Genomic DNA, 57671 nt, shown 5'->3' on the forward strand with positions numbered 1-57671 from the left:
GGTATTTCACCGCAAGAATACGTTGATGGTATGGCGGCTGGCATGCAAGAACTTTGGAAGACAATGAAGATTTCAAACGATACTTTCATGCGTACTTCAAGCCAACAACATATTGAAGCCATTCAATACATCTTCGAACGCTTATTAGAACAAGGTGATATTTACCTAGGTGAATATGAAGGTTGGTACTCAGTTTCTGATGAGGAGTTCTTCACTGAAACCCAATTAGAAGAAGTTTACAAAGATGAAAATGGCAAAGTAATCGGTGGTAAAGCGCCATCTGGTCACGACGTAGAATTAGTGAAAGAAGAATCTTACTTCTTCAAGATGAGTAAATACGCTGATCGTTTACTACAATACTACGAAGAGAACCCGACATTCATCCAACCTGAAACCCGTAAAAATGAAATGATCAACAACTTCATTAAACCAGGTTTAGAAGACTTGGCGGTTTCACGTACATCATTCAACTGGGGTGTGCCAGTTAAATCTAACCCTAAACACGTTGTCTACGTTTGGATTGACGCTTTGGCGAACTATATTACAGCCTTAGGCTACCCAAATGCGGATGCTGAAAATTTTGACAAATACTGGCCAGCAAATATCCATTTTGTAGGTAAAGAAATCGTTCGTTTCCATACGATTTATTGGCCAATTATGTTGATGGCATTAGACTTACCACTACCAAAACAAATCTTTGGCCACGGTTGGTTATTGATGCAAGATGGTAAAATGTCTAAATCTAAAGGGAACGTTGTTTACCCAGAAATGCTAGTTGAACGTTATGGTCTAGATGCCTTACGTTACTACTTGATGCGCGAAGTGAAATTTGGTCATGACGGTATCTTTACCCCTGACAACTTCATCAACCGTATTAACTATGACTTAGCGAATGACTTAGGAAACTTATTGAATCGTACTGTTTCAATGGTTAACAAGTACTTGGGTGGTCAAGTGGGTGCTTACCCAGGTCAAATTACTGACTTTGATGCACCATTAGAATATTTAATCACATCTGAAGTGGCAGCTTACCGCCAATCAATGGATGACCTACAATTCAGTGTAGCCTTAGACCACGTTTGGGAGATCATCTCTCGTACCAACAAATATATTGATGAAACAGCGCCTTGGATCTTGGCCAAAGATGAAGCAGAAGCAAGTAAATTACAATCAGTGATGTACCACTTGGTAGACTCATTACGTGTGATTGCCATCCTAATCCAACCAGTTATGGTTGAAACGCCAGCTAACATCTTTGAACAATTAGGTTTAGATTTTGACGCTGACGCAGGTTTTGAAAATGCCAAAGTTGGTTTATACCCAGAAACTGCGAAAGTAGTTGAAAAAGGGCAACCAATCTTCCCGCGTCTAGACCACGATGAAGAAGTTGCTTATATCCAAGCGCAAATGGCTGCCAATAAACCAGCTGGCGACGAGGAAGAAGATGAAAGCTTCAACCCTGAAGAAACTGAATTGGTATCCGTTAAAGATAGCCAAATCAAATATGATGTATTTGATAAAGTTGAAATCAAGGTTGCTGAAGTGATTGATGCTGACTTCGTTGAAGGGGCAGACAAATTATTGAAATTCAGATTGGACGCAGGGGACAAGGGTCACCGTCAAATCCTATCTGGTATTCGTGAATTCTATCCAGATCCAAGTGTTTTAATCGGGAAAAAAGTTTGCATCATCGCCAACTTGAAACCACGTAAGATGAAGGGTGAAGTTTCTCAAGGAATGATCCTTTCTGCAGAACACGAGGGTAAACTACAAGTAGTATTTGCACCTGAAGATGCTGCAAATGGTAGTGAAATAGCTTAATGATAACGCGAAGAAGGGGCTGGTTGTCACAGTCCCTTTTTCTAAGTTAAGAAAGGAAAAATATGTTATTTGATACGCACACACATTTAAATGTAGATGATTTTAATGACGACCGCGATGAAACCATCACTCGGGCTAGACATGCTGGGGTAAAAGGCTTTGCCTTAGTAGGTTTTAACTACAATACCATTAACCGAGCCCAAGAAATGATCAAGGAAAATGGGGACATGGTTGGAATTTACGGTTGGCATCCAACTGAAGCGGTGGAATACAATGCTGAAGCTGAAAAATACCTATTATCTACTTTAGAAGATGACCGGGTAGTGGCGCTTGGGGAAACAGGCTTGGATTATTACTGGGATACTAGTCCCCGTGACGTACAAGAAAAAGTTTTCCGCCGTCAACTAGCGATTGCCCGCGAATTACAGTTGCCTATTGTCATCCATAACCGGGACGCGACGGCTGATTGTTACCGCATTTTAAAAGAAGAAAAAGTGAGCGACTTCGGTGGCATTATGCATTCCTTTGGTGAAACACCTGAATGGGTCGAGAAATTCCTAGATTTAGGCATGCATGTCTCTTTTTCCGGGGTATCGACCTTCAAAAAAACGGTGGAAGTGCGGGAAGCTGCTAAATTGGTGCCTGATGATAAGATTTTGATTGAGACAGATTCGCCGTATTTAGCGCCGGTACCAAAACGGGGCAAACGTAATGAATCAGCCTTTGTAGCCTATGTGGCAGAGACCTTGGCAACGACACGTGAAAGCTCAATTGCAGATTTTGAAGCGCAAACCTTCCAAAATGCTTTGGATGTATTCGCATTGGATTTTGATGGCCAACAATTGGTCAAAAGAAAGTAGATGCGTGATATGACAGCTGAAGACAAACAGGGAGAGATGGCGAAAGCTGAAAATCCATCTGCCAAACAAAAGAAACAGATTAAACAGGTGATTGTAGTTGAGGGCAAGTCAGATACCCAAAGGTTGAACCGGCTCTACCAAGTCACAACTATTGAAACTAACGGGTCAGCGGTTGATGAACGGACCTTGCTTGAAATCAAGAAAGCTCATGAACTCCATGGGGTGATTGTCTTTACAGATCCAGATATCTCAGGCACTAAGATTCGTCAAGCGGTTGTGGACGCTGTACCTGGTGTTCAACATGCCTTTATTGAACGAGATGAAGCGAAACCAAGTCACAAGGGGAGTTTAGGGGTTGAGCATGCCTCTGATACAGCGATTGAAAAGGCGCTGGCCAATGTTTACCAGCTGGCTGATCCAGCAGGAAACGCGGTTGAACCTATCGCACAAAAAGACTTGATTGCCTTAAGGTTGATTGGGGCACCGGATGCCAAAGACAGAAGAGGATACTTATCTAGCCAGCTACACTTGGGTTATGTCAACGGCAAACAGCTTGCGAAACGGTTAGCCCTTTTCCAGATATCATTAGACCAAGTGGCAGCAGTGCTTGAAAATTACCAAAAGAAATAGGTGAAAATTATGAATGAACCATTTAAATATATCGCAACGCCTTCAAGAACGGGTGCCATCTTAAAGAAATTCAATTTAGATGCGAAAAAGTCTTTGGGGCAAAACTTCCTGACTGAACCGCAAATCCTACAACATATGGTGGACGTAGCAGGGGTGGACAAGGATACCAACGCCATTGAAATCGGACCGGGGATTGGTGCTTTAACGGAGTTCTTAGCCATCAACGCCAAGGAAGTATTGGCTTTTGAAATTGACCAACGCTTGTTGCCAGTTTTAGCAGATACCCTAAGTGATTACGACAACGTAACAATCAAGCATCAAGATATCTTGGAAGCGGACTTGAATGCGACAATGGCGGCTTTCCCACCTGCTGAGCGGACGGTTGTAGTGGCTAACTTGCCGTATTATATTACAACGCCAATCATCTTCAATTTACTTGAAGCTAGCTTCCACTTCGACCAATTCATCTTGATGATGCAAAAAGAGGTAGCAGAACGATTGACAGCAGCCCCAGGAACAAAGGCTTACGGGTCATTATCAGTAGCTATTCAATACTACTGTGACGCGGAAATCGCCTTTACTGTACCGCGGACTGTTTTTAACCCGCAACCTAACGTAGATTCGGCTATCTTGGCCTTAAACAAGCTGGATAAACCAAGAATTACTGTTGAAAATGAAGCATTTTTCTTCCAGTTAGTACGGTCGAGTTTCAAACAACGACGTAAGACCATTTGGAATAACTTACGGGCTGCCTTTGGAAAAGAGGAAGTCGTGGTTGAAAAAATGTTAAAAGCCCTTGAGGTTGCAGGTATTGACCAAAAGCAACGAGCGGAAACTTTAACGATTGCTGATTTTGGACACTTGGCAGACGCCCTGTACAAAGAAGATTTGACCTTCCAAGATTAAGAACATTTGGCTAAAATTCTCACCTATTTTACCATTATAATTGTTGACAATAAAAGACAAAAATGGTATTTATATATCTTGTATTTTATGGTATACTGTACGGTAGAGAGGTGAGGGCATGCCAAATAATATTGCAACTATTAAAGCGGAACTTGAAGGAAAAATCGGTGAACGCGTCCATCTTACACAACAGATTGGTCGTAAACGCGTGATGAAACGCCAAGGGGTGCTAAGTGATACTTTCCCTGCTGTTTTCGTGGTTGAACTAGACCAAGAAGAAAATAAATTTGAACGCATCTGCTATAGCTATTCCGATGTGTTAACTGAATCAGTCGAAATCGAATTCGAATAAGCGATTGAAATGATATATATATTATATACGACATTGAAAACCGTCAGTATCTAGCTTCATCTGTGAAGTGCTTGATATTGTGGTTTTTTTCTTTTTAATCCGTGATATTTTTGGTAAACTTATTAGTAATTATACGGAAAAAATATTGGACGGGAGGTTTGCTTATGATCGAGGGAGAAGTAGCACCGGCAAAGATCAACCTTGCTCAAGATATATTATTTCGTCGTTCAGACAATTACCATGAAGTAGCCATGGTGATGGCGTCAATCGATTTGTCAGATTACCTAACTTTTGAAATGATTCCAGAAGACAAGATTATCGTAGAGACGAGTCGCGCCTTTTTGCCAGAAGATAACCGCAACCATGCCTATCAAGCGGCCCAGCTCATGAAAAAAGTGGGCAATATCAAGGCGGGTGTTCATATCTCTATTGAAAAGCGGATTCCTGTCGCAGCAGGTTTGGGGGGTGGGTCAACGGACGCAGCAGCAGTTTTTCGTAAACTCAACACCCTATGGGATATCAACTTGCCCTTGAAAGAATTGCAGGCGTTGGCTAATCAGGTTGGGTCTGATGTGGCTTATTCGATTGCGGGCGGCACGGCTTTAGTTGAAGGGCGTGGGGAAAAAATCCGCCAAATTCAACCAGCTCCTAAATGTTGGATTATTTTAGCTAAGCCAGCTATCTCGGTTTCAACACGAAAAATTTTCAACCAACTAGATGTTGAACGGTTAAACTACGAACCCAATGCGCCAAAAGTACTGGCAGCCCTAGAGTCAGGGTCTTATGAAGACCTCATGGCAGCAATTGGGAATTCCTTGGAACCGGTGACTTTTAGCCAACACCCGAAATTGGCTAAGTTGAAACAACAGATGCTCGATTTTGGTGCAGATGGGGTCACTATGTCTGGTTCAGGTCCAACAATCATTGGCTTTACCCAGGTTTATAGCCGTGGTCAACGGATTTATAACGCCTTAAGAGGATTTTGCCAAGAAGTTTATATGGTACGTGTCATGCCAGAAATTAATGATGTCTTTAGAAACGAATCTAATGAGGAAAGAAAACCATCGTAAGTATTGGAGAGGGGTCGAATTACTAATCGACTCTTTTTTACTTGCTTGCTTTTTGTAAGTATGCTATATTAGCTTTTGTCAAATCGTACCGATTACGATTTAATGAAGGAGTATTCATATATACAGATAGTAATTTTTAAAAAGGAGGACATTGTGAATAAATTTAAACGTTTAGTTATGCTGCTATCTTTATCAGCCATCGCCTTTTTGGCAGCATGTGGCAACGGGGCATCTACATCAAGTGATGATGATAGCTTACAGATTATAACGACTTTTTACCCAATGCAAGCTTTAACCAATGCAGTGGTTGGGGATAGTGCTGAGGTAACGGTTATGATGGAGAATGCGGATGCCCATGAATATGAGCCGAGTGCGCAAGATATTGCGACTTTAAATGAAGCAGATGTCTTTGTTTATAACAGTGAAGACATGGAAACCTTCGTACCAACTTTATTAGAATCGATTGATAACCCAGATTTAGTCATTATTGAAGCAGCTTCAGAAGTTGAATTGATCGATGGTGATGTGGAAACAGTCGGAGAAACGACTTCTGAAGAAGAGACTGAAGTACATTCTGAAGAAGAACATACAGACGAGGATACTGATGCTCAAACAGAGGAAGACCACGACCACGAGGGCCACAGTCACGAAACGGACCCACACACTTGGTTAGATCCTGTCAATGCGGTCACTGAAGCACAGACAATTGCCAATGCATTAACGGAATCAGATCCTGATAACGCTGAAACTTACCAAGAAAACGTGGGACAATTTGCTAGCGATATGATGGCCTTTCATGATGAATACGCCAGCCTATTTGAATCAGCAGAAACTAAAACTTTCCTTACCCAACACGCAGCCTTTGGTTACCTAGCAAACCGCTACGGTCTACACCAAGCAGCAGTTACAGGTGTGACGGAGTCAGTTGAGCCATCGCCTAAACGTATTGCAGAAATCGTTTCTTATATGGAAGAAAACAATATTTCTGTCATCTACGGTCAAGCTGGTGGTGCTACTGAAATTGCGACCACTATCGCGTCAGAAGTGGGCGGTACAGTAGGTGAATTGCAGTCAATGGAGAGCGTTGACACTAGTCAATATCCAGCTGACGGCGACGGCTTTATCGCTATTATAAAACACAATCTTGAAAGTTTAGCCGAAGGCGTTCAATAAATAATTTAACCATTAAGAAAAGGAGGGATACCATGCACTACATTGAGGTGAAAAATTTAGGCTTTTCATGGGATAACGAACCCGTATTAAACGACATTTCCTTTACCGTAGACCAGGGTGAATTTGTCATCCTCACCGGGGAAAATGGCGCCGCCAAATCAACTTTATTACGCAATATACTTGGCCTTTTATCACCTGATCAAGGGTCCGCTGCAATTTCTAAAACCAATGCTTTTTGTCAAAAATTACAAATCGGCTATGTACCGCAAACTTTGAACAGCTTTAATGCTGGTTTTCCAAGTACAGTCTATGAATTTGTGGCTTCTGGTCGTTTCCAACAAGATCGTTGGTTTAAAAAACTAGATGACAACGATAAATCACATGTCGAAAGGGCCTTAAAATCAGTCGGTATGGAAGAACAACGCAATAAGAAAATTGGGGACCTTTCTGGTGGACAGAAACAACGAGTAGGTTTGGCGCGCGTCTTCGCGACCAATCCAGATTTATTCATTTTAGATGAGCCAACAACAGGGATGGATAAGAATTCCCGAGCGGCCTTTTATAATTTATTACGACACAACACAGAAAAACATGGGAAAGCTATTTTGATGGTAACTCATGACGATAATATTATAGATGAATACTATGATAAACGTGTGCATTTAGTAAGAGAGGAGAATTCGCCGTGGAGATGTTTCAGTATGAGTTCATGGGACGGGCATTCATAGCCGCGACCGCTATTTCATTTATTTCCCCAATCCTAGGCCTCCTATTAATCATGCGCAAGCAATCATTAATGGCGGATACCTTAGCCCATATCTCATTAGCCGGAGTGGCTTTCGGTTATTTACTAGGGGTTGAACCAACCATTACGACCATCTTGTTCGTAGCGGCAGCCGCCTTAATCTTAGAATACTTGCGGGTCGTCTATGCCCACTATTCAGATATTTCGGTTGCCATGATGATGTCTGGTGGGATGGCTTTAGCCTTACTACTATTGAACCAAGTAGATTCAGCAGCCTCTATTAACGCCTACCTATTTGGTTCTATCGTGACCGTTTCGTCATTACAAGTCTATATCTTGGTTGGATTAGCGGTATTTATTGTAGCTGGCTACTTAATTTTTAAACGGCCTTTATACCTCATTTCATTTGACGAAAACACCGCCTACACGGCAGGTTTGCCCGTTCGAATGATCTCAGTCATTTTTTCAATTATTACTGGGATGGCCATTGCCTTAATCATGCCAATTGCAGGGTCACTACTGGTATCTGCGATTATCGTTATGCCAGCAGCCATTGCGTTACGACTAGTGAAAAACTTTGATTCAGTCATTATCGTCGGTGTGATCATTGCCATGTTTGGGATGTTTGCTGGGCTGACAACGTCTTACTATTTAGACACACCACCAGGTGCAACAATTGTTGCCATCTTCGTTTTAATATTCATTATCGAAAGTGGTTTTCTTAAAATTACTAAAGGCTAATTACGAATGTTTAGGAAATGAGCTAGTTCTTTCGAGAATTAGCTCATTTTTATGCCATTTACAAAAAATAAACGAACATTATCATAAATTCCCCTTTCAAATTGACTAGATTCAATATATAATAAATATCAATATAAAAGAATTTTGAAAGGTTGGACTATATGAAAATCAAACGTAGCCCGCGACTAGTGGACATGACACAATATTTATTATCACACCCACACAAGTTGGTGTCGTTAACGTTTTTTGTGTCACGTTACGAATCAGCGAAATCATCCATTTCTGAAGATTTGACGATTTTAAAAGAACAATTTGAATTAAGTGGATTTGGAAGAATCGAAACTGTAGCTGGAGCTGCTGGTGGTGTCATCTATATTCCAACAATGTCAAAAGAAGACGCGATTGTTGAAGTGGAAAATCTGATTTACCAATTAGAAGCTGCAGATGACCGGATTCTACCAGGTGGATACTTCTACCTAACTGACTTATTAAGTGACCCAGATCAGTTACGCAAAATAGGTAAAATTATTGCAAGCTATTATGCAGAATCAAAAGCAACAGCTATCATGACGATTGCGACAAAAGGTGTGCCAATCGCACAAATGGTTGCACTATACCTGAACATTCCATTCGTTATTGTGCGTCGTGACTCAAAAGTGACTGAAGGCTCAACAGTCTCCATCAACTATGCTACCAAAGGGACAACCCGCGTAGAAAAAATGGAATTAACAAAGTCTTCACTACCACAAGGTTCGCACGTACTAGTAATTGATGACTTCTTGAATGGTGGGGGAACAATTACTGGGATGAATTCAATGTTGAAAGAATTTAACTCAACGTGTGCTGGGATAGCCGTATTGTGTGAATCTGATACCCCAGACCGTGAAATCGACTTTGAATACGAGTCACTGATTAAAGTGCAAAAAGACCCTTCATTTGCCAAAGGATTCGAATTAACACTAGGTACAATGTTTAAAGATTAATGGAAATTGCAAGAGACCTGTAAACCATTGTAAAAACATGGCTTAAAGGTCTTTTTTCGTGGCTATCTTTATAGGAACTAAAAATCCAAGTACCATTGCATTTTATGAAATATATGTAATATTCTATGTTTTAGCTTTTTAAAGTGATAGACTATTTTATTATGAGCATTAATATTTCAATTTGGAAAGGTAAGTGGAGATGAAAGAACGACAACAAAATTTTGAATTGCTTCGAATTATTGCGATGTTTATGATTGTAGTTTCGCATGTGATTACCCACTATATCATGAAAGCAGATATGGAAATAAGTGGCGTGAACAATTTCTTACTAAGCCTACTGCGAGCCGTCATATATGTTTGTGTAAATGTTTATATTATTATTACAGGATATTTTTCAATTAATTCTAAACAATTAAAAATAACGAAAATAATGAATGTAGCTTTGTTACCAGGATTCATTTCGGCAATGTTGCTTATGGTATTAATGGTATTTGGGGATATTGATTTTGATATCTGGCGAATAGTAGGCAAATTATTTGCTACTTTTAGAGGTGAATACTGGTTTATTTCAACCTATTTTGCCCTATGCTTGTTTATTCCTTTTTTAAATAAAATAATTCACACGATAAGTCAAAAAGAGTTTCAACAATTTCTCCTTTTACTTACGTCAGTTGGTATTATATGGCCATTCTTTGTAGATAGTGAGGCATTTATTTCCTTTAATTCAGGTTTTTCCTTAATATTCTTTTTCTTTTTATACTTTGTCGGTGCTTACATTCGTTTATATGGGGCTTTTTTCAAAGACTTTACACGTAATCAATATTTAATAAGTTATTTAATGCTTGCTTTAGTGACAGGTATATTACAATTTGGTTTACCAGAGATAGATTTTTTAAACTATAATGGTCCATTTGAGTTCACAATGTCTTATTTTATCTTTATGTATATCAAAAATGTAAAAGTTAACTCTGTTAAAATAAACATAATTGCTACCTATACTTTAAGTGTATATTTGGTGCATGAGCAAGCAGAAATACGTGAATTTATTTGGAATCTATCATTTATTCATCAAATTATTCAATGGTCACCCATTACATTTATCCCGGCAATCATATTTGTAGCCGTATTAGTATTTACTGTTTCTTGGATGATTGGATACCTATTGACCAATCTTTATAGCAAGTTAGAACAAGGTATGTTTCATTTATTTAAAGTAAAAGATGGTAGTCCAACAATTGAGTAAACAAAAAATGTGCGTTAGTTTTTGCCTAACGCACATTTTTTTTAGTTCTGAAGGATTCTTTGGTAAATATCTTGATAATCTCTGTGAATATCATCCCATTGGAATTTTTTGGATTCTTTTAATGCATTTTTAGAAATTTCTGGATAGTACTTTTTGATGTAGTCGACAGCATCTTTAAAGGCAGCAACATCAAATCGATCTACCGAAATACCAACTCTTTTGTTAGGGAAGAAACCATCAAAACCTTCTCCACTCGTGTAAATTACTGGTAGGGATTGGCTCATCGCTTCAACATAAACTAGGCCAAATGTTTCAGGTGAAGATAGCAGGGCAAATATATCTGCTGTTCGGTAAAAGGCAATTAATTGATTTTTATCCATTGGTTCATGATATACCACGTATGGTTTTTTTATCAGTTCATCAAATATCCCTTGATCCCAGTTAGGGCCGATAACGTGTAGCTCAGCTGGCGCTTCATCCTGGTTATAGGCAGCGACATAGTCTGCTAAAGTCAGTAGGTTTTTAGCTTTTTGAACTTTTGCGGTCGCAACAATTTTTAAAGGCTCATTTAAAGTCCCTTGGCGATTTTCAAAGGCATGTTCATGCCAGAACTGATCGATACCGTTTGGCAAGACTAAGGTCTTTGCTAATAACTCCTTTTTAATTGATGTAGGAATATATTTTTCAAAGGTATTCTCAAAATTATTTTGTGAGATAAAGATAATTTGACTGGCATTCTTCAAAATATTTAAACCAATAGGTCTTAACCAAAATGCTTTTTTAAAGAAATCAGCTACTTCATTGCTTCTAACTGCTACAACGTAAGGTGTCCCATATTCTTTATGAATTTGGTAGGCCATATACCCGTTGGTAAATAGGGAATGTGCATGAATTAAGTCGTATTCGCCAGTTTTATAGCGTTTTTTTAAATCTCGATAGATTTTATTTTGCTTATAGAAGTAGAAAAATCGTTCGATTTGGTTGAAGACACGGACAGTTTGAGCATATGACGCTTTAGAAGCAATCCGTTCTTCAGGATACTGGTTTGAAATAGGGACGTATACATCAATATCATGTCCGTCAGCTACTTGACGATCAAATAGTTGCCGAAACAAGGGTGAAGTTGAATAGTAAGAACAAGTATGTAAGATTTTCATGGGTAAAACTCCTCAATTTATGCTATATCTAGTATACCAAAAGGCTATTTAATTTTTTTTTAAATATTGGTCAAGTTTAGATATGATATAATTTATTTCAGAGTATTAATGACAAGTGTTACAATGAAAGTATATAAAAAATAAATAAATGCATACGCAGGAGGATACTTGAATGAAAATTACTGTAGTGGGAGCAGGGTATGTAGGGTTGGCAAATGCCATCTTACTAGCACAAAACAATGAGGTAGTAGCGTTAGAAGTGAACCCAACAATTGTAGACATGTTAAATAATAAACAAGCACACATCGCGGATAAAGAAATTGAACAATTTTTAACCACAAAACCTTTAAACTTACGAGCAACTTCTGATAAAGATGATGCCTACAAAGATGCAGACTTTGTGATAGTCGCAACTCCAACTAACTATGATGAAACAACAAATTCATTTGATACATCAACAGTTGAAGGTGTAATTGACGATGTCTTATTGCAAGATACTAAAGCGCCAATTATTATAAAATCTACAATTCCAGTTGGCTTTACCCAAGAAATGCGTCAAGCTAAAGGTACAGACCGTATCCTATTCTCGCCAGAGTTCTTACGTGAAGGACAAGCCTTATACGATAACTTAAACCCTTCTCGTATTATTGTTGGGGACCACACTGATCAAGCAAAACAATTTGCTAACTTATTAGCTGAAGGTGCTGAAAAAGAAGATATCGATATCTTGTTTATGGAACCAACTGAAGCTGAAGCCGTAAAATTGTTTGCAAATACATATCTAGCTATGCGTGTAGCCTTTTTCAATGAATTAGATACCTATGCGCAAATGAAAGGTTTAAATAGCCAATCTATTATTGATGGTATTTCATTAGACCCACGTATTGGTACACACTACAACAACCCTTCATTTGGGTATGGTGGATACTGCTTACCAAAAGATACGAAACAATTGCGTGCGAACTTTGAAGGTGTACCAAATAACATTATTTCAGCTATCGTTGAAGCAAATAAAACACGTAAACACTTTATCGCGGATGCAGTTGCTGAAAGATCACCTGAAACAGTTGGTATTTTCCGTCTAACAATGAAATCATCATCTGACAACTTCCGTGAATCAGCTGTTCTAGACATCATGCGTCAACTTGAAGCGAAAGGTCTAGAAGTCATTATCTATGAACCAACTTGGAAAGAAGCAACATACGATAATTATCAAGTAGTTGCTGATTTAGCTGACTTTAAAGATAAGGCGGACGTTATTATAACAAATAGAATGACTGATGAATTAGCTGATGTTCCGAACAAAGTATTTACACGGGACGTTTACCACAACAACTAATTTTTAAATGGATAGATTAAACAATGTATCTAGAGTTTTCTAGATACATTATTTTTTATCCGTTTATACTTTTTAAATGTATAGTATAATAGTCAAGATTTTGAAAATGAGCGTTAATAAAACTCAGGGAGGAGTATCAGATGCAAGAAGCGAAAAATAAAAAACAATTACGCATTTTACATGTGATGAGTGGCTTTGGTGGAGGCATCTCCTCGTTTATTTTAAATAAAGCCAAGCAAATGCCTAAGTATAATGTGACCTTTGATGTGGCCACCTATGATGAATGTAGCGAAGAATTTGAACAAGCTATTCAAGCAACTGGCGGTCGGATTTTCCGTCTGGTTAATCCAAAGAAATATGGATTCAAAGCCTTTAAAACTTCTTTTTCAAAACCATTTGAAGAGGAGGCATATGATTTAGTTCACTGTCATATTGAAGGCTATCGTGCAGTTCCTTATTACCGTATAGCAAAAAAATATGGCGTTAAGCGGTTCTATATTCATGCCCATCTAGTGAATGATTATAAAATCAAAACTAAGAAAGACCAATTGGTTTATGGTTTCAATAGAAAACTCAATACCAAGTTATCAACTGATATTGTTGGTTGTGGGCGTTTAGCCATTAAATCCGTATTTGGTCCAAAGACCAATTTAGATACTTCTATGGTTATTCCAAACTCCATTGATTTGAAGGAGTATGCGAATCCGGAAAACGTCTATGCACAGCATAGGGAAGCGGGGCGCAAGCGATATAATCTTGATGAAAATACACTTGTAATAGGCCATGTTGGGCGTTTAAAGCCGGTGAAAAATCACGATAAAACATTTGAAATTGCAAAAGCCATTCAAGAAAGTAATCTTAATGCAAAGATTCTAATTATTGGGTCAGGTGATTTAGAAGAAGAATTGAAGGCGAGAGCAGCAGACTTGGATATTCTGGATACTGTTATTTTTACTGGTAGAATCAGTCCGATTTCTGAATTCTATCCATCCTTAGATGTTTTACTGTTACCGTCCTTTACTGAAGGCTTGCCAACGACAGTTGTCGAAGTGCAAGGTGCAGGTGTGCCAACAGTTATGTCAGGTACGATTACTCCTGAAGTTGATCTAGACTTGGGTATGGTTGCTACTTGTAGCTTAGACGATGATGGACAGGTATGGCTTGAGTCATTACAACAAATGGCTAATACATCAGTTCCATCAGTAGAAAAACGTTTAGCTGCTTTGGAAAATAATTATTTTTCAAATGAAGCGTCAGCGAAACTGTATGTAGACTTCTTTGTGGGGAAAATTAATGACTTTCAACTTTAAAAACAATTATCGTGCACTAAATAGGAAGGAGGCGCTTAAGCCTTGCTAGTATATCTTATTTTTTTGGTATCTAGTGTTTTCCTTGGATCCAATTTAATTGCCGTTACTTTACCAGTAGGTCAAATTTCAATTTATCGAATTTTCTCGCTATTGGTGATACCGATGGTCATCTTTTTCTTGATTAAAGATAGAAAAGCGTTTAAAATCCGCCGTAATTCCTATGCTACCGGAATGGTAACTGTTTATCTATTTTGGTGGGTGTGGGCCTTATGCTCAGTCCTTTGGGCGATGAGCATAGGGGCTTGGCTTCAAGCAATGGTCTTGTTGACTTTAGGGATATCCAGTATCCTAGGTATCTTTTTATGGACTAGAGATTATCTGCAATGGCGGACTTTAATCAAGGCAGTATGGGTCATGATGACCTTTTTAAGTATTTGGGGATTATTTGAAATCACCACAAATATTTATTTGCTTGCCGATCTAGGTAAATTGGACAAATATTCGACCTTCTTGACACAACCGTGGACGAGGATACCTATCACTTATCTTGCCAACCAAAATGACTATGCAACTATCTTGTTAGCATCGTTACCAATAAATTTAATCCTCATGAATACGACGAAGAATAGTTTGAAGAAATTATTAACACTTGTATGTATGCTATTATCAACGTTTTTAATTTTCCAATCCGGCTCACGAATGAGCTTATTAATGGCACTGGCCTTTTATGGTATATATGTCTTATTAGGTGTTCGTTGGGATTTCACAAGAAAGCAAGTGTTAACTACCGGAAGTATCATATTAACACTCGCTACACTCGCTTTTGCTTTTGTTCCACCAATTAGAGGGATGGTTACTGACTTAATTTACATTTTACCAAGACCAGTAATTTCTGGAGATGTGGGTAGGATGAATATGTGGCGAAATGGGTTAATGTACTTAGGGAAGACTTTCGGTCTTGGTGTAGGTGCTGGTAATATAGAAGTGTGGATGGAGATATTTGGACCATTACCAACCAATAATATCTTTAATATTCACAATTGGTGGCTAGAAATCCTTGTGGGCTATGGCGTCTTTATATTTATCGCTTATGTCTTAGGATACGCCTTAATGATATATCGTCTATTCAATTTGAAGAAATTTGTCAATAGAATGCACCAGAAGATTATGAATGCATTCATTTCATTTTTACTTGTTTTTATCGGTGCTAGTATCACAAGTGCCAATAATATGTTAATTGAATGGCATTGGGTATTCTTTGGATTAATTATTGCCTACATTGGCATTATGGAAGCACAAGTTTTTGGAAAGAAAAAGAGGGTAGCATAAATGAGTTTATTAACAATAATTGCTGAACTATGGCGATTTTTCATCAATAACATTATCAAAATTATAATCGGCGCCATCATTGTCATGGGATTGACCTTAGGAGCACGGATGCTTTTAACCAATTACATTGAAAACTCTGCAATTGGTGAAGCAACTTCTGAAACATCTGCGAATGCAGAGTTAACACCAGAAGAAATCGAAGCATCATACAACTACTTAGCTACTGTATATGAGCAAGAACCAGCAGAATTCTCTTTTGTGGGCATCAATCCAGAAGGGTTAATTTTAGGTAATTCATTTATTTTAGATGAATTCTTATCACGTCCAGATATTGTGGCTGAGTTAGAAGAGATTTCTGGTGTCGACATCACCGCTACGCTAGAAGCACAAGAAAATGTTGGACTAGAAAAATCACGCGACTTCCGTGGTGGACTTGCAGCCGTTCGAAATACCTCTACGGATGAAATCACTATGCGTGTCTTAGTGGGGCAAACTGCAGAAGAAAACTTAGCTGTGGCAGAAGCTATCTATCAATATATTGTTGATGGCAATGTACCAATTTATGAAAATTACGACATTACTTTCTTATCTACACCAGATATCGGTGAAGATTTAATTGTTGAAGAAAATATGATGATTCCAACACCTGAGACATTATCAGGACTTCAACCACAAGAAACTGGTGGCTCATTAGTCATCTATGCTGTTTTAGGTGGGGTTCTAGGTGTGATTTTATCAACAGTCGTATTATTTGTCTTACATTTCTTCAGTAAGAAAATTACCTATGCTTATGATTACACTTGGGATTTTGATGACTACCAATGGTTAGTAGACAGCAAAAAGGTTAATACAGAGAACTTAAATAACTGGTTAATGATTCCAGCTGATAAAAGTAGAATTGCCTTAGCGCAAACGACAGATAATGAAATTGTCCAGGCTTTCTCAAATGCACAATTACCAGTCAGCAGCCAATTAAATGTCGAAGATCAAGCACCTGAAGAAGTGATTATCTTTATTGAATCAGACACTACTGATAAAGATTGGTATCAAAATCAATTTGAATTGAGCAAGTTGTATGAATCAAGAGTGAAGATTATTCACTTGAAATAGGAGGCAAAACAGATGACTTTCCAATCCAATCTAATCTCAATAGTAACACCTGTCTATAACGCTGAACGATTCCTTGGTGAAACGATTAAAGGTGTTCAAGCCCAAGAGTATGCTAATTGGGAAATGTTACTAGTAAATGATCAGTCGACAGATAACAGCCTGGAAATTATCGAACAGTTTGCAGCAGAAGACAGCCGAATTAAAGTGATTAATTTAGCTGAAAATAGTGGTGCTGCTGTAGCTCGAAACACTGGTATTGAAGCGGCCCAAGGTCAATATATTGCCTTCATCGATTCAGATGATGTGTGGGATAAGGATAAATTAATCAGACAAATCTCTTTCATGAAAAAAGGTGACATTGCCTTTTCTTACACGGATTTCCGCCTTGTTGATGAAACAGGTCAAGTGCTGAAAGAAAAAGCCAATGTACCCATTTCTTTAGACTATACTGGTCTATTGAAAAATACGGCTATTGCTTGTTCAACAGTGATGATTGATCGAAATATCATTGGTGATTTCCGGATGCCTCTTGTACGAAAAGGACAAGATACGGCAACTTGGCTGCAGATCATGCGGGAAACGGGCATTTCAGCCTTTGGTATTACTCAACCTTTAAATTCTTATCGACAAGTTGTAGGGTCAATTTCTAGTGATAGAGTAGGTGCCTTAAAACGTACTTGGAATACCTATTACAATTTAGAAAAGTTACCACTACCAAAAGCAAGTTACTATTTCGCTTCCTATGTTGTCAATGCGATATTAAGAAGATTATAATGATGAATGTAAGTGGCCTAGCCACTTATATTATCTGGTCTCGTAGCTCAGGGGATAGAGCACTCGTTTCCTAAACGAGGTGTCGGAAGTTCGAATCTTCTCGGGACCGTTAACAAAATTAAAACAAAAATATTGTGAGGATAAAAATGAAGACTTTAAAGAACATTTTAAACGTTGCAATGTCTAATATTGTCGGCTTCGGGACCAGCTTTATCGTTGGTTTCATCTTGCCGGGGATTTTGACTGTCGCGCAATACGGGTCTTATAGGCAATATACCTTGTACCTGAGTTTTACCTACCTTTTCCATTTAGGATTTGCAGATGGGATTTATATTAAGTATGGTGGAAAGGAATTAAATGAGTTAGACTACAATGTTATCAGAGATGAACATAATTTTGCGAATTTTTTCCAGTTCATCATGTTCATAGGAATGTTCCTAATATCTCTTATTACAAAAGATCCGGTACTGATTCTTTTCTCGATCGTTACCTTCTTTTCAAATGTAACGACTTACCAATCAAATTTTTTACAAGCAGTTGGTCAATTTAATACATTTACGATTGCTTCAATGTTCCGGTCAATTTCTTATATTTTGTTACTACTTGCGGGTATTTTCATCTTTAAATCAGAAGATTATATTTTCTATATCATTTTAAATGTTATTTCTTATATTCTGATGTATCTATACTATGAATATATCTTTGTCGGTAAACTAGGCTTCAATCCTAGTTTCACGGTAAAGGATAAATTACCCATTTTTCGAGTGGGTTTTCTGATTCTATTAGCCAATATGTCACTGACATTTGTAGGAAACATTGGTTCTTGGATTGCTAACTGGGGATTCCCCATCGAACAATTTGCACAATATTCATTCCAGAATTCAGTTTTAAATGTCATCATCCTAATTGTGAATGCCGTTGCCTTAGTATTCTATAATCTGATCTCTAAGACGGATAATCCAAAGGTAGCAAATGTGATCAAACAATTAACCTTACTGTTGGGTATTTTTGGTGGTTTAGCCTTTTTCGTGTTTAAGTGGATCATTGAATTTTTCCTGCCTGCTTATACACCATCAATTGAAATGTTATCTATTACATTTGTCTCAATTCCATACATCATGATTTCAAAAATTGTGATTTCGAATTTATATAAAGCAAAACGAAGTGAGAAAAAATATATTCGCGACTCCATTCTATATGCACTAGCAGCCTTTGTATTTGTATATGTCGTATTCTTACTGACACAAAGTTTATCTGGTATCGCTTGGGCAACAACCCTATGTTACTTCCTGTGGTATATGTATGTATCCCGACGTGAATTCACCCACCTGAAAGGTGATACAAGCGAATGGATGTTAATTCTAAGTCATGTACTTGTATTTTATTTAACCGCAAATTTCTTGAACATCTATATTGGTTTCATTGTATATGCTATTTATTTATTAGCCATCTTAGGATTGAAACGGGTAGAATTACAAGGGATTTTCCAACAAATACTAAAAATGGAAGAATAATTATATATGCATTGAGAGAATGGATTTTATATCCATTCTCTTTTTTATAATAAGGATAATAGTATAATCCAGAAGAGTGTGAGAATAAACCAATTCTAGGTTAAATTTTTGGTACAATGAAGAAAAGTAAAAAAGGAGTAACCAATCCGTGATAACGATTATCGTTCCTTGTTATAATGAGGAAGAAACAATTCCACTGTTTTTTGCTGCTGTAGAAGCACAAAAACAAGTGATGAATACGACTTTTGAATATATATTTATCAATGACGGCTCTAAAGATAAGACTTTACAAGTCATTCAAACATTATCAAGAGAAAATGACGATGTTCATTTTATTCATTTTTCTAGAAATTTCGGTAAAGAAGCAGCTATGTATGCTGGCTTGCAGCATGCAAGTGGCGATTTTGTCACAATCATGGATGCAGATTTGCAAGATCCACCGGAATTGTTACCCCAAATGTACGATTTGTTGGTACAAGATACTGAATTAGACTGTGTAGGTACACGGCGTGAGGATAGAGCGGGCGAATCTGCCACAAGATCGTTGTTTGCAAAAACTTTTTATCGTTTAATGGCGAAGATTTCAGATGCACAAATGGTTGATGGCGCTCGTGATTTCCGCTTGATGCGCCGTCAAATGGTTGATGCAATCCTATCTTTGACGGAATATAATCGTTTTTCAAAAGGTTTATTTACCTGGGTAGGATTTAATACATCTTATTTGACCTTTAAAAATCGTGAGCGTGTAGCTGGAGAGACGTCATGGTCTTTTAAACAATTATTTAGATATTCCATTGAAGGTATTACGGATTTTTCTGATCTACCCTTGTCTATTGCAACTTACTTGGGCACAATTTCTTGTATCGTAGCCATCTTATCGATATTTGTCATTGTGATTAGAACATTAATTTTTGGTGATCCAACAGATGGTTGGCCGTCCTTGGCATCTATTATTTTGCTGTTAGGTGGTATTCAACTACTGTGTATTGGCATTATTGGTAAATATATTGGGAAAATTTATTTAGAAACAAAGAATAGACCTGTTTATATCATCAAAGATACAGATATGGTTATAAAAGAACAAAATAATAAAAAGAGTGCCTAGTATAGGTGTGATATATTATAATGGTTATTGAGACAAAAATTTGAGGAGTGTAACAGAATGAATATGACGGACGATATTGCGGTTTTAATACCGTGCTATAACGAAAGCCAAACGATTGAAAAGGTGATTGCTGATTTTAAAACTGCATTACCTGAAGCAACAATTTATGTATATGATAATAATTCAAGTGATAATACAGCGGAACTTGCTGCTAGAGCAGGTGCTGTTGTTCGTTTTGAACACCAACAAGGTAAGGGGAATGTCATCCGTTCAATGTTCAGGGATATAGACGCGGCTTGTTATTTGATGATTGATGGAGATGACACATATCCGGCAGAACATGCAAGAGATATGGTTGCACCAATTCTCGCTCATCGTGCGCAGATGGTTGTTGGTGACCGTTTAAGTTCTACTTATTTTGAAGAAAATAAGCGTCCCTTCCATAATGTCGGTAATCGTACTGTAAGAGCCTTGATTAATGTTTTGTTCAAAAATAATGTCCGCGACATTATGACTGGCTACCGTGCTTTTTCATATGAATTTGTAAAATCATTCCCAGTCTTATCACAAGGGTTTGAGATTGAAACAGAAATGACTATTTTTGCCTTGGATAAAAATTTAGCAATTGAAAATGTGGTCATTGAATATCGTGATCGTCCAGAAGGTAGTGAATCAAAATTAAATACTGTTTCAGACGGTTTGAAAGTTTTACGCACGATAGGCCGTTTATTCAAGAACTACAAACCGCTGTTATTCTTTTCATTAGTTTCATTATTGCTATTACTTTTCGCGGTTATACTATTCGTACCTATTTGGATTGATTTTAACCAAACAGGGACAGTTGAACGTTTCCCAACACTAATCGTGGCAGGTTTCATCGGCTTAACAGGTATTATTTTATTTATTGCAGGTTTAATTTTGGATGTTATTACACAAAACGAACGTCAAAGATTTGAAATCGAATATACAAAATTTAATGCGATTAAAAAATTAGAAGGTTTGAGCGATTATGAAGATTAATCTTGATATTGCCAAATTATTAAAACGCATAGGGTTGACGTTTGTCGCCTTATGCATATTTTATTATGTCTTTCTTTTATGTGCGTATTTCATCCCAAGCCGATTTATCATGGATAACTGGCATGAATCCGTAAACAGTATCGCAAGTGAAACGAAACGATGGGAAGTTATACCAAATATTGTAGGCACAAAATTAGATACCTTTACGGATAATTTAATTTTCCAAAAATTACACAATAATGATCGATTGAATCCATTCCAAGCAGCCGTATGGAATAATGGTTACTTCCGTTATTGGATGGGGGATATTCCGATACTTCGATTCCTACTCGTATTTATGAGTTATACGGGGATACGCTATTTAAATATATTTGTGATTTTTGGTTTATTTGTTGCAGTGATGCATCAACTGCAGCAAACCATTTCATCGGTATTTGCAGGCTTGTTTGCTCTTGTCCTGTTCATGATTCATTTTTGGATTTTCCCCTTATCCTTACAATACACACCAGTATATGTCATTTTAATGGTCGCCATTTTATGGTTAACCTGGATGAAAAAACAGGACAAGTTGAATTTGAATAATGTCGTATTTACAAGTTTCGTTATCGGTTCGGTAACCAATTACTTCGATTTATTGACAGCACCTTTGTTGACCTTTGCAATACCATTTTTCGTTTGGTATGTGTTGCGTCATCAAAACGAAATAGCTGCCTTTCTCACAGTGTTTACAGAAACTATCTTTATGGGGCTAGCTTGGCTCCTTGGTTATGCAGGTACTTGGGTAGCTAAGTGGGCTGTGGGGAGCATCATCTTACAAGAAAACCTTTTTCAATCAGCGATTAAACAGATTTTCCTGCGTACTAGTGGTACCGAGGGGGAAGTTTTGGCATATTCTGAAATATTGAAGAAAGTTCTGGGGGCTATGTTTCCAACTTATGTTTGGCCCATATTGCTCTTTGTTATGATTGCTTTAGTCATTGTAGGTGTCCTGTCTAAAGGATTTACAATGCATAAATTATTAAATCATAGCGTACTTTTGATGATGAGCGTAGTACCTTTTGTTTGGTTCTTTATCTTACAAAATCATAACCAACACCATTATTATTTCACCTATCGTAATCTAGCAATCACTGTCCTAGGTATCTTTACATATCTATATGTCATGATCGACTGGTCTAAGTGGTTTAAAAGGAGTTAATGTTGAAAAAATTAATTAATCAATTTATTAAATTTGGTTTTGTCGGTGTCGCCGCAGCAATTATCGATTTTGGCTTACTAACTATTTTAACGGAATTCTTTGATATCTATTACCTAATTTCCGCAGCCATTTCATTCATCGTTTCAACGATATTTAACTACGTGGCATCTATGACCTTTGTATTTGAAAGTAAATATGGCAAGGAACAACGCCATAAAGAAGCTATGATATTCGTAGCTTTATCAGTAGTAGGTTTGATTCTTAACCAAGTGATGATGTGGTTCTTTGTTGATATTACAAATATTTATTACATCTTTGCGAAAGTACTTGCTACAATCATTGTCATGATTTGGAACTTTGTTTCACGAAAAATTTGGTTAGAGAAATAAATAATCAGCGAGGAGGTATTTCATGCGAAAAAATTATTGGCTACTCGCTATGATTGCAATCGCTAATTTGAGTTTATTTGCGCTAAATTTCTACGGATTTTTCACAAGCGTCTTACTCTTGATTCCCTTGTATTTTCTTAGGAATGTACGTATTGAATTATCGAAACGTAATATCTGGCTATTCGTATTATTTACAATTATTTATATAGGGATAAATTGCTTATCCTTTAGCTTAAATCCACCCATTCGTATGAGCTATTATTTGATTATTTCATTCATAAAATACTTTTTCTTTGGTGGTTATCTATTCATCTATCTATCCATGAACAAGTTTGATTGGATATATTCAGATAAAAGTCGCTATTCAGGGCTGCTGAATCGACAATATGCGTGGTGGATTGCGCTAGCAATGTTACTGACATTCATGCCATTTATGATTGCCTTCCTACCTGGCAATATGTTTATTGATTCTTATTCTCAATGGGGACAAGCAATGGGTGGGATTGATTTAACTGACTGGCATCCATTTTTCACAACGATTTTGTTACGCCTTTCTTATGTATTAACGAAATCACCGATTTTGTATACTATAGGACAAGTTGCGGCCATGATTTTTGCAATCGCATATTTTGCCTATATTCTGGCTAGCAATGGATTAAAAAAGTGGATAAGCTCATGTATAATTGCTGGGCTAGTACTGATGACAGTTATGGTGCCCAATATGGTGACCATTTATAAAGATAATATCTATAATATTGCCTTATTTCTATTAACGCTATTTACTTTCCAAATCATTCAAACGAAGGGGGCCTGGCTTAAAGGGCATCTTTTAGCTTGGATACTTTATCTAGGTACTTTAGTAGTTGTGATGTTTAGTAGACATAACGGATTATATGTAGGCGTCGCGTTCCTTGTATTGATGATCATTTTTATTAAGGGCACGCGTAAACAAATGTTTAGTATATTCGTAGGGATATTGGCACTATATAGTTTGTATAGTGGACCGTTAATGGAACGATATCAAGTTGAACCTGGATCAGCTAGTGAAAAATATAGCATCATGGTCCAACATATGGGCGCAATTATTGCTGAGCATAAAGAAATTGACGTCGCAGATGCAGCATTTTTAGAAGAAATTTTACCATTATCTATTTGGCAGGAAAAATATACACCGTCAATGGCGGATCCAGTAAAATTCCATAGTGAGTACAACAAAGAATTTATCAATGAACATCAAGGCGCCTTTTTGCAAACCTGGTGGCATTTGGTAGCAACGTACCCATTGACAGCCTTAAAGGCACAATTACAACAAATTCGTCCTTTGTGGGATATTAATGGTTATGAACATGGATTACCAGGTTCAGTTATGTTTCATTACTTTATCAATTCCCCAAAAGACTATTATGATGACTATGAAGAAACCTATACATTTAATGTGCAGGGGTTACGTGATTTCATAGAAAACCAATCATTTAAAGCAAATCCTTATGATATGGAAACGAAACCATTTATCACCAGTTTACCTGCTATCGCGGTATTTACAATATTTGGCGTAGCAATATACTTATTAGTGAAAAAACAATGGCGGATGGTATTTGTACTATTACCAGGTATCTTACACGTTGGTACGCTAGTATTGGCTATGCCGGCCTATAATATGCGCTATGTGTTGGCGTTGACGTTTATTGCGGCCTTCGCGTTGGTATTACCAATTTTAGTGAAAAAAGAAGCTGAAATTTCATAGTATACAAAAAAGAAGTGCCCACAAGGAGCACTTCTTTTTTGTATTATTGATTTTCTAATTCTGAAACTTTGCTTTCTAATTCGCTGATGCGGGATTCCATATCATGGATTTGAAGATTGATTTCTTCAGACCTATCGATCGTTGGCGCCACATCTGCATTCGGGTTCATTATCATAATCAACCAAATTAAAAGGAAAATAATGGCCACGGCAAGGGTGATATATAACCAGTTTAATTTTGGAGAACCTTTATCTAGGTATTCAAGGGTTTCGTCAACTTTTTTTCGGTCCATGTTCTTTAAACGATTATATAGTTCATTTAGATCGTTTTCGTTATTTTTGGGATTAAGCGGCATAAGTAACCTCCTTTAACTTGTTTATAACAGTAATGACGGTTAGAAAATTAGAAAGCCCATTCGCCTTGTCGGAAGATAGGGAATACATTACCATCGGCATCGATACCATCGATATCCATCTCAGCTGATCCAATCATGAAGTCAACGTGAACATGGCTACGGTTAACGCCTGCTGCCTGTAATTCTTCTTCTGACATGTCAGTTCCGCCTTTAACGTTAGTTGGGTAAGCAGCACCGATCGCCAAGTGGTTTGAAGCATTCTCATCAAATAGGGTATTGTAGAATGTTAGGTTACTTTGAGAAATTGGTGATTTATGTGGCACTAGGGCAACTTCACCTAAACCTTGCGCACCATCATTGTTGAAGACTAAATCTTTCATGATTTGCTCACCTTTATCAGCTGTAACGTCTACAATTTTACCGTCTGCAAAAGTTACTTTGATGCCTTCAATTGTAGAACCCGCGTAAGATAGTGGTTTTGTTGAAGTCACGTAACCATCCATCACGTTTGTATCTGGTGCTGTGAAGACTTCTTCAGTTGGCATATTAGCGATAAATGGTGAACCATCAGGGTTAAAGCTTTGAGCAGATACCCAGATGTGACCTTCAGGTAAACCTAGTGTTAAATCTGTACCAGGTGCAGTGTAATGTAATTTTTTGAATTGTTTGTCGTTTAATTTTTGTGCTTTTTCGTCTAACAAGTCACGGTGTTTGTTCCAAGCTTCTACTGGATCAGCTTCGTATACGCGACTTGCTTTGAAGATGGCATCCCATAATGCGTCTGTTGCTGCTTGTTTATCTTCAGCTAATTCAGGGAAAACGTGCTTCGCCCAGCCGTAGTCAGCAGCTGCTGCAACTGTCCATTTAACTTGATCGTTCATTGTCGCAGTGCGGACAACTTTTAATTTTTGACCGTGGTTGGTTTGAACAGTGTCAATTTTACTTGCATCAATACCGTTTAATAGATCTGGGTCACCAGATACGATTGAAAGGCGTGACACTTTTTGGTTTAAGATTAAATCTTCTTGGCGGGCTACAGTATAGTCAGCAACTTCCGCTAAATCTTCTGTCGCTTGGTACTCGTAGTTTAAGCGGGTAGTGTAGTCATCTTTCCAAGTAAAGTGTATACGGCGAGCACCATTTTCATATGCGTGTTTTGCTAAGTAGTGCGCTAGGGGTGCTTGGTCGATGGCAATGTAAATCATAACATTGTCGCCTTTTTGTACGTTAATCCCTTTTTCGATTAATAGGTTTGCATATTTGTCTAATAATTGGTCAAAATTCTCCATGTAAATATTGTCCTCCTAAGATTGCTTTTATTGATGTTGTTGGTAGCTATCTACACATTGCTGGGCAAGTTGTTCAATTAGAGGGATATCTTCGTCTTCAGGATACAACTCAATCTTTACAGCTTCACCAGCTTGGATAGCACCGGTTTGTTTGAATTGTTCGGTAAAATCATCAACAGATTTACAGAATTCTTCGTAATCATATTCGCCTGAACCTAAGGTCGCGAAAATCTTACCTGTTAAATCAACGTCCGACAATTCTTCGTATAGGTCTACAATTTCATCTGGTAAGTCTGCAGCAGCACCGTATGTATAGGTCACGACAACGCAGATATCCTCTTCTAGAAAATCGGTCGCATACACAGATTGGCATTCCACCATACGTGCATCTATGCCCAAATTAACTAAAGAGTTGGTCATAATATTTGCTATTTCTTCATCGTTTCCAGTTAAAGAAGCAAAGGTAACTAGTGCCTTTGGCAATATGGTTCGCTCCTTTCAATTATAAATTTCATTTCTTATTAAATTATAGCAAAAAAAGCACTCTTTGACGATATAGAGTGCTTTCATTCGTTAGATATTCACTTTATCAAGCTAAACGGTAAGTATCGATATTTTCAAAAGCTTCTTGTGTTTCTTTTGGTAGTTGCATTTTCAGATAGTTGATAATGATTTCAAATAAAACACGTGCATCATTGAAGCGGTTTTCTGCAATCAACCGTACTAAGTCACCGAGGTACATCATGAAAGGATACATATCCAAAATGAAATCTTTTGGTTCATCCGTATGGTATTTCTCAAGAATAGCTGTCATTACAGTATGTGAACACTCTAAAGCTTCATTAACTAGGTAGTCATGATTACCAATATCCAAAATTGTTTTTAATAATACTTCGCTAGCTGTAAAGAAGTCATCAAAATTTTTGTGTTCATATGCATTCTGTACCGCTAGTACTTTCTCATCTAAAATATCCTTGTAGTTTTCACCTTTAACCTTTTGTTTAATCATTTGATCCAACATTCGGTAACTGATAATTAATTCATAGCGTAAACGGTGGGCTACGAAGTCAACTTTCGGCACATTATCTCCGACGAAGAATCCGCGATACGGAATCATATCTACAAAGCCTTCATCTGCTAAGGTACTTAAAGCAGCACGAATAGGGCTTCGACTGATATCTAAATCTTCAGAAATAAAGGCTTCAACAATATGAAAACCGGATTTCCAGTTTTCACTAAGTATTTGATCTTTAATATGTAAGTAGGCAACTTGTTCTAATTTTTGCGTTTTTCCCATGCCATTCACCTCGCTCAGGTCATTGGTAGATACGTTTCATATTTGACTTTTAAAAATATGCAATAACGTTTTATTACTTTCTTAATCATACCAGTTTAGTCAAGAAAAAGCCAAAGATTATCATTAAAAGTTATAAAAACAAAGCGGTTACAATTGGTAAAGGGTGTCGGATTCGTTTTATTTCGCTGGCTTTTAAGGTATAATAAAGCAGAATATACAGGAAGGACGAGAGTGAATGATAACATTAAAATCTGCCCGTGAAATAGAAGGCATGAAAAAAGCAGGGGCTTTATTAGCAAGTATCCATGAACAATTGCGTCCAATGATGGTACCAGGCGTTACCACAATGGAAATTGAAGCCTTTTTTGATAAAAAAATTACTGAAGCAGGCGCTATCCGTGAACAAGTTGACTTTGAAGGCTATGAGTATGTGACATGTGTATCCATTAATGATGAAATTTGTCACGGCTTCCCAGCACCTAACCGCGCTTTAAAAGAAGGCGATATCGTCAGTGTCGATACCGTCTTATCATTAGACGGCTATTTTGCTGATTCTTGCTGGACATATGGTATTGGCCAAGTGGATGAAGAGGGTCAACGACTAATGGACGTAACGAAGAAAGCCTTAGAATTAGGGATTGAGCAAGCACGTGTTGGTAACCGTATTGGAGATATCGGTGCGGCAATTCAAACATATGTTGAAAGCCAAGGTTTTTCAGTTGTGCGTGAGTTCGTGGGTCATGGTATTCAACCAACTATGCACGAAGGACCATCTGTACCGCATTTTGGTGTAGCTGGAAAAGGACAACGTTTACGTGCTGGCATGACGATTACTATTGAACCAATGGTCAACACGGGTAAATGGCAATCACAAATGGATGCTAACGGTTGGACTGCACGCACAATTGACGGCGGACGTTCAGCACAGTATGAGCATACCTTAGCCATCACCGAAGATGGCCCAATTATTTTAACGCAACAAAAAGATTAAAGAAATGAATGTAACCATTAAGGGCGGTCATGCAAACTTAATGGTTTTTTCACATATATAATTATTAAGATTATTTAAATTGAAATGAAGTTAAATTTCATTATGCTATAATGTAAATTGGTATAGATTGCTTAAGTTTCACAAGATAAAACAGATATTTTTAGCTAAGAAAACCCAGCAATTTTCCTAATAATTCTCCAGAGGAGCGCTTATGACAAAGCAAGATAATCAAAAGAATCAAGCCCCTAGTCGCCGCGATAATAAAAAAGCGAATTCATTCAATTTAAAGGCCCTTACATCATCAAAATGGTTGCCTAAAGAAAAGAAAACCTATTGGATTTTAGGTGCTGCGGCTGTGGTAGTCGTTATATGTGCGATTGCATTTAAAGTATATGCTGATATTTCTGGATTCGGTTCTGATATTTATGAGGATGTGAATTCAGCGCAACTTCGTGATGCAGATGCACAATTAAAAAATGGCGAACCAATTACTATTTTACTAACAGGTCTTGATAGCGGAGCGCTTTATTACGAGGATGTTGAGGAGACGCGGACGGATGTAATGATGGTCTTCACCATTAATCCAAAGACCAACGAATCAACTGTCGTTTCTATTCCAAGGGATGCCTTAGGGGTCCAAAGTGATACGGATGAATTTGATAAATTAAACCATGCTTATATGAATTATAATGGGATTGAAGGGACAATCAACTCCCTACAACGCTATTTAGATATGCCAATTGATTATTATGTGAATGTCAATATGCAAGGATTTATGGACGTGATTGATGCCTTGGGTGGTGTGGATATTACGCCAACCTTAACTTTTACTCAAAATGACGTTTCTTTTACAGAAGGCGAAACACGCACCTTATCTGGCATAGAAGCAATGCAATACGTGCGGATGCGTAAATCGGATCCTGAAGGCGATATTGGCCGTGAAAAACGACAACAACAATTAATCGAAGCGGTAGTAGATAAGGTCATCTCACTTGGAACAATTACCAATTACAATGACATCTTAGATGCCGTAGGTGATGATATTAAAACAAATATTACAGTGGATAATATGTTTGCCTTGCAGTCAAATTACTTAGCAGCCATGGATAATTTAAATAAATTAGTCTTTGATGACTATGTTGACCTAAACCTTGATTTTGGTTATTACATGTTAATTCCAGAATTAGAGCGTTTAGAAAATGTATCCATCATGCAAGACAATATCGATTATGAAGCAACTAATTCAGCTATTGTTTACCCTGTAGAGTATGGGGTTGAACCAACCTACTTCCCAGTGTCTGACTTGAATTGGGACGGCGTCTTAACAGATGATGAGATGGCCATTCAACAAGGGGTATATTCAAGAGAAGACTTGAATGAACTGGTCAAATATATCTTTGGTTATTCAATTAATGACTACTTAGAATCAACAGGGAACACAGACTTGATCGATGAAAATGAAGATCAAACGATTCCAACCACTTTAGATGATGAATTGCTAGAACATATTACTGCTGGCTTTGACCCAAGTGGCACTGTGACTGAGGATACAAGTAGTGACTTGGATACATACGGTGACCCAACTATGGAAGAAGACACGGGAACATATTACGATTCATCTACTTATTCGGAAACATCCGATTATACAGATACATATAGCGATACTTATAGTGATGAAGCGCCGGCAACATCAGAATCAATGACAGTACCTGAAGAAAGCGTGCCAGAAACGGGTCAACAAGCACCTGCCACTTCAGAAGCGCCGGTTACATCTGAAGAACCCGTGACCGATACACCTGTTGAAGAAACCACCGTTGCAGAATAAATCATAGAATAATAAATAGCATAAAATTTATAAAAGTTTTTATATCTATCTTTGAGGAGGAGGGATTATATGGCAAATAGAGAAAGTCGCCATCGTAGAAGTCAAAGGGAAGCGTATCATGAGGAGCATCCTCGTAAGAAACGTCGTGGATTATTGGGTTGTTTTGGATGGGTATTGTTAGCCTTTTTAATTATTGGGGGCGGGATTCTTGCATACTCATATTACCGAATTGACCAAACAGGAGACGCGATTTATCAACCTGCGGACGCCGATGGTGCGGAACCGGTAGAAGAAGTCCGTGAAGAAGAAGTGACTGTATCGGATAAAGAGCCAATTTCTATTTTACTCATGGGGATGGACTCAGGGGGGACAAGAACGACTGGTGAACAAAATACTGACGTCATGATTCTTGTGACCATTAACCCGAATACACAAACTGCTAAAATGGTATCCATTCCACGTGATACTTATGTTTCAAGTATTGATTTCAAGATTAACGGTGCTTATGCCATGGCCGGTGGGGCATCTGGTTCAATCAATGCAGTTCAAAACCTATTGGACGTGCCGGTTGACTACTATGCCTTAGTGAATATGACGGGTATGATGAACATCATCGATGCAATTGGTGGGGTATCCTTATACAATGATTTCAGTTTCTCTCAAGATGAATATACCTTCCCAGAAGGTCAAATTACCCTGGAAACAGGTGCTGAAGCCCTAGCATACGTTCGTAACCGTTACGATGATCCAAATGGTGATTATGGGCGTGCTGACCGTCAACGCCAAGTCCTATTAGCCATCTTAGACAAGTATTCTGATGTATCTAATATTGGGTCTCTAGGTAGCTTGTTTGACACAGTACAAGCCAATGTGGTTACTGACTTAACTGTTTCAGATATGGCCCAATTAGCCTTGAACTACCGAGTTGATTCTGAAAATGTTGAATCTACTACTTTAGTGGGTACGGGCGATATGTCGACAGGTATTTATTACAATATCTTATCTGAATCGCAAATTTCAGATACCTCTGCAGAACTTAGAAATCATTTAGAATTAGAATAACTTTATGCTTGTAAAATGGGAGTCGTGTGTAGTGCACGGCTTCTTTTTTTCGGAAAAATTCTGTTTAGTTGGCATGAATAACGTATAATATAGGTAAGAATGATACATGAGGAGGAATTTTAAATGATCGGTGTAATTGGTAGTATTTCAACAGATTTCGTTGTAACGACAAACCGTGTACCAAAGCAAGGTGAAACGGTTTATGGTCAAGCTTTTGAAACAACTTTTGGTGGTAAAGGGGCCAACCAAGCGGTGGCAGCAGCAAGACTAGGTGGACAGGTGCAAATGTTTGGTTGCGTTGGTGGCGACCAATTTGGACAAGAAACTAAGGCTAACTTAGCGCGAAATGGTGTGGATGTGACAGCTGTTAAAACAATTGAAAATACGACAACAGGTTCAGCGCATATTACCGTTTTTGAAGGGGATAATGCCATCATTTATGTGCCTGGTGCTAACCAAGAAGTCACCGTTGACTACTTGAAATCAGTGGAAGCGGACTTGTTAGCTTGTACCTATTTTGTGATTCAAAATGAAATCCCTATGCCATCTATTCAATATTTAATCGATTTGGCAGACGCGCATGACATTCAGGTGACTTATGATCCAGCGCCTTTTATTGAGATTGACAAGGCCTATTTAGAGAAAGTGGACTATTTATTGCCAAATGAAACAGAAGCTAAAGCGATGTTTGGTGATTTGGAAACGGATGCATTATTGGGCCAATACCCAGCCCAGTTATTGGTTACAATGGGTGGTGATGGGGTCCGTTACCATGATGGAGAAATGGCTGTCCATGTGCCAGCTATTAAAGGGAATGTAGTGGATACAACGGGTGCTGGAGACACCTTCTCAGGTGCTTTTACCGTGGCCTTATCTAAAGGTAATAGCTTAGCTGACGCCATTCAATTCGCCTCAATTGCAGGTTCTTTATCTGTTCAAAAATTTGGTGCCCAAGGTGGGATGCCGACGATTGATGCCTTAAAAACGCATGAAGAATTTAATGATAGCTGGCAAGTATAAAGGTAGATTTTTCTTTGCAAGAGGGAGACTAGTGATAAGCTAGTTTCTTTTTTGTTTAAATAAAAATTCTTTGAGATTAAAAGTTCGTCTTTTAATATAAATTCTACGAGGGTAAAACCGCTTGTTTTGAATTTAGTAATGTTCGGGTTAATTCGAAAGGATAACGTTCGTTTATTGATGAAAAAGGCAGTCAATTTATGCCTTGATTCGGATAAAATTTGACAAATAGCTAAAAAAACGAATAAATAAAACTTGCAATTCAGAAAGTAAGTGTGTAGAATACGAATTGGTGTTTACGGACACCTTTTGCTGTTGAAGATATTGATAGAGAGAAAGGCGAGTTGAATTCGTGGAAACTTTTGATTATGAACAAGTCCAATTAATACCTGCTAAATGTGTGATTACAAGCCGTAGCCAGGCAGACACTTCAATTGAATTTGGAGGTCGTGAATTTAAAATACCAGTTGTGCCAGCGAACATGCAAACTGTATTAAATGAAGAGTTAGCTGAAGAATTGGCCCGCAAAGGTTACTTCTATATTATGCACCGTTTTGAACCAGAAAAACGTATGCCATTTATCAAGCATATGAATGCTGAAGGTTTATTTGCGTCAATTTCTGTTGGTGTAAAACCAGAAGAATATACTTTCATCGATGAAATCAAAGCAAGTGGTGAACGCGTAGACTACATGACAATTGATATCGCGCACGGTCATTCAGAGACTGTTATCGATATGATTAAATACATTAAAAAACAGATTCCAGAAACATTTGTAATTGCTGGTAATGTGGCAACACCTGAAGCAGTGCGTGATTTAGAAAACGCGGGTGCTGACGCTACTAAAGTAGGGGTTGGACCTGGTCGTGTATGTATCACTAAAATCAAAACTGGTTTTGGTACTGCTGGTTGGCAATTACAAGCGATTAAATTATGTGCTAAAGCAGCGCGTAAACCAATAATCGCTGATGGTGGTATCCGTACAAACGGTGATATTGCGAAATCTGTACGTTTCGGTGCATCAATGGTTATGGTCGGTTCATTATTAGCTGCCCACGTTGAATCACCAGGTGAAACTGTAGAGCAAGATGGTGTAACTTACAAAGAATACTTTGGTTCAGCATCTCAATTCCAAAAAGGTATCTATAAAAATGTTGAAGGTAAGAAAATGTTGATTGAAAGCCGCGGTAGCTTATGGCACACCATGCGTGAAATGCAAGAAGATTTACAATCAAGTATTTCATATGCAGGTGGTCGTGACCTAGGTGCTTTACGTACGGTTGACTACATGATCGTACCAACTATTTACAACGGTGACTAATTTTAAGGCCGATATTATAACCAAGGTAAATTATAAAATTTTCAAGGGACTGTGGCTAAAAGCTGCAGTCCTTTTATTGACGAAAAAATTTGTCTAAATTGGCTTGTCAGCCATGAAAGTGCTGGTCCTTTTGCCCAGAAAAAATGGAAATATGGTATGATAAAAGGCAGAGATTTAGTGAGAGGGAGGTATTGTTGGTGGCTGGTAGAAATCAAAATGGTCCTAAGGATAAGCGGTTATTTGCCATGCTGGTTCTGGCGGGATTAATCCTATTTCTATGGGTTGGTAACCGGATGGCGGAAGAGCGGTTGGCTGAGCCAGTTGAGGTGGCCAAAGAGGTATCCCGGACGTCGTCGATTTACCAGGAGATTTTGGAGGACCACCAATTAGCGTCTGAGTCGTCGCGGGTGCGTCAGGCTGATGAAGGGAATAAGAACGACCAAGCATCTTCTTCTATAGAAGATAGTAGTGGGGATGGGGCAAGTTCTTCATCTGAATCAGAATCAAGTGGTGACTCGGCGTCTGAAAGCCAACAAGGGGCATCTTCGCTGGAAGAGGCTGAGGATTTAGGTCAGCTCTACCACCAGAGTCCGCCTAATGTGCCGGGCGGGCAGGCTTATGTTGAAGTGAATGACAATGTGCCGATTTTTACGGATGCTGATTTGACGGATGTTGAAGAATCTTGGGAGCGGTATAGCCCTTTGGATGATTTGGGTCGGGTGTCTGAAGCCAATGCCTTGTTAGGGGCGGACTTGATGCCGGCTGAATCGGAACAACGAGAAGCTTTGACCGCAATCACCCCAACTGGTTGGCAACAAAATCGGTATGATATTGTATCGGCTGGCTGGTTGTATAACCGAAGTCATTTAATTGGTTTTCAGTTGACTGGTCAGCAGGATAATTTGCTGAACTTGATGACCGGGACCCGGTATTTCAATGTGGAAGGTATGCTACCTTTTGAAAACTATGTGGCTGCCTACGTTGAAGATAGTGAAAATCATGTCCGTTACCGGATTACGCCTTTATTCATGGGGGATGAACTACTAGCGCGCGGTATTTTCATGGAGGCTTATTCCATTGAGGATGATGGTGAATTGCAATTCCATGTTTATATTCCAAATAATCAACCAGGGATTGAGATTAATTATAGAGATGGATCAAATCAATTAGCAGTATAAAATGAAAAGTCTGACTTGATTGCAATGCTTCTTAAATCAAGTCAGACTTTTATTTATTTATACGCTTTTACTTGCCGATCTAGAAATTGTTTTGCGACTTGTTGTCCATAGGCAAAAGACATTTTTGCATTGTTGTTTCCGTATTGTGTGGTCATAATCCAACGACCTGTCAAGAAGAGGTTGTCGAGCGTTCCATACCGTTGAGAAATGACTTGTCCTTGAGGCCAGGTGACTAGCACACCACCGTCTAAGGCAGGGGTAAATATTTCACGGTTAACCATGTTTTTTATGAATACAACTTGTTGTGTTGCCGGTAGTAATTGACTTTCAAATCCAGCTGCATTCACTAAAATATCCACATGCTTGCTTGAACCGTTCTCAAAAATCAATTCAAACCCCCCATCACTATATGGTTTGATGTCCGCCAGTTTATCGTGGAAGGTTACCTTACCCTCGTCATACCACTGCATAATATCCTCTAGGGCTTCATGTGTCATTTGACTTCTGAAATGTTCAAAAATAGGCATATATTCTTGCTTGTATCTATTGCGGTCCAGTACCGACATGCCCATGTATATATAAGGCAAATAAGGCGTGACAATACCCGCATAAATTTGGAATATATGTAAATCGCGATCATAGTGGGCTAATTCTTGACGAATCTGCGTGATAGAGCCACTACTATATCTGTCAACTACGCGTTTAACATCTACATTATTAACTGCCATATCTCCCATAAAAGTTTCCAAAATATTAGCTAGTGGAATATAACCATTATGGGCTGACTGCTGATTTTTAATCCAATCCATATTAAAAGTAGCCTGAATATAACCATCATATGGCCCTTGTTTAACAGAGGAAAATGGTGTGGATCGCGTAAAGAAGGTAATTGAACGAGCGAGTTGACCAGCATAGTGATATTGCAAGTAACGCATAACATCTAGACCAGTTAAGCCAGACCCAATGATGCCAATCTTTTTACTAGGATGAATGGCGGCAAGTTTCTCCATTACCGGGTAGGGGTCGTGAATGTATCCGCTATGCCCCATTAAATGGTAGTGATCCGCATAAGGTGGATGCCCGATATTTAAAAAAACGACGTTATAAATGGTATTTTGCCAATAACCATCAGCTGTTTGTAATTGATAGTAGTAATTCTTTTCCTGGCTGCCTGTAATATGACTACCTGCTTGATCTACAACTTGGATGTCTTGAATACGTTGGTAATGGATATGAACGTGGTCATTGTCTAAATAATGTTTCATACGGTCTTTTAGATAATCACCGTACATTGCACGGGGGATAAAAGCTCCTGGATTACAGTATTCTTTGTGGTGGTATGACAACCAGTCTAATAAATCATTAGGATTATCTGCTTCGATAGACAAATCTTTCGCATATGAATTCATTACTAACTTATGGTCGTCCTCTTGATAGGGGAAACCATTGCCTAAGGACGTAGATTCATCATAAATATCAATTGTTAAGGGTTGCTTTGGATGTTGGTTCTTAAAATCAATCAGGGCCTTCAGGGTGCCATTTCCAGCTACACCTAATCCTACAATCGCGATTTGCATAGTGTTCTCCTTAAATGTTGTTAAAAAATTTTTGTACGGACGAAAGCATATTGAAATATATTTGATTATTGCGTCTACTTCCCCATCCTATTAACGCTATAAATTATAGCATATTTCTATGTTTTACAAGAAAATTCCCTATGAAATATTCGTAATTCAAAAGAAGATAGGATTAAAATTCCCTAAATTTTATCTTAATGTAATGTTGTATTATGTTAGGATATGGTATTTTTGTTGAATACGAAAAGGAGTTATAATTATGAAACCAAATTTAAATAAACAGCTGACAATGCGCGAGCTCATTGTCGTAGCTTCCACGTTGTTTGGCTTATTTTTTGGTGCTGGTAATATTATTTTCCCTGTTTTAATGGGACAAATGGCTGGTAACCATGTTTGGCAAGCAAGTCTAGGCTTTATCATTACAGCAACTGGGCTACCTTTACTGGCAGTAGCTGCTATGGGGATGACACACTCAGAAGGTGTCTTTCATTTAGCAAGTAAGATTTCTAGAAAATATGCATACTTTTTTACGGTAGCACTGTATTTAACTATAGGCCCATTCTTCGCTAGTCCAAGGACGGCATCTGTATCTTTTGAAGTGGGTTTTGCGACAACAAGTTTCGCTGAGTCACCTGTCGCTTTATTGATTTATTCAGCCTTATTTTTCGGGGTAGCCCTGGCATTATCACTTCGGCCATCAAACATTATGGATTATATTGGTAAGTTCTTAAATCCTGTGTTTCTTATTTTCTTAGCAATTATTTTTATTCGGGCATTTACGATGCCGGAAATAAGTGTAGCTGAAGTTGAATCAATTGCTAGCTATTCAAATCAAGCCTTTTTCCAAGGGTTTTTGGAAGGTTATAATACGATGGACGTCTTAGCAGCATTGGCTTTTGGTATCATTATTATTCGCTCAATCCGTAAATTAGGCGTGAATGAACCTAAAAACTTGGCCAATTCAACAGTAAGATCCGGTTTGTTAACTGCTATATTAATGGGTTTAATTTATTTCAGCTTAGCTATTTTAGGTACACAAAGTCGTGGTTTTATTGATGTACAAGAAAATGGTGGTATCGCGCTCTCCTTGATTACGCAACACTACTTTGGAACTGCTGGCTCAGTCATCTTAGCGATAGTTATGGTCTTCGCATGTTTAAAGACAGCAATCGGATTAATTGTAGCCTGTGCAGAAACTTTTGAAGAACTTTTCCCGAATAAATTATCATTGACCAATTGGACTATTTTATTTGCGGTCTTATCTTTCCTTGTTTCAAACGTAGGATTAACAACGATTATCGGCTTATCCACGCCGGTATTAATGTTTTTGTATCCATTAGCAATTTCATTAGTTATTATCGCTTTATGTGAACCTATTTATACCAGTAAACATGTATATCGCTGGGTTACTATTTTTACAATGTTTGCAGCCTTATTCGATTTCATTAAAACTTTACCCGAAGGCATCTTTGATGCAATCGGTGGAGAAGCTATTGGTCATTTTGCTGATACGATTCTGCCATTCTATGCCTTTGGATTTGGCTGGCTAGTCCCAGCTCTGATTGGACTCGTTATTGGTATTATTCTTACTGAAAAAGAAAAAATAGCTAGTTAAACGAACGGATAACACCTCTGCTTCTTGATTTGAAGTGAGGTGTTTTTTTGTTTGCAAAATACAACTATCGTTTATAAACTTCATAGAGTTTATTTTTTTATCGCATATATTAACTGTTACGTATGCCAACAAAATATAATAAACGTATATTTTTTCTAGTGCAACGATAACAGTATATTTAAAATGCCTATCATCTGGAATAAAAATACTACTGAACGTGTGATGATGAATAAGGAAGCTACGTCGTTACAAAAATATAGCCAGCCGTTTTGGTAAAAAAGAATTAGCCTCAGTTATCATGAATTTTGTTGGTCTCATATCTTCAACCTTGTACTTCAACAGTACTGATAATATGTATATAGTGTGATGACAGGTATGGGTTATCTTGGATTTGCTGTGTTCAATTTAGTTATCTGGGCGGCAATTATAAAGGTTGTAAATGATAGTGCAGTGACAACACATAATTGTCAAGATGGTGCTGTGTATTCTCTTTATTCATTTGCACGTAAAGCAGGGTAAGCCTCCGCTGGATTTATTTCGGGGCAAGCTTTAGCTATGGTAGGTTACGTTTCAGATGCGCTAGTGCAAGCATTAGACGTAGAAGAATTGATTTATACATTAGGGACTTTAGTACATGGTATTTCTTTCATTCTATATGAATTGTTGTACTGCTTGTTAACTCATCAAATCGTAAACGTGTATTTAATAAGACTGCTGAAATTGATGCGCGTTGTGATGGGTAATGAAAATTTATAGACAATCTAGTTATGGTAACTAGGAAAAGGATTAGGTGTTAAAACTTGCTCTTCTTTTTGCCTCGCGGTCATGGTAAACTATGTCGACACCATCTTTAGTACAATGATGTATTTTTTAAGGAGACCCATAAATATGAAAACAGCAATTATTGTTGACTCAACAGCAACTTTACCAGAAGACCTAAGCAGTCTAGAGAATGTATTTCAGATTAAATTGAGTGTTATTTTTCCTGATGGAGAAGTGCGTGAAGATTCTAGTGACCCCCAAGTGATCTCAGACTATTATAATAAATTAGAAAATATGACAGTATTACCAACAACGTCACAACCGACAAACGGACAAATTTATGACCTATATGAAGAAATTATCAAAGCTGGCTATGATGAAATTTATGGCATTGTGATTGCTAGTCAATTAAGTGGCACTCTGTCTTCATTAGAAGCGGTATCAAGAGAGTTTACCGATCAAGTTACAACCCATATTATTGACGCTAAATCGACATCAGCTGTGTCGCAACATTTGGTAGGTGAGTGTTTACGATTATTAACAGCAGGTCATACTGCAGAAACTGTCGTACCCGCCCTAAAACAAATTGCTAATGAAAGTGAAACTTACATCTTGGTGGGTTCATTAGATAACTTAGTAAAAGGAGGCCGTTTATCAGCTGCCGGTGCCTTCTTTGGTAACCTATTAAAAATTACACCTTTAATTAAAATTGACCAAACGGGTGCGCTAGAAGTGATTGATAAAATCCGTACTGACCGTAAAATGAAAGAAAAATTCAAAGGGATTTACGAGACTGCCCACGCTAAGTATGGCGACCGTTTACATGTGTCTATAGCCCACTCAAACGCTTCAGAACGCGCGTTAGAGCTTGTTGCCAATATGTCAGATGATATGGATATGTCACAAGTAACTATTTCTGCTTTAACGCCGGTTGTAGGGACCCATGTAGGGAACGGTTCGGTTGGAATCTTTTTACTAGTGAATGCTAACTTGTAATATTCGAGAAAAATGCGATTTATCGCATTTTTTTTGTTATAATGTACCTTGAATAAACACAACACACCAAGTGTTACAAGGAGGAGAATATTATGCGCTCAGCAATCATTGTAGATAGTACATCTAGTTTGCCTGACGAATTAAAAAACCATCCCGATGTGTACGAGGTAACCTTAAAGATCGCTTTTAAAGATGGCGAAGTGATGGATGATACCACAAACGAAATGAGTTCGAAACACTTTTACCACAAAATGGTGAGTGTAGACGAATTGCCAACCTCATCTCAACCCGAACTAGCGGACTATTACCGAATTATGGATGAACTAGTAGCCAAGGGTTACGACGAGGTTTATGGGGTCTTTATGTCTAGTAAACTGAGTGGGACCTTCCAAACAGCCCGTATGGTCATGCTAGAATATCAAGATCGAATCAATGTCCACTTAATAGATACCAAGGCTGTATCCATTATTATTACTCACGAAGTGAAAGAATTGATTCGTCTGATTGAATCAGGCTATAAAGCTGAACAAATTATTCCAGCAATGAACCAAATGATTCAAGATTCAGAAATTTATATCTTTATTGAAGATTTAAACAACTTGGTCAAAGGTGGCCGGGCCAAAGCAGCCTCAGCCTTTATCGGGTCTGTATTAAAAATCTATCCTATCCTACGATTTGAAGATGACGGGACAGTAGACGTTTTTGAGAAAATCCGTACTGAAGGAAAGATTAAAAAATCTTGGTTGCATATCTATGAAGAGGCCCGCAATCAATTTGGTGACCGTCTGCATTTAGGCTTTGCCCACGGTGATGCCTATGATAAGGCCGTTGAATTCAGAGACTTTTTCTTAGAACACTATCCAAATGAAGATATCATTATCCGTTATTTAACACCTGTTGTGGGGGTTCACGGAGGTAAGGGTGCCTTAGGTATGGGGTTACTAGTAGACGCTGACTTAAACTAAGCGGAGGCTTTATGTTATCAACACTTATTTACTTGGAAAATGACTTAGACCAATACTTGATGCTCCACCGGACGAAAAAAGCCAACGACGTCAACCGTGGGAAATGGATTGGTATCGGCGGCAAATTTGAACATGGTGAATCACCTATGGAATGTTTGGAAAGAGAAGTCAAAGAAGAGGCTAGCCATAACTTGAAATCAGCCGTTTTTCGAGGAATAGTCACTTTTATCTATGCTGACCAAGAACCTATGTATATTTTCTTATATACGGGTCAATTGGAAAATAATGAGGTCGGACAAACCAGAGAAGGGGACCTAGCTTGGGTAGACAAGGATAAGATTTTTGACCTAACTCTTTGGGAAGGCGACCGTATTTTCCTCAAAGAATTGATTGGGTCATCTACTTTGATGGATATTAAATTAGTTTATGATGAAAATGATGTTTTAAAATTGGTTGAAAAGCGGTAGAGTATATAGTAGTTAGAAATGAATGATTGTTGTGAAATTGTAAGGTGACTTTACCAATTTCTTACATATAAATTGTTTATATACAGTATATTGTAGAAATCAACATGCCTTATTTACAAAAAAGATTCATGTACCCTGAATCTTTTTTTGTGTATATAGTAATCACAATACTTTATTCAATAAATGAAAAGGAGGGAATGTAATGATTGATATCCATAATCATATATTACCTGGGGTGGATGATGGTGCTAAAGATATTGAAATGTCAATAGAGATGGCGAATGTCGCTGTCCAAGAAGGCATTACCCATATTTTAGCCACACCTCACCACCGTAATTCAGAATTCGTTAATGAACGAAGCAAGGTTGAAGAAGCGGTTGGTCAATTACAAGTAGAGTTGGACCGTAGAGGCATTGATTTGGTTGTATTCCCAGGACAAGAAGTAAGACTTCATGGTGAATTATTGGACCATATTGACCAAGCTGAAATTTTATTTACAGATTTAGATAGCCATTATATTTTAATTGAATTTCCAAGCCATGAAGTACCGCATTATGCAGAACAAGTTTTCTTTGATCTGTTATCCCGTAATATTCGACCAATTATTGTTCATCCAGAAAGAAATCAAAAGATTATTGAAAAACCAGAAATATTAAAACGTTTTGTGGAGATGGGTTGTTACGCACAGTTAACAGCAGCTTCATATTTAGGGGAGTTTGGTTCTGGTGTTGAAGAAACGAGTCGTTTGCTGATTGAAGAAAATCTTGTCCATATGCTCGCTTCAGATGCCCACCGTCCACATGGACCTAGGGGCTTTAAAATGGAGGCAGCCTTCAATAAAATGCAGGCTGAGTATGGGACTAGTATCGTATTTGATTTTAAAGCCAATGCGAAAAGTTTGGTGAATGGCGACCCCATGATCACAAACTTTGTCTTAGACCAACCAAAACGTAAGAAGAAATTTTTTGGTTTGTTTTAGTTTATTGGATTTGTAGTTTGTTATAAATACATATCAGGAAAAAAGAAAAGAACAAGTTGGGAGCGTAACGCGTAAATGAATTTTTCTAAATACCAAAAATATTCGATACTAGCGATTGCTGATTTTGTATCGATATTAGTCGCTGGTTTTGCGTCATATTTACTACTTGAGATGTATGTAGGTTTAACCGTGTCAATGACGGCAGGCTTATCTATTATATATTTCATCGCCTATATACTAGCTAGTTTAGGAACCAAAAACTACAATTTGATTATCCGCTATATGAGTTTCAAAGGGGCATCGGATTTACTAGTTACCCATTTTATTGCGTCAATTTTAACTCTAGCGTCTGCAGCTATCATTTATAGAAGTTTTTCCATTCGTTTAGTTTTTTTATTAGCTGTATTCGCTATTGGGTTAACATTTGTGTCACGTGCATTATGGCGATTCGCAATGGATCGTAGAGATAACTTACCGAATGGTGAAGGCGTCTTTGAACCAACATTGCTTGTTGGCGCTGGTCGAGGAGGAAATACCTTCCTCAAACAATTTAAAAATGATGGGGCTTATCGCTTTGTTGGGTTCGTGGATGACGATAAAGAACTTCTACATAAGAAGATGGATAATTTAAGTATTCTAGGTCATGTTGATGATATTCCAGAGATTATCGAACAATATCATTTACAAAATATCATTATTACTGCACCAACTTTGCCAAGTGAAAAAATTGAACAAATTTTAGATTGGGGTATTGAATACGAGGTAGACGTTCGTCAGATGCCTTCAGTTGAAAAAACACTTTTAGGCTATCAAATGGATACAGTATCTGGTCCTCAAGAAATTGAAATTTCTGATCTGTTGGGTCGTGAAGAAGTTGAGCTAGATGATTCAGACGCATTACGCCAAATCTCAGGTAAAGATATCCTAGTAACAGGTGCTGGTGGTTCAATTGGTTCTGAGATTTGTCGGCAGGTAGCGAAATTCGCACCAAAAACAATTTACCTCTTAGGTCACGGGGAAAACTCAATCTACTTGATTAACCAAGAGTTCGCTCAAAAAGACTTACCAAATACCCGGATTATTCCAATCATTGCGGACGTTCAAGATAAAGAGCATATTGAACAAATCATGCAAACCTACAAACCAGATATCGTTTACCATGCAGCAGCGCATAAACATGTGCCGTTAATGGAAGCTAATCCAACTGAAGCAGTGAAGAACAATGTCTTCGGAACAATGAACGTTGCAACCGCAGCGAAGGATGCCAATGTTGATGTCTTCGTCATGGTATCTACAGATAAAGCGAATAATCCACCAAATGTGATGGGAGCTTCTAAACGAATGGCAGAGATGCTAGTTACTGGTATGGATAAAGTTTCGTCCCATACGAAATTTGCTGCTGTACGTTTTGGTAATGTACTAGGTTCGCGTGGTTCCGTTATTCCTGTATTCAAAAAGCAAATTGAAAAAGGTGGCCCAGTTACAGTCACAGACTTTAGAATGCGCCGTTACTTTATGACGATTCCTGAAGCTAGTCGCTTGGTTATCCAGGCAGGTGCTAAGGCACAGGGTGGTGAATTATTTATCTTAGATATGGGTAAAGATGTATTGATTCTGGATCTTGCTAAGAAAATGATTAAATTGTCAGGCTTTACTGAAAAAGAAATTCCGATTGTTGAAAGTGGTATTCGTCCTGGTGAGAAATTATATGAAGAGTTACTATTAACGGATGAAACAACTGGACAAAAAGTAGATGATAAGATTTTTGTTGGTAAAATTAAGAGTCGACCAGTTGAAGAAATCTATGAATTTGTTGAAACATTAGATTTAACTGCTGTAGATGATGATACCCTAAACAAAAAGTTGGTTGATTTTGTTCAACGTGATGCGAAAACATCTGAAAACGGATAATGAGAACCAAGTGAAAAATACCAGGAATCACAATATCTTATTGAAAACTTAAAAACTGGTATGGTAGACTGACATAGTTATGATATTATATTCAAATAAGAAGTAAATAATATGCATTATATTTGCTCGAGGAGGACGAGATGAACGACACCCAAGAAATCTCTTTAATTGAGATACTGAATATTCTTACTGCGAATATTTGGAAGATTATTTCAACCACTATTATTGGGATTGTATTAGCAGCCTTAGTGACATTTTTCTTAATGTCACCAAAATATACATCTACAACTGATATTGTTGTAAATAATACTGCTACTGCTACTACGGAAAATACAATCACACAAGCAGGATTACAAGCAAACTTGACGCTTTTAAATACTTACCAATCATTGGTTAGTCGGCCATTGGTTTTAGATCCTGCCATTGCAGATGTACCTGAAGCAGAAGGCATGACTGCTAGTGAATTAGCAGAAAACGTTACAGTTTCTATGGATTCAGATTCATTACTATTTACAATTTCTGTAGAAAATGAATCACCGTATGTTGCTGCTAACTTAGCAAATGCGATTGCCGTTAGCTTTTCTGACGTTGTTCAGCAAGTATTACAAGTTGAGAATGTTTCAATTGTGACACCTGCGGAGCCTAGTCAATCGCCAACTTCACCAAACGTGATTTTAAACATCATCATTGGTGCATTATTAGGATTGATTGTCGGTGTTGTATGGCAATTAGTAAATGCAATGTTAGATAATTCAGTTAAGAGCAGTGATATCGTTGAAGAGCTTGGTTGGACTTTATTAGGAACTATTCCACAAATGGATAAAAGTAAAGTTGAAGATACGCGCTTCAAAGGTAATGCAGTCAATGATGGTTCTAGAAACCGTCGTCGTGTCTAGGAGGTTCAATTTTGTTTAAGAATAAAAGAAAACATTTTGACAGGATGAATGCAGAACAACGCCGAGGCGCTAGTTTAATTACTGTTACGCAACCAAATGATGTCATTTCTGAATCTTTCCGTCAAATCCGTACAAATATCCAATTCTCAATGGTTGACCGTGATTTTAAATCAATCATGTTCACATCATCTGGTGGTTGGGAAGGTAAATCAACTGTTACAGCTAACACTGCTGCTGTAATGGCGCAACAAGGATTGCGTGTCTTATTAGTAGACGCTGATTTACGTAAACCAACAGTAGCTAAAACATTCAATATCAACACAACTGTTGGTTTGACAAGTTTACTAACAGATCGTGATGCAAACATCATGGATACTGTAAACTATGTTGCGGATGCAAATATTTACATTTTAGCAGCTGGTCCAATTCCACCAAACCCATCTGAACTATTAGGTTCAAACCGTATGGCTGAATTAATCGGCGAATTAGAAGAAATGTTTGACTTAGTTATTTTTGATACACCACCAATTCTAGCTGTTACCGATGCACAAGTTGTTGCAACGCGTGTAGATGGCGTGATTGTGGTTGTTCGTTCAGGAATTGCTAACAAAAACGAAGTACGCAAAACAAAAGATTTATTGGACGTGGTGAATGCCAACGTGATCGGTGCCGTATATAACGGTGAAGATGCCAATAAATTGGGTTATGGTTATGGCTACGGTTATGGCTATGGTCAAAGCGAAACAAGCAAATAATAGATTTCAAACTAAGGGATAGGGTTTCGGGTCTATCTCTTTTTTGTACTTGTGAATCGGTTTAGTCAAGACGGCTAGGGATTTCGATTGGTTTTTGGTATGGCTTTTGATAATACTTTTGATTCTAGGTGTGTTATCCTAGTCGAAGAAGTAAAATAACTTGTGAATTTCGGCAAAGGAGAATGTACGAATGGATTATAGACGATTTGGTGATGTGTTAGTTGTACGACTTGATAGAGGCGAAGAAATTATTACTACTTTGGCAGAATTAGCTAAGCGTGAGAAAATCTCATTAGCAACTGTTCAAGGGATTGGCGCTTGTGACCAGGTGAAATACAGCCTATACAATGTGGCAGAGCGTTCATACAGTCCTAACGAATTAAGTGAAGAGTTAGAGTTAACTTCATTGAATGGCAATATGTCGATGATGGACGGCGAACAATATAACCACCTACATGCTACATTTGGTCGTGCAGATGGGTCAGTAGTTGGTGGTCACTTGAACGAAGCCATTATTTCAGGTACCGGTGAAATTTTTGTTCATATGATTTCTGGTGAAGTGGAACGGTCGAAAGACGAAGCAAAAACCGGTTTGAACTTGTTCGATTTCAATAAATAAGGTCTTTGTTCGTCTGATTGGAAAATGAATGGTTTATTACTAACAGAAAGTTTCCTAACTAACAAATTGTAAGCTAAAATCTTGTGTTAATTCGGATTTGAAATTATAATAGAGCTATCTAAAAATATATTCAAAAATGAACGGAGAATAATGATGACAACAATGAAAGAGAAGTTTGGTTTTAAACCAAATGAAGGCTTGCAATTTGGCCTGTATTCTTTAGGTGACTATGCCCCCAACCCACATACCAACCAAGGGGTAGGGGAACAAAAAAGAGTTCAAGAATTAATCGAAACAGCTCGGCACGCTGAACAAGCAGGCTTAGATATTTTTGCCCTTGGTGAATCTCACCAAGAACATTTTGTCTCTCAAGCCCATGCAGTCATTTTAGGGGCTATTGCCCAAGCGACGAGTAAGATTAAATTATCCTCTTCATCAACTGTTGTGTCGACATCTGACCCGGTTCGAATTTACGAAAACTTCGCTACTTTAGATTTAATTTCCGACGGTCGGGTTGAATTAGTAGGTGGTCGTGCCTCTCGAATTGGCTTATTTGAACTATTAGGTTATGAATTGCGCGACTATGAAGAATTGTTCGAAGAAAAATTTGAATTATTAAATTACATCAACCAGCAAGTTGAAAAGGGTGAAAAAATCTCTTGGGAAGGGCAATTCCGCCACCGTTTAAACCAGGCGGAAATTTTCCCTAAACCAAAAGACAACTTCATTCCAATTTGGCGTGGGGTTGGTGGGTCACCAGCTTCTGCAGTGAAAGCAGGACGTGCGGGTATCCCGATGGTCCTAACTACCTTGGCTGGACCAGCTATGGCCTTTTATCCGGCTGTAGAGGCCTATCATGAAGAATTAGCCAATCTAGGTATAGACCCAACAACCTATCCTTTAACGACAGCTTCTCCCATGTATATTGCGCCTACAGGTCAAGAAGCTTTGGCGGAATTCTACCCCCATGTAAAATCATCATTCTTACATTCAAATGGGTCTATTTTCCCTAAGCAACAATTTGCCCAAGCCAGGTCGGTTCAAGACACCATGATGGCAGGAAGTCCAGAAATGATTGTTGATAAATTGATCTACCAATATGAAGTCTATGGTATGGACCGGTATATCGGCCAAATTGATATGGGTGGCGTTCCGATAGATAAAATCAAACGAACCATTGATTTACTAGGTGAAAAGGTCATTCCTGAAGTGAAGAAATATACTAAGAAAAACTAGTTATTTCTGAAGTGAAGAAATATAAGAAAAAGAACTAGTAAAATCAATAGTTGCAATATAACGTTGTGAATATATATAATTACAAGGAGCTGAAAATCACCAATTCAGCTCTTTTTTTATTTAAAAGGAATACAAACCACCTTTAAAACCGCTATTCTTTTGCTGTATCATTCCCATTGTGAGAGCTTACAACAATATTTGCAAAGCAAATATTCAAATAAGGTTGACGAAAATGGGATTTGTGCATCATCCAATTATGTACCAGGATACGATAAAGAATTGTACATGGTTCGTTCTTACACTTATGAAGACAGGAAAGGAAATAAATACGGATAAAGCTACCAATAAATCTAAATCGATTAAAAAAATACCCAAATAAATAAAAAAGGTGCACCCAACCATCTTGAAAGGATACACCTGCTTTATTTTTTATTTCAGATAGTCATAATCAATAGGTCTTTGAATCATAGCTTTGAAATGGTCAAAATCTTCCGAATTCCCAAGGGCCCACATAGCCTTCATGACTAGGGCTTCGCTGGTGATATTGGCTGTTTCAATAATATGCTTTTCCCCTAAAATTGACTGACCAACTGCATAGACCTCATAATCAGACCCTTCCATCGGGACCTGCGTGGTTAAAATCACATATTTTCCTTGGTTGACGGCTGCCCGAATTTGCCCTGCATAATCGAGAGCGGTTAATTGCGGAATCCCACCGATCCCAAAACCTTCAATAACGATGACATCCACCAACTGACAATAGGCTTCAATGACTTGAGCAGGAAGGCCGGGAGTTAATTTAATCAAACCCACGCGCGGATTCAGTTGGTTGTAGAATTTAACTGGCCCTAAATCACTAGATTGATTTAAGATAGGTAAAACCCTTTGTGACCGGACAACTGCTCGATTGGCGAAATCAATGGTTTGAAAAGCTTGGTAAGACCGAGACCGTATTTTGCGCGACCGGGTGCCCAGTAAAACTTCCCCATGGAATACAATTGATATAGCGTAAGCTTGGTCAGAAATGGCGTAGGTTACAGCGTCTAGGATATTTTTCACGCCATCATTGCCAATTTTTGATAGGGGCACTTGAGACCCTGTAAAAACAATCGGTTTGGCGCTATTTTGAACCAGGTAAGATAGGACAGCAGCGCCGTAAGCCATGGTATCTGTCCCGTGAACTATAACAAATCCGTCATAGATTTCGTATTGGTCCTGGATCACTTGGGCCATCTGCAGCCAATTTTCCGGTTGCATATTAGTTGAATCGATAGACAACAGGTTGACTGCATGATAAGTAAAGTCTAATCCAGAAGACGCTAGAATTTCAGTTAGTTCTTGGTTTATGGTCCCAGCAACAAGTCCATGGTCAGAATCTCGAGCCGAAATGGTCCCACCAGTCAGTATAAATAAAACGCGCTTGGTCATGAAATGCTCCTTATTAAAAATATTTACGCCCATTATACCACGAAAAAGCGTACCAGATAGGATCATCCAGTACGCACGTTTCTGTTATCGAATGGTGATTACTGACGGATTTGCCCGTCGCCATAAATCACATATTTATAAGTCGTTAAAGCTTCAATCCCCATTGGTCCGCGGGCATGCAATTTCTGAGTTGAAATCCCAATTTCGCCACCGAACCCAAATTTATCGCCATCTGTAAAGCGAGAAGAGGCATTAACAACCACTGCAGCAGCATCAATATCATCCACGAATTGACGGGCTACCGAGTAGTCTTGGGTTACAATCACTTCTGTGTGGGCAGATGAATAAGTTTGGATATGTTCAATCGCTTCATTGTAGCCAGAAGTCACCTTGATTGCAATTTCGTAAGCCAAGAATTCCGTCGCATAATCTTCCTCATTGACAGGTAAGATATCGATTTTCCCTTGCAAGATTTCCCGCGTTCTTTGGTCCCCGTGCACCACGACCTTGTCTGCTTTAAAGGGTTCAACGATTTGTGGCAAAAAGGCTTCTGCGACTTTTTCGTCGACTAGTAGATTTTCTAAAGCGTTACATACTGAAACCCGCTGCAGCTTCCCATTTTTCAAAATGGCTAAAGCCTTGTCTAAATCAGCCGCTTCGTGCACGTACAAGTGGTCGTTTCCAATACCGGTCTCAATCGTTGGCACAGTCGCATTTTTCACGACATTTTGAATTAAGGCTGCACCACCACGTGGAATTAACACATCCAAGTATTGGTTCATCTGCATAAATTGAGTCGCTAATGCCCTGTCAGGATTGTCGATCAAGTTGACCGCATCTGTTGTTACGCCAGCTTCTGATAAACCAGCTTTAATGGCTTCAATAATAGCCAAATTGGATTGAATCGTTTCGCTACCACCACGTAAAATGACCGCATTACCGGCTTTAAAGGTTAGGGCAGTAGCGTCAGCTGTTACATTTGGACGTGATTCGAAAATAATCCCAATAACCCCAAGTGGTACACGTTTCTTCCCAATCTCAATGCCATCTTCAGTAAACCACATTTCATCCGTTTGCCCGATAATATCCGGCAAATTCGCCACCTTTTCAAAACCAGCGGCCATATCGTCAATCCGGCTTTCAGTTAAGGTCATGCGTTCAATAAAGCTTTCGGGGCGTCGACCAGCCTCTCGTGTATTTTCAATATCGGCCTGGTTAGCCGCTAAAATAGCCGCTTGGTTATCCCGTAAAGACTTGGCCATTGCTAATAAAGCCGCATTTTTTTGTTGGCTTGGCAACTTGCCTAATTCTCGTGAAGCCACCTTTGCAGCTTTACCAAGATTCACTAAACCTTGTGCATCAATCATGTCCGTACCTCCATTACATTAGAATTATGAGTATTTTCTCATTGTGTTCATTAATTATATCCATTTCTATTGAGAAAGGCTATTAGATTCGCTTATTTTGGCATGAAAAGAGTTCCAATTGATTCGCCCTTAACTAAGTCTAAAATCTGCATAGGATCTTCAGATGACATAATCACCGTCATTTGTCCGGATTTTAAAGACTCGTTAGCAGCCGTCAATTTCGTTTCCATTCCTCCAGTTGAAAAGGCCGAAACATCACCCTTAGCCATATCCATTAAGTCGTCAGTCACCTCATGCAAGACATCAAAGCGAACCGCATCAGGGTTTCGCTTCGGATTGTCATCATAAAAGCCGTCCACATCTGTTAGGAATATCAACAAGTCCGCGTCCATCGTCGAAGCAACCAAGGCAGATAGGGTATCGTTATCACCAAAACGGGTTTGGTGGTCCATTTCATCAACCGCTACCGCATCGTTTTCATTGATAATGGGTAAGATTTTTTGACCTAATAAGGCATTCATGGCATTTTTGTAGTTGTTGTAAGAATCCGGGAAGTCGATAATGTCCCGTGTTAACAAGATTTGCCCGATAAATTGGCTGTAGTAGTTAAATGACCGACTATATAAATTCATTAAAGCTACTTGTCCAACAGCGGCAGTCGCTTGTTGTGATGCCATATCGGTAGGTCGGCTAGTTAAGCCCATTTTGACAGAACCAACACCAATCGCACCCGAGGTTACAAGGATCACTTCCTTACCCTCTTGAATTAAGGTAGAAAGGGCCAAAGCTAGGCGGTCAATCCGGTTAAAATTAATCTGATTTTGACTATTCAAAAGAGAATGTGTCCCGATTTTCACAACAATTCTCTCCGCGCTTAAAATTCCTTCACGATTCATCTCATTCATCCTCATCTAAAAATTTTGTATATTAAAAGTAGTTTTACTTTTTTTTAATCTAATTGAAATCTCACTCTGTTATTATAGCATAGAGGACCTGTGATTTTTAGGCAGGTAAAAGAGAAATGGGAAAAACGAGGAGTGACTCAAGTGTCAAAAATGAATATCAGTCTATTTAACAAGGCCTACATTGCCGTCGTCTTGGCCTTTATTTTAGTGCTTGCTACCTACGATATCAGCTACAGTAAGACCAACGCCGAAACAGAAACCACCACAAACCAGCCCACAGAAACCGCTGAGGAGAGTGCCTCTGCTGCCTCTTCAGATGGTGGGGGAAAAGCTGAAGCACGTAAAGCTGAATTGGCAGAAACCATTACTACGCCAGTCGCATCAAACGCCACAAACGATGAAGAAGCCAGTCGAATGGCCGAATTTTCAGCCGACTATGCAGATGACATCCAAACTTATTCTGTGAAGGATATCGCAACAAATGTAGCTGCTACGCTGGAACTGGACGAAAATGCAGCCATGGCCCAGTTGCTGACAGACCTACCTAAAGAAGTTGATGTAGATTCAGCACAATATCAATTAGTCAATAAACTTAACCCATTACTTACCGAACCAGTGATGGATTTTACTTATGCAAGTTCAGGTAAACCCTATAACGCCACAATCACAGATGCTTATACTGCACTAATCGACGGTGCTACAAATGCTGGATATACACTTGCTACTATTTCAGCCCACCGGACAATTGCTTACCAAGCACAAAATGTGGAGAATGGTTTTCAAGATTACTTAGCTCAAGGCTACTCAGAATCAGAAGCGCGTGACCTAACAAATGCTTATTTTGCACCAGCTCAAGCCAGTGAACATTCAACTGGACTAGCCTTTGACTGGCTAGGCACTGAATGGACAGGTATAGGTGGCAGTTTAGATGAGGCTTATGCAGACCAACCATCAGCTCAATGGCTCGCAGAAAATGCCCCAGATTATGGCTTTATTTTACGGTACCCACAAGGAAAAGAGCAGGTAACGGGGTATAGCTTTGAGCCATGGCACTACCGTTATGTCGGTGTAGAAGCTGCGCAATATATCACTAAGTATGACATCACACTAGAAGAATTCTTAGCCCTAGTAAACTATCAAACAGCATTAACAGAAGAAGGCTTAGTTTAGAGGGCTGACTTAATTGTTCACAAACTAAAAGAAAATAGCAAAAAGCGCCCAAACATCATGTTCGGGCGCTTTTTACTGGATATATTTTTTTAGAAATTAAAGTCCATAGTTGCGAAGTAGTCTTCTGGTGTTTCAGGACGACGGATTTGTTTGAATGTGCCGTCTTCTTTTAACATGACTTCTGCTGAACGTAATTTGGCGTTGTATTGGTAACCCATTGAGGCACCGTGGGCACCAGCGTCGTGGATCCAGATGTAGTCGCCAATGTTTGTTTTTGGTAATTGACGGTCGATAGCGAATTTATCGTTGTTTTCACATAAACCACCCGTTACATCGTATGTTTGGTCGGCATTTTCGTCTTCTTTACCTAAAACAGAGATGTGGTGGTAAGCGCCGTACATTGCTGGACGTAATAGGTCAGAGGCTGATGCGTCTAATCCTAGGTAGTCTTTGTAAGTGATTTTTTCATGTAGGACTTTGGCTACTAAACCACCGTTTTCAGCTAACATCCAACGACCTAATTCGGTAAAGATGGCAACATCGCCCAAGCCAGCTGGTTGCATGATGTCTTCGTATGCTTGGCGTACGCCGTCACCGATGATGTCGATGTCTGCTGGTGTTTCTTCTGGTTTGTAAGCAACCCCAACACCACCTGATAGATTGATGAAGGCGATATTTAAATCAGTTTGGTCTTTTAATTCAACCGCTAATTCAAATAAGGTACGTGCTAATTTTGGATAGTATTCGTTGGATGTCGAACCTGAAACCAAGAATGAGTGGATGCCGATGTTTTTCACGCCGTAGTCTGCTAATTTTTGGAAGGCTTGACGGGTTTGTTCAGGTGTCATACCGTATTTGGCGTCACCAGGGTTATCCATGATGCCGTTCGCAACTTCGAATGTGCCACCTGGATTGTAACGGATACAAACTGTTTCTGGGAATTCACCTACATGTTCTTTGAAGAAATCAATATGTGTGATGTCATCAAAGTTAATGATCGCACCCAGTTCAGCGGCTTTCTTGAAGTCGGCTGCTGGCGTAACGTTAGATGAAAACATGATGTCGTGGCCAGAGAAACCAACTTTGTCTGCTAGTACAAGTTCTGTATAAGATGCACAGTCGACGCCCATGCCTTCTTCTTGCATAATTTTCAATACGTGTGGATTTGGTGTAGCTTTAACTGCGAAATATTCATGGAAGTTAGGGTTCCAAGAGAACGCTTTTTTAAGACGACGACAGCGGTCTCTGATACCGGCTTCGTCGTATAAATGGAATGGTGTAGGGATTTCAGCAGCAATTTCTTCAACTTTTGCCAGGCTGGTAAATGGACGTTTGTTTTGCATGAATTGTTGTCTCCTTTAAATTTAATCTTACTCTCATTATGAAGAAAATGGGTGGTTTATGCAAGCATATAATCCTTGTCTGGCAGCGACCTTATAAAAAAAACAATAATATGAAAAAACTATGTGAATTGGCTTGACAATTTTTTTATTTAAATCTATGATAATGCTATTGAAAGACGCAACTATATGAATGACAGCCATATTCAAGGGGATTTATTGATGAAAATGAACAGCCTACATACGAATAATCGCTTTTACTTTAGCTATTTTAGGTAGTTTGTATTTATGAAATCTGTTTTAGATCATAGATACAAACGTCAGTAAACAACTGAACCGTATCTATGATGGCTAAACATTTTGTTGCGTAACAAGTGGCCACGTAGAGATAAAATCTATTGTGGCATAGCTAGATATTTTAGCGCTATAAGCACCTATTTAGATTTTATCTGGATAGGTGCTTTTTTCTTTGGATTGATTGTAAAGGGGAGTAAATAATGAAAAGATTGAGCTTAAAGAAAGGCTTGGTGACATTAGTAGCGAGTTTAGCTATTTTTGCGGCTGGCTGTGAGAATGCTGAAGATAATGGCATTTTAGATATCGGTATTTTATCGATTATGGACCACAATTCCTTAAATGATGCGGAGCAAGGTTTTATTGATGGAATGACTGAACTGGGTTATGAAGAGGGCGTTGACGTGGTTTACCACCGGATGAATGCCCAGGGTCAGCAAGCCAACTTGTATCCAATGGCAGGACAATTGTTGAAGAATTCTGAGCTGGTTTTAGGTATTGGAACGCCAACGATTCAGGCACTAGCCGTGACGGAAGAGGAGAAACCACTCCTTTTTACAGCCGTAACAGACCCTATAACAGCAGGTTTGGCAGAATCACTAGAGGGTTCGGGCCGAAATGTGACAGGAACAAGCGACCAGATGCCGGTTGAGAAGCAAGTTGAGCTCTTAATATCGATTAAACCTGAAGCAGAAAAAGTTGGCATCATCTACAACACGGGTGAGGTCAACTCGCAAATTCAAGCAGAACAAGCTGAAGCAGCCATTGTAGCGGCTGGTAAAACACCAGTCATTCGTACGGTCACCTCAACTAATGATGTACAACAAGCCTTGAATTCCGTGATGTCAGAAGCGGAATTGTTATATATTCCAACAGATAATATCATGGCAGGGGCAGCGTCAACGGTTGGTGCGGTATCTGAACAATACCAAGTACCGGTTGTTGCTGGATCAATTGACCAAGTGGAAGATGGTGGACTAGCGACTTATTCATTAAACTACTACGAATTGGGCCGTCAAACAGCTGAAATGGCAGCACGGGTAATTGAAGGTGAAGATCCTTCGACCATGCCGATTGAGCAAGCTGAAGAATTAGAATTATACGTAAATGAAGACATGGCGGAAGCGCTGGGCATCGATCCTGATAGCATCCAAGTGGCAGAATAAAGGGAAGAAAGAGGTTTTTAATATGAGTGTTATTTTAGGCAGTATATCAGAAGGATTGTTATGGGGATTATTGGCGATGGGGGTTTACTTAACTTACCGAATCCTAAATGTGGCCGATATGACAGTTGAAGGGTCGTTTTCTTTAGGGGCAGCCTTGGTATCACGGTTAATTTTTGAATTTGCCATGGAACCTTGGATTGCCACCTTACTATCATTTGTCATTGGGGCAGGTGCTGGACTAATCACTGGTTTATTACATACGAAATTAAAAGTGCCAGCTTTGATTGCATCTATTATTACGATGACTGGTTTGTACTCTATTAACCTACGTATTTTAGGTCAAGCCAACTTGCCATTATTAAGTCAAAGTACTTTGGTCACTCAAATGCGTCAATTAATTGAAGACAAGACTTTAGCAGTTATCGTCATTGGTTTAATCATTGTTGTAGCCATCGTGGCCTTACTTAAATGGTTCTTCGATACGCAAATTGGTTTAGCCATCCGTGCCACAGGTGATAACTACATGATGAGTGAAGCCAACGGGATCAATACAGACTGGACAAAGATTATCGGCTTCATGGTAGCCAACGGATTAGTTGGTTTATCAGGTGGTTTATTAGCGCAAAACAACGGCTATGCAGATGTCAACATGGGTGTTGGGGCAATGGTTATCGGTTTAGCCTCAGTGGTCATTGGTGAAGCCATCGGGAAGAACATCACCTTTGTTAAACGCTTATTAGCGATTGTTTTAGGGTCAATCATATACCGTTTACTATTACTATTGGTATTAGAATTAAACTTCAATCCAAACGACGTCCGTCTATTCTCAGCCTTAATCCTAGCCGTAGCGCTTGGGGTACCAGCTGTTCGTCAACACGGTAAAAAAGTTGTGAAAAATTCAATCACAAGTAAAGAAGCGTAGAAAGGAGATTGACCAATGACTAGCGTATTAACATTACAAAGCGTACATAAAACATTTGAAGCTAAAACACCAAACGAAAACCACGTATTAAAAGGGGTCGACCTAAAGGTAGGAAAAGGGGATTTCATCACCATTATTGGAGGTAACGGGGCCGGAAAATCGACTTTCCTAAATGCCATTGCCGGTTCGCTATTGGTAGACCAAGGAACTATTAAAATTGAAGATAAAGACGTGACCAAACTTACTGCTAACAAACGTGCGGGCCTAGTATCACGCGTATTCCAAGACACACGGATGGGGACTGCTAGCCGGTTAACTATCGAAGAAAACATGGCTATTGCAGACCGTCGCGGACACTCATTTGGATTTGGACGAGGGGTCAACAACAAGCAACGTGAACAATTTAAAGAAGCCTTGAAACTATTGGACTTAGGTTTGGAAAATAGATTAACTGCTGAAGTCGGCTTGCTTTCTGGTGGACAACGTCAAGCATTAACATTATTGATGGCAACTTTGAAAAAGCCAAAAGTCTTACTATTAGATGAGCATACAGCAGCCTTAGACCCTAAAACATCGGACATGGTTTTAAAATTAACTGAAGAAGTGATCCAACGAGATCAATTAACTGCCTTGATGATTACACATGATATGGAACAAGCCATACAAATGGGTAATCGCTTGTTGATGATGGACAATGGGCGCATTTTGATTGATATCTCTGGTGAAGAGAAGAAACAATTAACCGTACAACAATTATTAGACATGTTCAAAAAACAATCAGGACGTGCATTAAACGACGACGCTTTAATACTAGGGTGAGAGCGAGACCGTATATAAAATGATGTTCCATACATGATTGTTTTTGATACAAGAATAATAAATAGAAAAATAGAACCTCTTCTGATTTTACGACCCAGAAGAGGTTCTATTTTTTTCTTAGTTATTTCTTTTTGATTTAATACGATAAGGCAGACATTCCTCTAGTGATGTTATCTCTCTATAAACTTTTTTCAAAATCAATCACTCCAGCAGGAAAATATCCAATTATCTATAAGTTTGCCTTCTCGTATAAGGCATAGATTTGATTAAAGGCGTAACAAGCCAGAGACTATGTAGTTTTTTAATTGGGTTAATTAGTTTTCGCTTTTAGCATGCAATGGTTCAGTCTTTTCTTGGTGAGTAGTGACCAATTTTGAATAGGTTTCATTATTCAACTTATTTACTATTTGTGACAAATCGGTTAATTTTTTTAGTGTTTCTATTGCTTGGTCTCTTTCTTCCTTGTCATAAAGACGGATTAAGTTTTTTAAAAATAAATAAGCCAGTTCATTCCGCTCACTGGTATATAAATTTTGCCGACTTATCCGCATGTCTTCAATAGCTTTTTTTGCTCTATTGAGTTCTTTTTCTTCCAAAGCTAAATGGATAAAATTGACATAAAGATGAGAATACC

54 protein-coding genes and 1 tRNA gene (1 of these 55 running past the window's edge) are annotated in these 57671 nt (G+C 38.5%); 44 read left to right on the top strand and 11 right to left on the bottom strand.

Annotation, left to right across the window (positions count from 1 at the left end; translation table 11 throughout):
• From metG to AC973_RS07735, 11 genes are all read left to right on the top strand, one after another.
• The coding region (gene metG, locus AC973_RS07685) for a methionine--tRNA ligase (protein ID WP_048729289.1) at window positions 1–1821 on the top strand (1821 nt) is incomplete at its 5' end.
• A gap of 62 nt (window positions 1822–1883) precedes the next feature.
• Window positions 1884–2681: a TatD family hydrolase gene (locus AC973_RS07690; RefSeq protein WP_048729291.1), complete on the top strand. Its 798-nt coding sequence runs from the start codon at window positions 1884–1886 to the stop codon at window positions 2679–2681.
• Entirely contained in the window at window positions 2682–3311 is a 630-nt protein-coding gene (gene rnmV, locus AC973_RS07695) for a ribonuclease M5 (protein ID WP_082148271.1), read from the top strand. It begins immediately after the preceding gene.
• 9 nt (window positions 3312–3320) lie between these two features.
• A complete protein-coding gene (gene rsmA, locus AC973_RS07700; protein ID WP_048729293.1) occupies window positions 3321–4217 on the top strand; it encodes a 16S rRNA (adenine(1518)-N(6)/adenine(1519)-N(6))-dimethyltransferase RsmA in 897 nt (298 codons plus the stop codon).
• 118 nt (window positions 4218–4335) lie between these two features.
• The gene (locus AC973_RS07705; RefSeq protein ID WP_003143068.1) at window positions 4336–4569 is read left to right on the top strand and encodes a Veg family protein; all 234 of its coding nucleotides are present in this window, start codon (window positions 4336–4338) and stop codon (window positions 4567–4569) included.
• Window positions 4570–4733: 164 nt separating this feature from the next.
• Entirely contained in the window at window positions 4734–5639 is a 906-nt protein-coding gene (ispE, locus tag AC973_RS07710; RefSeq protein ID WP_048729296.1) for a 4-(cytidine 5'-diphospho)-2-C-methyl-D-erythritol kinase, read from the top strand.
• A 153-nt stretch (window positions 5640–5792) separates the two neighbouring features.
• Window positions 5793–6812, top strand: coding sequence for a metal ABC transporter solute-binding protein, Zn/Mn family (locus tag AC973_RS07715; RefSeq protein WP_065419884.1), 1020 nt, complete (start codon window positions 5793–5795; stop codon window positions 6810–6812).
• A 32-nt stretch (window positions 6813–6844) separates the two neighbouring features.
• Window positions 6845–7540 (top strand): metal ABC transporter ATP-binding protein, encoded by a 696-nt coding sequence (locus AC973_RS07720; protein ID WP_048729298.1) that lies wholly within the window; start codon window positions 6845–6847, stop codon window positions 7538–7540.
• Window positions 7498–8298 carry a metal ABC transporter permease gene (locus AC973_RS07725; protein ID WP_082148272.1) on the top strand — a complete coding sequence of 267 codons (801 nt, stop codon included), beginning with the start codon at window positions 7498–7500 and terminating at the stop codon, window positions 8296–8298. Before AC973_RS07720 ends, AC973_RS07725 begins: the two co-directional genes overlap by 43 nt.
• A 161-nt stretch (window positions 8299–8459) precedes the next feature.
• Window positions 8460–9281 (top strand): pur operon repressor, encoded by an 822-nt coding sequence (gene purR, locus AC973_RS07730; protein WP_048729301.1) that lies wholly within the window; start codon window positions 8460–8462, stop codon window positions 9279–9281.
• Between the two features lie 199 nt (window positions 9282–9480).
• On the top strand, window positions 9481–10524 hold the full coding sequence (locus AC973_RS07735; RefSeq protein WP_048729304.1) for an acyltransferase: 1044 nt from the start codon (window positions 9481–9483) through the stop codon (window positions 10522–10524).
• Window positions 10525–10565: 41 nt separating this feature from the next.
• Here the strand turns inward: AC973_RS07735 and AC973_RS07740 are convergent, their stop codons facing one another.
• Window positions 10566–11681: a glycosyltransferase family 4 protein gene (locus AC973_RS07740; protein ID WP_048729307.1), complete on the bottom strand. Its 1116-nt coding sequence runs from the start codon at window positions 11679–11681 to the stop codon at window positions 10566–10568.
• 172 nt (window positions 11682–11853) lie between these two features.
• Here AC973_RS07740 and AC973_RS07745 point away from each other — a divergent pair, with 172 nt between their 5' ends.
• The 12 genes from AC973_RS07745 to AC973_RS07800 all read left to right on the top strand — a co-directional run bounded on the left by AC973_RS07745 (window position 11854) and on the right by AC973_RS07800 (window position 24513).
• Window positions 11854–13020 carry a nucleotide sugar dehydrogenase gene (locus AC973_RS07745; protein ID WP_048729309.1) on the top strand — a complete coding sequence of 389 codons (1167 nt, stop codon included), beginning with the start codon at window positions 11854–11856 and terminating at the stop codon, window positions 13018–13020.
• Between the two features lie 140 nt (window positions 13021–13160).
• On the top strand, window positions 13161–14330 hold the full coding sequence (locus tag AC973_RS07750; protein WP_048729311.1) for a glycosyltransferase: 1170 nt from the start codon (window positions 13161–13163) through the stop codon (window positions 14328–14330).
• 42 nt (window positions 14331–14372) lie between these two features.
• Window positions 14373–15659: an O-antigen ligase family protein gene (locus AC973_RS07755; RefSeq protein ID WP_048729313.1), complete on the top strand. Its 1287-nt coding sequence runs from the start codon at window positions 14373–14375 to the stop codon at window positions 15657–15659.
• Window positions 15660–16769 (top strand): hypothetical protein, encoded by a 1110-nt coding sequence (locus tag AC973_RS07760; RefSeq protein WP_048729315.1) that lies wholly within the window; start codon window positions 15660–15662, stop codon window positions 16767–16769.
• Window positions 16770–16781: 12 nt separating this feature from the next.
• Window positions 16782–17543, top strand: a complete 762-nt coding sequence (locus AC973_RS07765; protein ID WP_048729317.1) for a glycosyltransferase family 2 protein — start codon at window positions 16782–16784, stop codon at window positions 17541–17543.
• A gap of 36 nt (window positions 17544–17579) precedes the next feature.
• Window positions 17580–17652 (top strand) — tRNA-Arg (locus AC973_RS07770).
• Window positions 17653–17689: 37 nt separating this feature from the next.
• Window positions 17690–19057 (top strand): polysaccharide biosynthesis protein, encoded by a 1368-nt coding sequence (locus AC973_RS07775; RefSeq protein ID WP_048729319.1) that lies wholly within the window; start codon window positions 17690–17692, stop codon window positions 19055–19057.
• Window positions 19058–19205: 148 nt separating this feature from the next.
• Window positions 19206–20162: a glycosyltransferase family 2 protein gene (locus AC973_RS07780; RefSeq protein WP_048729321.1), complete on the top strand. Its 957-nt coding sequence runs from the start codon at window positions 19206–19208 to the stop codon at window positions 20160–20162.
• Window positions 20163–20225: 63 nt separating this feature from the next.
• A complete protein-coding gene (locus AC973_RS07785; RefSeq protein WP_048729393.1) occupies window positions 20226–21182 on the top strand; it encodes a glycosyltransferase family 2 protein in 957 nt (318 codons plus the stop codon).
• 109 nt (window positions 21183–21291) lie between these two features.
• Window positions 21292–22380: a hypothetical protein gene (locus AC973_RS07790; RefSeq protein ID WP_192828994.1), complete on the top strand. Its 1089-nt coding sequence runs from the start codon at window positions 21292–21294 to the stop codon at window positions 22378–22380.
• Window positions 22380–22769 (top strand): GtrA family protein, encoded by a 390-nt coding sequence (locus AC973_RS07795; RefSeq protein WP_065419885.1) that lies wholly within the window; start codon window positions 22380–22382, stop codon window positions 22767–22769. The genes AC973_RS07790 and AC973_RS07795 overlap by 1 nt, the downstream gene beginning before the upstream one ends.
• A gap of 22 nt (window positions 22770–22791) precedes the next feature.
• Window positions 22792–24513: a DUF6020 family protein gene (locus AC973_RS07800; protein ID WP_149256397.1), complete on the top strand. Its 1722-nt coding sequence runs from the start codon at window positions 22792–22794 to the stop codon at window positions 24511–24513.
• A 43-nt stretch (window positions 24514–24556) separates the two neighbouring features.
• Here AC973_RS07800 and AC973_RS07805 read toward each other — a convergent pair whose 3' ends face one another.
• The 4 genes from AC973_RS07805 to AC973_RS07820 form a co-directional block, all read right to left on the bottom strand.
• Window positions 24557–24868: a hypothetical protein gene (locus tag AC973_RS07805; RefSeq protein ID WP_048729329.1), complete on the bottom strand. Its 312-nt coding sequence runs from the start codon at window positions 24866–24868 to the stop codon at window positions 24557–24559.
• A gap of 47 nt (window positions 24869–24915) precedes the next feature.
• Window positions 24916–26163 carry an aminopeptidase gene (locus AC973_RS07810; protein WP_048729330.1) on the bottom strand — a complete coding sequence of 416 codons (1248 nt, stop codon included), beginning with the start codon at window positions 26161–26163 and terminating at the stop codon, window positions 24916–24918.
• Between the two features lie 21 nt (window positions 26164–26184).
• On the bottom strand, window positions 26185–26640 hold the full coding sequence (locus AC973_RS07815) for a flavodoxin (protein WP_048729332.1): 456 nt from the start codon (window positions 26638–26640) through the stop codon (window positions 26185–26187).
• A 106-nt stretch (window positions 26641–26746) separates the two neighbouring features.
• Window positions 26747–27454 carry a GntR family transcriptional regulator gene (locus AC973_RS07820; RefSeq protein WP_048729334.1) on the bottom strand — a complete coding sequence of 236 codons (708 nt, stop codon included), beginning with the start codon at window positions 27452–27454 and terminating at the stop codon, window positions 26747–26749.
• 235 nt (window positions 27455–27689) lie between these two features.
• Between AC973_RS07820 and map the strand changes: the two genes are divergently transcribed.
• The 6 genes from map to AC973_RS07850 all read left to right on the top strand — a co-directional run bounded on the left by map (window position 27690) and on the right by AC973_RS07850 (window position 34848).
• Complete coding sequence (gene map, locus AC973_RS07825) at window positions 27690–28445, top strand: type I methionyl aminopeptidase (protein WP_048729336.1); 756 nt, start codon at window positions 27690–27692, stop codon at window positions 28443–28445.
• A 211-nt stretch (window positions 28446–28656) separates the two neighbouring features.
• On the top strand, window positions 28657–30270 hold the full coding sequence (locus tag AC973_RS07830; RefSeq protein ID WP_048729337.1) for an LCP family protein: 1614 nt from the start codon (window positions 28657–28659) through the stop codon (window positions 30268–30270).
• A gap of 69 nt (window positions 30271–30339) precedes the next feature.
• Window positions 30340–31332: an LCP family protein gene (locus AC973_RS07835; RefSeq protein WP_048729338.1), complete on the top strand. Its 993-nt coding sequence runs from the start codon at window positions 30340–30342 to the stop codon at window positions 31330–31332.
• 123 nt (window positions 31333–31455) lie between these two features.
• Window positions 31456–32352, top strand: coding sequence for a ribokinase (gene rbsK, locus AC973_RS07840; protein ID WP_048729340.1), 897 nt, complete (start codon window positions 31456–31458; stop codon window positions 32350–32352).
• Window positions 32353–32701: 349 nt separating this feature from the next.
• Complete coding sequence (locus tag AC973_RS07845; RefSeq protein ID WP_048729343.1) at window positions 32702–33670, top strand: GMP reductase; 969 nt, start codon at window positions 32702–32704, stop codon at window positions 33668–33670.
• A 197-nt stretch (window positions 33671–33867) separates the two neighbouring features.
• Complete coding sequence (locus AC973_RS07850; RefSeq protein ID WP_225968967.1) at window positions 33868–34848, top strand: DNA/RNA non-specific endonuclease; 981 nt, start codon at window positions 33868–33870, stop codon at window positions 34846–34848.
• A gap of 53 nt (window positions 34849–34901) precedes the next feature.
• Here AC973_RS07850 and AC973_RS07855 read toward each other — a convergent pair whose 3' ends face one another.
• Window positions 34902–36425: an FAD/NAD(P)-binding protein gene (locus tag AC973_RS07855; RefSeq protein WP_048729349.1), complete on the bottom strand. Its 1524-nt coding sequence runs from the start codon at window positions 36423–36425 to the stop codon at window positions 34902–34904.
• 259 nt (window positions 36426–36684) lie between these two features.
• On the opposite strand from AC973_RS07855, the gene brnQ reads away from it, so the two are divergent.
• The 11 genes from brnQ to AC973_RS07910 all read left to right on the top strand — a co-directional run bounded on the left by brnQ (window position 36685) and on the right by AC973_RS07910 (window position 47626).
• Window positions 36685–38040: a branched-chain amino acid transport system II carrier protein gene (gene brnQ, locus AC973_RS07860; protein ID WP_048729351.1), complete on the top strand. Its 1356-nt coding sequence runs from the start codon at window positions 36685–36687 to the stop codon at window positions 38038–38040.
• Window positions 38041–38595: 555 nt separating this feature from the next.
• On the top strand, window positions 38596–38796 hold the full coding sequence (locus AC973_RS07865) for a hypothetical protein (RefSeq protein ID WP_048729352.1): 201 nt from the start codon (window positions 38596–38598) through the stop codon (window positions 38794–38796).
• 132 nt (window positions 38797–38928) lie between these two features.
• Complete coding sequence (locus tag AC973_RS07870) at window positions 38929–39798, top strand: DegV family protein (RefSeq protein WP_048729354.1); 870 nt, start codon at window positions 38929–38931, stop codon at window positions 39796–39798.
• Between the two features lie 92 nt (window positions 39799–39890).
• Window positions 39891–40763: a DegV family protein gene (locus AC973_RS07875; RefSeq protein ID WP_048729356.1), complete on the top strand. Its 873-nt coding sequence runs from the start codon at window positions 39891–39893 to the stop codon at window positions 40761–40763.
• A gap of 11 nt (window positions 40764–40774) precedes the next feature.
• On the top strand, window positions 40775–41230 hold the full coding sequence (locus AC973_RS07880; protein ID WP_048729358.1) for an NUDIX hydrolase: 456 nt from the start codon (window positions 40775–40777) through the stop codon (window positions 41228–41230).
• 202 nt (window positions 41231–41432) lie between these two features.
• Window positions 41433–42209 carry a tyrosine-protein phosphatase gene (locus tag AC973_RS07885; RefSeq protein ID WP_048729360.1) on the top strand — a complete coding sequence of 259 codons (777 nt, stop codon included), beginning with the start codon at window positions 41433–41435 and terminating at the stop codon, window positions 42207–42209.
• A gap of 75 nt (window positions 42210–42284) precedes the next feature.
• Window positions 42285–44120 carry a polysaccharide biosynthesis protein gene (locus AC973_RS07890; protein WP_048729362.1) on the top strand — a complete coding sequence of 612 codons (1836 nt, stop codon included), beginning with the start codon at window positions 42285–42287 and terminating at the stop codon, window positions 44118–44120.
• Window positions 44121–44260: 140 nt separating this feature from the next.
• Window positions 44261–45016 (top strand): YveK family protein, encoded by a 756-nt coding sequence (locus AC973_RS07895; RefSeq protein WP_048729365.1) that lies wholly within the window; start codon window positions 44261–44263, stop codon window positions 45014–45016.
• Window positions 45017–45027: 11 nt separating this feature from the next.
• A complete protein-coding gene (locus AC973_RS07900) occupies window positions 45028–45771 on the top strand; it encodes a CpsD/CapB family tyrosine-protein kinase (protein WP_082148275.1) in 744 nt (247 codons plus the stop codon).
• 190 nt (window positions 45772–45961) lie between these two features.
• The gene (locus AC973_RS07905; protein WP_048729367.1) at window positions 45962–46390 is read left to right on the top strand and encodes a PPC domain-containing DNA-binding protein; all 429 of its coding nucleotides are present in this window, start codon (window positions 45962–45964) and stop codon (window positions 46388–46390) included.
• Window positions 46391–46543: 153 nt separating this feature from the next.
• Window positions 46544–47626: an LLM class flavin-dependent oxidoreductase gene (locus tag AC973_RS07910; protein ID WP_082148276.1), complete on the top strand. Its 1083-nt coding sequence runs from the start codon at window positions 46544–46546 to the stop codon at window positions 47624–47626.
• Between the two features lie 429 nt (window positions 47627–48055).
• Here AC973_RS07910 and AC973_RS07915 read toward each other — a convergent pair whose 3' ends face one another.
• The 3 genes from AC973_RS07915 to proB all read right to left on the bottom strand — a co-directional run bounded on the left by AC973_RS07915 (window position 48056) and on the right by proB (window position 51317).
• A complete protein-coding gene (locus tag AC973_RS07915; RefSeq protein WP_048729368.1) occupies window positions 48056–49054 on the bottom strand; it encodes an asparaginase in 999 nt (332 codons plus the stop codon).
• A gap of 98 nt (window positions 49055–49152) precedes the next feature.
• A complete protein-coding gene (locus AC973_RS07920; RefSeq protein ID WP_048729371.1) occupies window positions 49153–50421 on the bottom strand; it encodes a glutamate-5-semialdehyde dehydrogenase in 1269 nt (422 codons plus the stop codon).
• 92 nt (window positions 50422–50513) lie between these two features.
• Window positions 50514–51317, bottom strand: coding sequence for a glutamate 5-kinase (proB, locus tag AC973_RS07925; protein ID WP_082148277.1), 804 nt, complete (start codon window positions 51315–51317; stop codon window positions 50514–50516).
• A gap of 159 nt (window positions 51318–51476) precedes the next feature.
• Here proB and AC973_RS07930 point away from each other — a divergent pair, with 159 nt between their 5' ends.
• Complete coding sequence (locus AC973_RS07930; RefSeq protein WP_048729400.1) at window positions 51477–52496, top strand: M15 family metallopeptidase; 1020 nt, start codon at window positions 51477–51479, stop codon at window positions 52494–52496.
• Between the two features lie 89 nt (window positions 52497–52585).
• Here AC973_RS07930 and AC973_RS07935 read toward each other — a convergent pair whose 3' ends face one another.
• Window positions 52586–53839, bottom strand: coding sequence for a diaminopimelate decarboxylase family protein (locus AC973_RS07935; RefSeq protein WP_048729375.1), 1254 nt, complete (start codon window positions 53837–53839; stop codon window positions 52586–52588).
• Window positions 53840–54333: 494 nt separating this feature from the next.
• Here AC973_RS07935 and AC973_RS07940 point away from each other — a divergent pair, with 494 nt between their 5' ends.
• From AC973_RS07940 to AC973_RS07950, 3 genes are read left to right on the top strand one after another with little or no spacing between them, the layout of a single operon-like run.
• Complete coding sequence (locus AC973_RS07940) at window positions 54334–55296, top strand: ABC transporter substrate-binding protein (protein ID WP_048729378.1); 963 nt, start codon at window positions 54334–54336, stop codon at window positions 55294–55296.
• 22 nt (window positions 55297–55318) lie between these two features.
• Window positions 55319–56218, top strand: a complete 900-nt coding sequence (locus AC973_RS07945) for an ABC transporter permease (protein ID WP_048729380.1) — start codon at window positions 55319–55321, stop codon at window positions 56216–56218.
• Between the two features lie 15 nt (window positions 56219–56233).
• Window positions 56234–57037, top strand: coding sequence for an ABC transporter ATP-binding protein (locus AC973_RS07950; RefSeq protein ID WP_048729381.1), 804 nt, complete (start codon window positions 56234–56236; stop codon window positions 57035–57037).
• A gap of 314 nt (window positions 57038–57351) precedes the next feature.
• On the opposite strand, the gene AC973_RS07955 is transcribed toward AC973_RS07950, so the two are convergent.
• Window positions 57352–57671, bottom strand: the 3' end of a protein-coding gene (locus AC973_RS07955; RefSeq protein WP_192828995.1) for a helix-turn-helix domain-containing protein. 532 nt of this gene lie beyond the right edge of the window; 320 of the gene's 852 nt are visible here — the last part of the coding sequence; the start codon falls outside the window, past its right edge; the stop codon is at window positions 57352–57354.

Source organism: Carnobacterium sp. 1290_CSPC (assembly GCF_001053265.1).
Taxonomy (GTDB): Bacteria; Bacillota; Bacilli; order Lactobacillales; family Aerococcaceae; genus Aerococcus; species Aerococcus urinaeequi.

Excerpts from the sequence above, each read along its gene's own strand:
- AC973_RS07690 (WP_048729291.1), top strand. The coding sequence starts at position 1,884 with ATGTTATTTGATACGCACACACATTTAAATGTAGATGATTTTAATGAC.
- rnmV (WP_082148271.1), top strand. The coding sequence starts at position 2,682 with ATGCGTGATATGACAGCTGAAGACAAACAGGGAGAGATGGCGAAAGCT.
- rsmA (WP_048729293.1), top strand. The coding sequence starts at position 3,321 with ATGAATGAACCATTTAAATATATCGCAACGCCTTCAAGAACGGGTGCC.
- AC973_RS07705 (WP_003143068.1), top strand. The coding sequence starts at position 4,336 with ATGCCAAATAATATTGCAACTATTAAAGCGGAACTTGAAGGAAAAATC.
- ispE (WP_048729296.1), top strand. The coding sequence starts at position 4,734 with ATGATCGAGGGAGAAGTAGCACCGGCAAAGATCAACCTTGCTCAAGAT.
- AC973_RS07720 (WP_048729298.1), top strand. The coding sequence starts at position 6,845 with ATGCACTACATTGAGGTGAAAAATTTAGGCTTTTCATGGGATAACGAA.
- purR (WP_048729301.1), top strand. The coding sequence starts at position 8,460 with ATGAAAATCAAACGTAGCCCGCGACTAGTGGACATGACACAATATTTA.
- AC973_RS07735 (WP_048729304.1), top strand. The coding sequence starts at position 9,481 with ATGAAAGAACGACAACAAAATTTTGAATTGCTTCGAATTATTGCGATG.
- AC973_RS07740 (WP_048729307.1), bottom strand. The coding sequence starts at position 11,681 with ATGAAAATCTTACATACTTGTTCTTACTATTCAACTTCACCCTTGTTT.
- AC973_RS07745 (WP_048729309.1), top strand. The coding sequence starts at position 11,854 with ATGAAAATTACTGTAGTGGGAGCAGGGTATGTAGGGTTGGCAAATGCC.
- AC973_RS07750 (WP_048729311.1), top strand. The coding sequence starts at position 13,161 with ATGCAAGAAGCGAAAAATAAAAAACAATTACGCATTTTACATGTGATG.
- AC973_RS07760 (WP_048729315.1), top strand. The coding sequence starts at position 15,660 with ATGAGTTTATTAACAATAATTGCTGAACTATGGCGATTTTTCATCAAT.
- AC973_RS07765 (WP_048729317.1), top strand. The coding sequence starts at position 16,782 with ATGACTTTCCAATCCAATCTAATCTCAATAGTAACACCTGTCTATAAC.
- AC973_RS07775 (WP_048729319.1), top strand. The coding sequence starts at position 17,690 with ATGAAGACTTTAAAGAACATTTTAAACGTTGCAATGTCTAATATTGTC.
- AC973_RS07785 (WP_048729393.1), top strand. The coding sequence starts at position 20,226 with ATGACGGACGATATTGCGGTTTTAATACCGTGCTATAACGAAAGCCAA.
- AC973_RS07790 (WP_192828994.1), top strand. The coding sequence starts at position 21,292 with ATGGATAACTGGCATGAATCCGTAAACAGTATCGCAAGTGAAACGAAA.
- AC973_RS07795 (WP_065419885.1), top strand. The coding sequence starts at position 22,380 with ATGTTGAAAAAATTAATTAATCAATTTATTAAATTTGGTTTTGTCGGT.
- AC973_RS07800 (WP_149256397.1), top strand. The coding sequence starts at position 22,792 with ATGCGAAAAAATTATTGGCTACTCGCTATGATTGCAATCGCTAATTTG.
- AC973_RS07805 (WP_048729329.1), bottom strand. The coding sequence starts at position 24,868 with ATGCCGCTTAATCCCAAAAATAACGAAAACGATCTAAATGAACTATAT.
- AC973_RS07820 (WP_048729334.1), bottom strand. The coding sequence starts at position 27,454 with ATGGGAAAAACGCAAAAATTAGAACAAGTTGCCTACTTACATATTAAA.
- map (WP_048729336.1), top strand. The coding sequence starts at position 27,690 with ATGATAACATTAAAATCTGCCCGTGAAATAGAAGGCATGAAAAAAGCA.
- AC973_RS07830 (WP_048729337.1), top strand. The coding sequence starts at position 28,657 with ATGACAAAGCAAGATAATCAAAAGAATCAAGCCCCTAGTCGCCGCGAT.
- AC973_RS07835 (WP_048729338.1), top strand. The coding sequence starts at position 30,340 with ATGGCAAATAGAGAAAGTCGCCATCGTAGAAGTCAAAGGGAAGCGTAT.
- rbsK (WP_048729340.1), top strand. The coding sequence starts at position 31,456 with ATGATCGGTGTAATTGGTAGTATTTCAACAGATTTCGTTGTAACGACA.
- AC973_RS07855 (WP_048729349.1), bottom strand. The coding sequence starts at position 36,425 with ATGCAAATCGCGATTGTAGGATTAGGTGTAGCTGGAAATGGCACCCTG.
- brnQ (WP_048729351.1), top strand. The coding sequence starts at position 36,685 with ATGAAACCAAATTTAAATAAACAGCTGACAATGCGCGAGCTCATTGTC.
- AC973_RS07865 (WP_048729352.1), top strand. The coding sequence starts at position 38,596 with ATGGTAGGTTACGTTTCAGATGCGCTAGTGCAAGCATTAGACGTAGAA.
- AC973_RS07870 (WP_048729354.1), top strand. The coding sequence starts at position 38,929 with ATGAAAACAGCAATTATTGTTGACTCAACAGCAACTTTACCAGAAGAC.
- AC973_RS07875 (WP_048729356.1), top strand. The coding sequence starts at position 39,891 with ATGCGCTCAGCAATCATTGTAGATAGTACATCTAGTTTGCCTGACGAA.
- AC973_RS07880 (WP_048729358.1), top strand. The coding sequence starts at position 40,775 with ATGTTATCAACACTTATTTACTTGGAAAATGACTTAGACCAATACTTG.
- AC973_RS07885 (WP_048729360.1), top strand. The coding sequence starts at position 41,433 with ATGATTGATATCCATAATCATATATTACCTGGGGTGGATGATGGTGCT.
- AC973_RS07890 (WP_048729362.1), top strand. The coding sequence starts at position 42,285 with ATGAATTTTTCTAAATACCAAAAATATTCGATACTAGCGATTGCTGAT.
- AC973_RS07895 (WP_048729365.1), top strand. The coding sequence starts at position 44,261 with ATGAACGACACCCAAGAAATCTCTTTAATTGAGATACTGAATATTCTT.
- AC973_RS07905 (WP_048729367.1), top strand. The coding sequence starts at position 45,962 with ATGGATTATAGACGATTTGGTGATGTGTTAGTTGTACGACTTGATAGA.
- AC973_RS07910 (WP_082148276.1), top strand. The coding sequence starts at position 46,544 with ATGACAACAATGAAAGAGAAGTTTGGTTTTAAACCAAATGAAGGCTTG.
- AC973_RS07915 (WP_048729368.1), bottom strand. The coding sequence starts at position 49,054 with ATGACCAAGCGCGTTTTATTTATACTGACTGGTGGGACCATTTCGGCT.
- AC973_RS07920 (WP_048729371.1), bottom strand. The coding sequence starts at position 50,421 with ATGATTGATGCACAAGGTTTAGTGAATCTTGGTAAAGCTGCAAAGGTG.
- proB (WP_082148277.1), bottom strand. The coding sequence starts at position 51,317 with ATGAATCGTGAAGGAATTTTAAGCGCGGAGAGAATTGTTGTGAAAATC.
- AC973_RS07930 (WP_048729400.1), top strand. The coding sequence starts at position 51,477 with ATGAATATCAGTCTATTTAACAAGGCCTACATTGCCGTCGTCTTGGCC.
- AC973_RS07935 (WP_048729375.1), bottom strand. The coding sequence starts at position 53,839 with ATGCAAAACAAACGTCCATTTACCAGCCTGGCAAAAGTTGAAGAAATT.
- AC973_RS07940 (WP_048729378.1), top strand. The coding sequence starts at position 54,334 with ATGAAAAGATTGAGCTTAAAGAAAGGCTTGGTGACATTAGTAGCGAGT.
- AC973_RS07945 (WP_048729380.1), top strand. The coding sequence starts at position 55,319 with ATGAGTGTTATTTTAGGCAGTATATCAGAAGGATTGTTATGGGGATTA.
- AC973_RS07950 (WP_048729381.1), top strand. The coding sequence starts at position 56,234 with ATGACTAGCGTATTAACATTACAAAGCGTACATAAAACATTTGAAGCT.